Origin of the sequence: Cloacibacterium normanense (genome assembly GCF_003860565.1) — a bacterium.
GTDB classification, from domain to species: Bacteria; Bacteroidota; Bacteroidia; order Flavobacteriales; family Weeksellaceae; genus Cloacibacterium; species Cloacibacterium normanense.
Genome location: NZ_CP034157.1, coordinates 1,614,056 through 1,671,726 on the forward strand (window position 1 = coordinate 1,614,056; position 57,671 = coordinate 1,671,726).

54 protein-coding genes (1 of these 54 cut by a window edge) are annotated in these 57,671 nt (G+C 31.5%); 16 read left to right on the forward strand and 38 right to left on the reverse strand.

The features are described 5' to 3' along the window. Positions 1-439, reverse strand: partial view of a PLP-dependent cysteine synthase family protein gene (locus tag EB819_RS07445; RefSeq protein WP_069797040.1) — the 5' end (the start) only. 545 nt of this gene lie to the left of the window's left edge; 439 of the gene's 984 nt are visible here — the first part of the coding sequence; its start codon is at positions 437-439; its stop codon lies beyond the left edge, outside the window. A gap of 98 nt (positions 440-537) precedes the next feature. Beyond that, positions 538-1,767: an ABC transporter permease gene (locus tag EB819_RS07450; RefSeq protein ID WP_069797079.1), complete on the reverse strand. Its 1,230-nt coding sequence runs from the start codon at positions 1,765-1,767 to the stop codon at positions 538-540. A 6-nt stretch (positions 1,768-1,773) separates the two neighbouring features. Between EB819_RS07450 and EB819_RS07455 the strand changes: the two genes are divergently transcribed. Continuing rightward, complete coding sequence (locus EB819_RS07455; RefSeq protein ID WP_069797041.1) at positions 1,774-3,033, forward strand: exo-beta-N-acetylmuramidase NamZ family protein; 1,260 nt, start codon at positions 1,774-1,776, stop codon at positions 3,031-3,033. 10 nt (positions 3,034-3,043) lie between these two features. Continuing rightward, positions 3,044-3,829, forward strand: a complete 786-nt coding sequence (locus EB819_RS07460) for a sulfite exporter TauE/SafE family protein (RefSeq protein ID WP_069797042.1) — start codon at positions 3,044-3,046, stop codon at positions 3,827-3,829. A gap of 1 nt (position 3,830) precedes the next feature. Here EB819_RS07460 and EB819_RS07465 read toward each other — a convergent pair whose 3' ends face one another. From EB819_RS07465 to EB819_RS07475, 3 genes are read right to left on the reverse strand one after another with little or no spacing between them, the layout of a single operon-like run. Next, positions 3,831-4,037 (reverse strand): hypothetical protein, encoded by a 207-nt coding sequence (locus tag EB819_RS07465; protein WP_069797043.1) that lies wholly within the window; start codon positions 4,035-4,037, stop codon positions 3,831-3,833. 1 nt (position 4,038) lies between these two features. Continuing rightward, positions 4,039-4,605 carry a DUF3575 domain-containing protein gene (locus EB819_RS07470; RefSeq protein WP_069797044.1) on the reverse strand — a complete coding sequence of 189 codons (567 nt, stop codon included), beginning with the start codon at positions 4,603-4,605 and terminating at the stop codon, positions 4,039-4,041. A 6-nt stretch (positions 4,606-4,611) separates the two neighbouring features. Further along, positions 4,612-5,784, reverse strand: coding sequence for a thioredoxin family protein (locus EB819_RS07475; RefSeq protein WP_069797045.1), 1,173 nt, complete (start codon positions 5,782-5,784; stop codon positions 4,612-4,614). Positions 5,785-6,060: 276 nt separating this feature from the next. On the opposite strand from EB819_RS07475, the gene EB819_RS07480 reads away from it, so the two are divergent. The 4 genes from EB819_RS07480 (at position 6,061) to EB819_RS13030 (ending at position 10,848) form a co-directional block, all read left to right on the forward strand. After that, positions 6,061-8,535, forward strand: a complete 2,475-nt coding sequence (locus tag EB819_RS07480) for a cation-translocating P-type ATPase (RefSeq protein ID WP_069797046.1) — start codon at positions 6,061-6,063, stop codon at positions 8,533-8,535. A gap of 105 nt (positions 8,536-8,640) precedes the next feature. After that, entirely contained in the window at positions 8,641-9,543 is a 903-nt protein-coding gene (locus tag EB819_RS13025) for a DoxX-related protein (RefSeq protein WP_083250129.1), read from the forward strand. After that, a complete protein-coding gene (locus tag EB819_RS07495) occupies positions 9,540-10,007 on the forward strand; it encodes a MarR family winged helix-turn-helix transcriptional regulator (protein ID WP_069797047.1) in 468 nt (155 codons plus the stop codon). The genes EB819_RS13025 and EB819_RS07495 overlap by 4 nt, the downstream gene beginning before the upstream one ends. A gap of 700 nt (positions 10,008-10,707) precedes the next feature. Further along, the gene (locus tag EB819_RS13030) at positions 10,708-10,848 is read left to right on the forward strand and encodes a transposase (RefSeq protein ID WP_083250133.1); all 141 of its coding nucleotides are present in this window, start codon (positions 10,708-10,710) and stop codon (positions 10,846-10,848) included. A gap of 330 nt (positions 10,849-11,178) precedes the next feature. Here EB819_RS13030 and EB819_RS07505 read toward each other — a convergent pair whose 3' ends face one another. The 9 genes from EB819_RS07505 to EB819_RS07545 all read right to left on the reverse strand — a co-directional run bounded on the left by EB819_RS07505 (position 11,179) and on the right by EB819_RS07545 (position 18,593). Next, positions 11,179-12,066, reverse strand: coding sequence for a hypothetical protein (locus EB819_RS07505; RefSeq protein WP_069797048.1), 888 nt, complete (start codon positions 12,064-12,066; stop codon positions 11,179-11,181). Positions 12,067-12,151: 85 nt separating this feature from the next. Continuing rightward, a complete protein-coding gene (locus EB819_RS07510) occupies positions 12,152-12,856 on the reverse strand; it encodes a hypothetical protein (protein WP_069797049.1) in 705 nt (234 codons plus the stop codon). 194 nt (positions 12,857-13,050) lie between these two features. Continuing rightward, positions 13,051-13,329 carry a hypothetical protein gene (locus EB819_RS07515; RefSeq protein WP_069797050.1) on the reverse strand — a complete coding sequence of 93 codons (279 nt, stop codon included), beginning with the start codon at positions 13,327-13,329 and terminating at the stop codon, positions 13,051-13,053. Between the two features lie 4 nt (positions 13,330-13,333). Then, a complete protein-coding gene (locus tag EB819_RS07520; protein WP_069797051.1) occupies positions 13,334-13,795 on the reverse strand; it encodes a hypothetical protein in 462 nt (153 codons plus the stop codon). 229 nt (positions 13,796-14,024) lie between these two features. Beyond that, entirely contained in the window at positions 14,025-14,837 is an 813-nt protein-coding gene (locus EB819_RS07525; protein WP_069797052.1) for a GLPGLI family protein, read from the reverse strand. Positions 14,838-15,148: 311 nt separating this feature from the next. Next, complete coding sequence (locus tag EB819_RS07530) at positions 15,149-16,033, reverse strand: hypothetical protein (RefSeq protein WP_069797053.1); 885 nt, start codon at positions 16,031-16,033, stop codon at positions 15,149-15,151. After that, complete coding sequence (locus EB819_RS07535; RefSeq protein ID WP_124878708.1) at positions 16,030-16,416, reverse strand: hypothetical protein; 387 nt, start codon at positions 16,414-16,416, stop codon at positions 16,030-16,032. Before EB819_RS07535 ends, EB819_RS07530 begins: the two co-directional genes overlap by 4 nt. A 280-nt stretch (positions 16,417-16,696) precedes the next feature. Continuing rightward, positions 16,697-17,713, reverse strand: coding sequence for a hypothetical protein (locus EB819_RS07540; RefSeq protein ID WP_069797055.1), 1,017 nt, complete (start codon positions 17,711-17,713; stop codon positions 16,697-16,699). Positions 17,714-17,954: 241 nt separating this feature from the next. Continuing rightward, the gene (locus tag EB819_RS07545) at positions 17,955-18,593 is read right to left on the reverse strand and encodes a hypothetical protein (protein ID WP_124878710.1); all 639 of its coding nucleotides are present in this window, start codon (positions 18,591-18,593) and stop codon (positions 17,955-17,957) included. A 547-nt stretch (positions 18,594-19,140) separates the two neighbouring features. Between EB819_RS07545 and EB819_RS07550 the strand changes: the two genes are divergently transcribed. Beyond that, entirely contained in the window at positions 19,141-20,865 is a 1,725-nt protein-coding gene (locus EB819_RS07550) for a helix-turn-helix domain-containing protein (protein ID WP_069797057.1), read from the forward strand. A gap of 517 nt (positions 20,866-21,382) precedes the next feature. Here EB819_RS07550 and EB819_RS07555 read toward each other — a convergent pair. The 8 genes from EB819_RS07555 to EB819_RS07590 all read right to left on the reverse strand — a co-directional run bounded on the left by EB819_RS07555 (position 21,383) and on the right by EB819_RS07590 (position 27,972). After that, positions 21,383-21,721: a hypothetical protein gene (locus tag EB819_RS07555; protein WP_069797058.1), complete on the reverse strand. Its 339-nt coding sequence runs from the start codon at positions 21,719-21,721 to the stop codon at positions 21,383-21,385. A gap of 119 nt (positions 21,722-21,840) precedes the next feature. After that, positions 21,841-22,485, reverse strand: coding sequence for an SOS response-associated peptidase (locus tag EB819_RS07560; protein ID WP_069797059.1), 645 nt, complete (start codon positions 22,483-22,485; stop codon positions 21,841-21,843). Between the two features lie 212 nt (positions 22,486-22,697). Then, the gene (locus EB819_RS07565) at positions 22,698-23,342 is read right to left on the reverse strand and encodes a hypothetical protein (RefSeq protein ID WP_069797060.1); all 645 of its coding nucleotides are present in this window, start codon (positions 23,340-23,342) and stop codon (positions 22,698-22,700) included. 240 nt (positions 23,343-23,582) lie between these two features. After that, positions 23,583-24,785: a retropepsin-like aspartic protease gene (locus tag EB819_RS07570; protein WP_069797061.1), complete on the reverse strand. Its 1,203-nt coding sequence runs from the start codon at positions 24,783-24,785 to the stop codon at positions 23,583-23,585. A 352-nt stretch (positions 24,786-25,137) separates the two neighbouring features. Next, positions 25,138-26,403 (reverse strand): Y-family DNA polymerase, encoded by a 1,266-nt coding sequence (locus EB819_RS07575; protein WP_069797062.1) that lies wholly within the window; start codon positions 26,401-26,403, stop codon positions 25,138-25,140. Between the two features lie 12 nt (positions 26,404-26,415). Next, positions 26,416-26,904 (reverse strand): helix-turn-helix domain-containing protein, encoded by a 489-nt coding sequence (locus EB819_RS07580; RefSeq protein ID WP_069797063.1) that lies wholly within the window; start codon positions 26,902-26,904, stop codon positions 26,416-26,418. A gap of 2 nt (positions 26,905-26,906) precedes the next feature. Beyond that, a complete protein-coding gene (locus EB819_RS07585; protein ID WP_124878714.1) occupies positions 26,907-27,242 on the reverse strand; it encodes a LexA family protein in 336 nt (111 codons plus the stop codon). A gap of 526 nt (positions 27,243-27,768) precedes the next feature. Next, complete coding sequence (locus EB819_RS07590) at positions 27,769-27,972, reverse strand: hypothetical protein (protein WP_317126155.1); 204 nt, start codon at positions 27,970-27,972, stop codon at positions 27,769-27,771. A gap of 319 nt (positions 27,973-28,291) precedes the next feature. Between EB819_RS07590 and EB819_RS07595 the strand changes: the two genes are divergently transcribed. The 3 genes from EB819_RS07595 to EB819_RS07605 all read left to right on the forward strand — a co-directional run bounded on the left by EB819_RS07595 (position 28,292) and on the right by EB819_RS07605 (position 29,809). After that, on the forward strand, positions 28,292-29,050 hold the full coding sequence (locus tag EB819_RS07595; protein ID WP_069797065.1) for a hypothetical protein: 759 nt from the start codon (positions 28,292-28,294) through the stop codon (positions 29,048-29,050). A gap of 8 nt (positions 29,051-29,058) precedes the next feature. After that, positions 29,059-29,475 carry a DUF5675 family protein gene (locus EB819_RS07600; protein ID WP_069797066.1) on the forward strand — a complete coding sequence of 139 codons (417 nt, stop codon included), beginning with the start codon at positions 29,059-29,061 and terminating at the stop codon, positions 29,473-29,475. 121 nt (positions 29,476-29,596) lie between these two features. Beyond that, positions 29,597-29,809, forward strand: a complete 213-nt coding sequence (locus tag EB819_RS07605; protein WP_069797067.1) for a hypothetical protein — start codon at positions 29,597-29,599, stop codon at positions 29,807-29,809. Positions 29,810-30,095: 286 nt separating this feature from the next. Here EB819_RS07605 and EB819_RS07615 read toward each other — a convergent pair whose 3' ends face one another. The 3 genes from EB819_RS07615 to EB819_RS07625 are packed head-to-tail and all read right to left on the reverse strand — an operon-like array spanning position 30,096 to position 31,761. Further along, a complete protein-coding gene (locus tag EB819_RS07615) occupies positions 30,096-30,737 on the reverse strand; it encodes a P-loop NTPase family protein (protein WP_069797068.1) in 642 nt (213 codons plus the stop codon). After that, positions 30,700-31,479: a hypothetical protein gene (locus EB819_RS07620; RefSeq protein WP_069797069.1), complete on the reverse strand. Its 780-nt coding sequence runs from the start codon at positions 31,477-31,479 to the stop codon at positions 30,700-30,702. Before EB819_RS07620 ends, EB819_RS07615 begins: the two co-directional genes overlap by 38 nt. 3 nt (positions 31,480-31,482) lie before the next feature. Continuing rightward, positions 31,483-31,761: a helix-turn-helix domain-containing protein gene (locus tag EB819_RS07625; protein WP_069797070.1), complete on the reverse strand. Its 279-nt coding sequence runs from the start codon at positions 31,759-31,761 to the stop codon at positions 31,483-31,485. Between the two features lie 125 nt (positions 31,762-31,886). Between EB819_RS07625 and EB819_RS07630 the strand changes: the two genes are divergently transcribed. Beyond that, positions 31,887-32,765 carry an IS982 family transposase gene (locus tag EB819_RS07630; protein WP_069797575.1) on the forward strand — a complete coding sequence of 293 codons (879 nt, stop codon included), beginning with the start codon at positions 31,887-31,889 and terminating at the stop codon, positions 32,763-32,765. 126 nt (positions 32,766-32,891) lie between these two features. Here EB819_RS07630 and EB819_RS07635 read toward each other — a convergent pair whose 3' ends face one another. Next, positions 32,892-33,740 (reverse strand): RteC domain-containing protein, encoded by an 849-nt coding sequence (locus tag EB819_RS07635; protein ID WP_069798761.1) that lies wholly within the window; start codon positions 33,738-33,740, stop codon positions 32,892-32,894. A 66-nt stretch (positions 33,741-33,806) separates the two neighbouring features. Further along, positions 33,807-35,567 carry a helix-turn-helix domain-containing protein gene (locus EB819_RS07640; protein WP_069798764.1) on the reverse strand — a complete coding sequence of 587 codons (1,761 nt, stop codon included), beginning with the start codon at positions 35,565-35,567 and terminating at the stop codon, positions 33,807-33,809. Positions 35,568-35,824: 257 nt separating this feature from the next. Here EB819_RS07640 and EB819_RS07645 point away from each other — a divergent pair, with 257 nt between their 5' ends. The 3 genes from EB819_RS07645 (at position 35,825) to EB819_RS07655 (ending at position 38,105) form a co-directional block, all read left to right on the forward strand. Next, positions 35,825-36,061, forward strand: a complete 237-nt coding sequence (locus EB819_RS07645; RefSeq protein ID WP_069798765.1) for a hypothetical protein — start codon at positions 35,825-35,827, stop codon at positions 36,059-36,061. Between the two features lie 238 nt (positions 36,062-36,299). Continuing rightward, the gene (locus EB819_RS07650) at positions 36,300-37,814 is read left to right on the forward strand and encodes a DoxX family protein (RefSeq protein ID WP_069798767.1); all 1,515 of its coding nucleotides are present in this window, start codon (positions 36,300-36,302) and stop codon (positions 37,812-37,814) included. Between the two features lie 24 nt (positions 37,815-37,838). Then, the gene (locus EB819_RS07655) at positions 37,839-38,105 is read left to right on the forward strand and encodes a DUF6520 family protein (protein WP_069798769.1); all 267 of its coding nucleotides are present in this window, start codon (positions 37,839-37,841) and stop codon (positions 38,103-38,105) included. A 19-nt stretch (positions 38,106-38,124) separates the two neighbouring features. Here EB819_RS07655 and EB819_RS07660 read toward each other — a convergent pair whose 3' ends face one another. Genes EB819_RS07660 through EB819_RS07670 form a run of 3 tightly spaced genes read right to left on the reverse strand, consistent with a single transcriptional unit; the run spans position 38,125 to position 44,975 of the window. Next, positions 38,125-40,632, reverse strand: a complete 2,508-nt coding sequence (locus EB819_RS07660; protein WP_069798771.1) for an alpha/beta hydrolase family protein — start codon at positions 40,630-40,632, stop codon at positions 38,125-38,127. Further along, a complete protein-coding gene (locus tag EB819_RS07665) occupies positions 40,619-41,992 on the reverse strand; it encodes a RagB/SusD family nutrient uptake outer membrane protein (protein ID WP_069798773.1) in 1,374 nt (457 codons plus the stop codon). Before EB819_RS07665 ends, EB819_RS07660 begins: the two co-directional genes overlap by 14 nt. 10 nt (positions 41,993-42,002) lie before the next feature. Continuing rightward, positions 42,003-44,975: a SusC/RagA family TonB-linked outer membrane protein gene (locus EB819_RS07670; protein WP_069798775.1), complete on the reverse strand. Its 2,973-nt coding sequence runs from the start codon at positions 44,973-44,975 to the stop codon at positions 42,003-42,005. Positions 44,976-45,590: 615 nt separating this feature from the next. Between EB819_RS07670 and EB819_RS07675 the strand changes: the two genes are divergently transcribed. After that, positions 45,591-45,887, forward strand: coding sequence for a hypothetical protein (locus EB819_RS07675; RefSeq protein ID WP_069798777.1), 297 nt, complete (start codon positions 45,591-45,593; stop codon positions 45,885-45,887). Between the two features lie 755 nt (positions 45,888-46,642). Here the strand turns inward: EB819_RS07675 and EB819_RS07680 are convergent. The 8 genes from EB819_RS07680 to EB819_RS07715 all read right to left on the reverse strand — a co-directional run bounded on the left by EB819_RS07680 (position 46,643) and on the right by EB819_RS07715 (position 56,947). Next, complete coding sequence (locus EB819_RS07680) at positions 46,643-46,858, reverse strand: KTSC domain-containing protein (RefSeq protein WP_069798779.1); 216 nt, start codon at positions 46,856-46,858, stop codon at positions 46,643-46,645. 2 nt (positions 46,859-46,860) lie between these two features. Further along, on the reverse strand, positions 46,861-48,630 hold the full coding sequence (locus tag EB819_RS07685) for an ATP-binding protein (protein ID WP_069798781.1): 1,770 nt from the start codon (positions 48,628-48,630) through the stop codon (positions 46,861-46,863). Further along, the gene (locus EB819_RS07690) at positions 48,627-49,820 is read right to left on the reverse strand and encodes an SIR2 family protein (protein ID WP_069798783.1); all 1,194 of its coding nucleotides are present in this window, start codon (positions 49,818-49,820) and stop codon (positions 48,627-48,629) included. The genes EB819_RS07685 and EB819_RS07690 overlap by 4 nt, the downstream gene beginning before the upstream one ends. 246 nt (positions 49,821-50,066) lie before the next feature. Beyond that, positions 50,067-50,579 (reverse strand): hypothetical protein, encoded by a 513-nt coding sequence (locus tag EB819_RS07695; protein ID WP_069798785.1) that lies wholly within the window; start codon positions 50,577-50,579, stop codon positions 50,067-50,069. A 362-nt stretch (positions 50,580-50,941) separates the two neighbouring features. Continuing rightward, positions 50,942-52,756 (reverse strand): metallophosphoesterase, encoded by a 1,815-nt coding sequence (locus EB819_RS07700; protein ID WP_069798787.1) that lies wholly within the window; start codon positions 52,754-52,756, stop codon positions 50,942-50,944. Further along, entirely contained in the window at positions 52,749-53,846 is a 1,098-nt protein-coding gene (locus EB819_RS07705; protein ID WP_069798789.1) for a hypothetical protein, read from the reverse strand. The genes EB819_RS07700 and EB819_RS07705 overlap by 8 nt, the downstream gene beginning before the upstream one ends. Before the next feature lie 6 nt (positions 53,847-53,852). Further along, positions 53,853-55,046 (reverse strand): hypothetical protein, encoded by a 1,194-nt coding sequence (locus tag EB819_RS07710; protein ID WP_069798791.1) that lies wholly within the window; start codon positions 55,044-55,046, stop codon positions 53,853-53,855. Between the two features lie 260 nt (positions 55,047-55,306). Next, positions 55,307-56,947, reverse strand: a complete 1,641-nt coding sequence (locus tag EB819_RS07715; protein ID WP_069798793.1) for a phospholipase D-like domain-containing protein — start codon at positions 56,945-56,947, stop codon at positions 55,307-55,309. Between the two features lie 57 nt (positions 56,948-57,004). On the opposite strand from EB819_RS07715, the gene EB819_RS07720 reads away from it, so the two are divergent. Continuing rightward, positions 57,005-57,247, forward strand: coding sequence for a helix-turn-helix transcriptional regulator (locus EB819_RS07720; protein ID WP_069798795.1), 243 nt, complete (start codon positions 57,005-57,007; stop codon positions 57,245-57,247). The last annotated feature ends 424 nt before the right edge of the window (positions 57,248-57,671 follow it).

A 57,671-nucleotide genomic window follows, 5' to 3' on the forward strand; every position in this document is an offset into this window, starting at 1 on the left:
TTACATACCAAGCGTTTTCAGTTTCTTCCGTTAATCTTTTTGCAGTTTGGTAATAAGAACGTGGATCGGTAGGTTTTACATCAGTAGGACAAATCACCACTTCTGCACCTAAAGCACGTAAAATATCTGCTTTTTCTTTTGATTGTTTAGAATTAGTCACGAAAATACACTTGTAACCTTTGATAATGGCTGCTAAAGCCAATCCCATTCCTGTATTTCCAGAAGTTCCTTCAATGATGGTTCCTCCAGGTTTCAGACGACCGTCTTTTTCAGCATCTTCAATCATTTTCAGTGCCATTCTGTCTTTTACAGAATTCCCAGGATTGAAGGTTTCTACTTTTGCTAAAACCAATGCAGGGAAATCTTCTCCCAAAACTTTGTTTAGCTTTACCAGCGGTGTATTTCCTATCGTTTCTAAAATATTTTTTGCGTAGTTCATTGTAAAAATTTGAGCCGCAAAAATACGATTTTTATTTTTAGAAAATGACCAAAAATTAAAACCTGACCTTTAACTATTGATTAAATTTTAGCAAATAATTAATTATACTTAATCGCTTTTACAGGAGAAATTTTAGAAATCAGATAACTTGGCAAAATAAGAGCGAATGCAGAAATCGCCAAAATCCCAACAGAAATTCCCAAAATATAAACAGGGTTTAAATCTACAGGAACCGTGCTTACGTAGTAATTCTCTGGATTGAGTTTGATAAATCCGAAGATTTTTTGAAGCACCAAAAATCCTAAACCGATTACATTCCCCATAATTAATCCAGGAATCATAATCAACAAAGTATAGTTGATGAAAATCGCTCGAATTTGTCCGTTGGTTGCACCCAATGTTTTGAGCATTCCAATAGAATTGGTGCGCTCAATAATGAGAATAAGCAAAACCATTATGATATTAATGACTACAACAATCAGCATAATCGTGATAATCAGTCCGATGTTGGTATCAAAAATATTAATCCAATCTACGATTTGAGGATATTTATCCGTCGCTTTTTCTGCGTAATTTTTGTAACCTATTAGTTTTTCAATTTTTGGATAAATGGCATCCATATCATCACTGTCTTTCAAGAAAATATCTATTCCTCCCACATCAGTTTTTGCCATATCCTGAATTTTTCTCACGTGATTTATATCGCCGATGATAAACAAATCATCTATCATTTTGATGTCTGTCTTGTAAATTCCAGAAATTTCAAATTTTCTGTAAATGGGTTGTTGGTCTTCTTTAGAAAAAATCGCTACGATGCTGTCTTTAGGTTTCAGATGCAAATCATTGGCAATTTTATCAGAGAGAATGACTTGGTTGTTATAGCCTTCTTCGGTAAATTTTGGAACTTCTCCAGCTACCATAAAACTTTGAAAACGCTCTGCATCAAAATCTTTGGCTACACCTTTTAAAATAACCCCTGCAAAGTTTTCTTCGGTTCTCAGAATCCCAGAAACCGTAGCGTAAGATTGCGTGTTAGAAACATCTGATAGATTTTTAATACCCTTTACATTTAATCCCTCTTGGTGAAGCACCGAAGAATTATAGGAAGAATTGCTTTTGGTAGATTTCACAGAAATGTGTCCCACGAAATCTGCCATACGATTTTTAATGGCTTTTTTGGAGCCTAAACCAGTAGAAACTGTCACCAATGAAACAATAATTCCCAGCGCTACAGAAAGCCTTCCAATGAAGACAATCACGCGTGAAAGATTATTTTTGTTATCTTTGGAGAACGCTATTTTTTTAGAAAAATATATTGGAAATTTCAAAATCAAATGAATTTAAGTGTCAAAATTAAAGATTTAGTTCTTATTATGCTAATGATTTTTGGGTTACAAAGTTGTAGCACTCAAAAAAACAATGCAAATCCCAATCCAGAACCTGTAAAAACGGTAGAAATTGCTTTAGAAAAACCAAAAAATAAAGAAGAAAATTGTTTTAAAAACGCTGCAGACAGACCAGAACTCTATTTGCCTCTTCTGAAAAATAAAACTGTTGCAATAGTTGCCAATCAAACGAGTTTATTATCAGACAAAACCCATTTGGTAGATTTTTTGGTTCAAAATAATATCAAAATCAAGCATATTTTTGCTCCAGAACACGGTTTCCGTGGAACTGCTGATGCTGGTGAACATGTAAAAAACGGAATTGACACTAAAACAGGTTTGCCAATTATTTCGCTTTACGGCGACAATAAAAAACCAAAACCTGAACAATTACAAGGCGTAGATATTGTACTTTTTGACATTCAAGATGTGGGCGTAAGATTTTACACCTACATTTCTACACTCACTTATGTGATGGAAGCTGCCGCAGAAAATGGCAAAGAAATCATTGTTCTAGACCGTCCGAATCCTCATGATGGTTATACAGACGGACCAGTTTTAAAAGAAAAATGGACAAGTTTCGTAGGATTACACAAAGTTCCTGTAGTCTATGGATTAACCATTGGCGAATACGGAAAAATGGTGAATGGCGAAAAATGGATGAAAAATGCAGTGCAGGTAAAATATACACTCATCCCAATGCTAAATTATCATAAAAATAAAAGATATCCTATTTCTGAAAAACCTTCGCCTAATTTACCAAATGATCAATCCATCAACCTCTATCCTAGCCTTTGTTTCTTTGAAGGAACGCAGGTTTCTGTAGGAAGAGGTACAGATTTTCCTTTTCAAGTATATGGAAGTCCTTGGTTAAAAAATCAGGAATTTTCATTCACTCCGAAACCAACTTCAGGTGCAAAAGATCCATTCTTAAATGGTAAATTATGCTTTGGAAAAGATTTACGTCAATTCCCAGAAATTAAAGGAAAATTAGATTTAAGTTTTGTGATTGATGCATATCAAAATTTTGACAAAAAAGCTCAAGACTTCTTCTTAAAAAACCTTTGGTTTGATACTTTGGCAGGAACAGATGAATTTCGCAAACAAATTATTTCGGGAACTCCAGAAACAGAAATTAGAAAATCTTGGCAAAAAGATTTAGAAAATTTCGAGAAAATCCGTAGCAAATATGTTCTCTACGAAAACTAATCAATTGTAAATGGATTTTTTCTCTGATTACAGTTTTTATACGCTATTCTTTTTAGCTGCATTTGCCTTTATTGCAGGGTTTTTAGATGCAATAGTTGGCGGTGGTGGTTTGATACAATTGCCCGCTTTGTTGATTCAGTTCCCTCAATTGGCATTGCCAACACTTTTTGGAACCAATAAAATCGCAGCGCTTTCTGGAACAAGCATTGCAGCGGTACAATACGCCAAAAGAATTCGCTTCAACTGGAAAGTTTTGCTTTCTATCTCGCTTTTTTCTTTTATTTTTTCGTTTTTGGGAGCGAGAACAATGAGTTACTTGGATTCTGAAGCATTAAAACCTTTAATTTTAATTATTCTGATTGCGATTGCGATTTATACTTTCATCAAAAAAGATTTAGGAAATGTCGCGACCAAAGATTTAAGCACCACCAAAAAAATGATTTTCGGAGCAGTGATTGGAGCAGTCATTGGTTTCTACGATGGGTTTTTTGGACCGGGAACAGGAAGTTTCTTTGTTTTGGCTTTCGTGGTGATTTTAGGATTTGATTTTCTTTCGGCCTCTGCTTATGCTAAAGTCGTGAATTGCATCACCAATATTTCGGCGCTTTTGGTTTTCATCAGCCACGGAAATTATTTGTTAGAACTGGCAATTTTAATGGCCGTTTTCAATGTTTTAGGAAACTTTCTAGGAACAAAAATTGCCTTTAAAAAAGGCAATGGATTTATCAGAATTGTATTTTTAATTATCGTAATGCTGATGATTTTACGATACAGCAAAGAAGTTTTTTGGACTTAATTTAATCGAAATGTTGCGGGCCTGATTGGTCATTTTTACTTCTGTTGTAAATCATCATCCCGATGGTAAGTCCTACCATTCCGCCAAGTCCGTTTAGTAAAGCTCTTTGTAATTTGTCTGATTGTGTATTCCCAATGTAATTCATCAAAAACACGATGACGAACGTAATCACCAAAACCACTAAAAATTTCACACTTTTTAATTCCATATTATTTAATTTGATAAGAAATCATTACGCCACCTTTATAAGGAATCCATTCTCCGCTTCCGTTAATAGAAGCTCCTTCTTCTTTGTCTGCTCTTATGTCTGGGAAAGCATTATAATAAGATCTATATTTAGATTGTGCATTGCCACCACCTAAAAATATATCTAAGTTTATTTTATCATTCACTTTCACTACATAACCTACAGTTCCGCCTAAAAGTATAGAATATCCTTCTTGATGAATTCCCAAATTAAGATGGTTATACTTTTGCATTCTATAAATCGCTACTCCTGTATTAGCAGCCACATACCAATTTTTAAAACTTTCGATAAAATAATAACGATATTCTAAACTCCCAATAGCAAAAAGCATTCTATTTCCGAAAAGTGATTTCCAAGGGGAAACAAAAACATCTGCTTGAAAAGTCGTTTTGTCTGTAAGTTTCGTTTCTATTCCTGCGTTTAACATCAGTGCGGGAAGGGTAAAACCATTGACTTTAACATACGTTTGCGCACTAACATTTATTCCAATACTAAAGAGTATGAGAAAATAATAATTTTTTAAAAGCATTTGTGTTTAATTTATCTTTTTTAATAATTCTTCAGTTGATGCGTATTCATCTCCTTTCGCTTTAGCAATTTCGATAGATTTTTTCGCCCAAAGTTTAGCATTTTTATTATCACCCAATTTATAATAAATATTGGCTAAAGTATCTGTATTCTGACTATTTTCTTCTTTTTTAAAGCCCTCTAAACACAATTGTGTTACTTGAGTCAACAAAGTTTTATCTGTAACGTAGAGGTAAAAATTCCAAGCGACATTATTGAGTTCATCGGTGGCAAAATCTTTTGGATTTTGATAATAATTCAAAGCAGATTTTGCGTAATCATCATATTTTTTTTGAGTAAAAAATAAATCCATATTGATTTTATTCAAAAGTTGTTTTGCTTCTTTTTCGCCATAAATTTTTGTTCCTTCAGCTAAAAAAATGGGTTCGTTAATGCTTTGAGTATTGGCATCGAAAGATTTTTGTAAAACCGTGTTCAGTTTGAGTTGATTATCATATTCCGCCAAATAACTTTCTGGAATTTGCGTAGAAAGTTCTGCCTTTTTTGCCGTGAAGATTTTATACAAATCATCATCTATGGTTTTGGTGAAAAACAGTAACATTCCTGCTTCTTCTTTAGAATAAGTAGCGTCTGTTCTCGTCTGGAAATAACGGGTAGCCACTTTTTGTGCCAATGAAAAATCAGTTGCATACGTATTTTTAATCAATCCCATTAAAAATTCTGGGTCTTTTTCTCCCGCTTCAAACTTCGCAATTTTATTTTCTAAAGTATTTTCTGGATTCACGGCTTCTTTGGCAATACTGATGAGTTCTTGCGGACTCATATAACCTGCAGCTTTGTAAACTACTTTTCCATCTCCATTTATGAATAGCAATGTAGGATAAGAATAAATGCTGTATTTTTTTGCAATTTCTATTCCTTCTCCTTTTTCCATGTCAATATGAAGGTTCAGGAAATTGGCATTGAAATAATCGCCCACTTCTTTTTTAGGAAATACATTTTTGTCTAACAATTTACACGGACCACACCATGAAGCAAAAGCATCTAAAAAAATGAGTTTATTTTCTTTTTTGGCTTGTTCTAAGGTTTTAGCAAAAGACTGTTTTCCGAATTTTATTCCATCTTGAGAAAAAAGGGCTGTAGAAATCACCAAGAATAGGAACAATATAATTTTTTTCATTATCATTTAAAATTGAGCTACGAAGATAAAATTTTTTGAGGGAACAAAAAATTAATAACCAAAATAATACCAATTTAAAATCTCTATAATAAGGCATTTTTCCGAAATATAAATTCTGAAAGAATAGATAAAGCATCACCTCTTATATATCAGCTCTAAAACCTTTTTCTTATCCTAAAATTTTCTTAACTTTAACTGAATAAAAGACTGATTAAAAACCAATTAAAATCAGCCATTTTTTCCCGTGATTTATTCTCATCTTAAAAAAGAAATGCCATGACACAAGGAATTTCTCAAAAAAAAGCAGCAGAACTTTTGAAACAATACGGCTTCAATGAACTCCCTTCTGCAAAACCGAAAAACGTTTGGCAAATTGCCCTAGAAGTGATTCAAGAGCCCATGTTTATCTTACTTATGTTTTGTGGTCTCGTCTATGTTTTATTGGGAGATTATACCGAAGGAATGATTCTGTTGTGTTGGGTTTTTGTCATTATTTTCATCACCTTTTATCAACACAGAAAAACCGAAAAATCTTTAGAAGCATTGAGACAATTGTCTTCTCCACGAGCTTTGGTGATTCGTGATGGGCAAGAAATTAGAATTCCCGGAAGAGAAGTCGTTCCCGAAGATGTAGTCATTTTAAACGAAGGAGATAGAGTTCCTGCAGATGCTATTTTATTGGAAAGTCAACACCTTACTATAGACGAATCTTTACTAACTGGCGAATCTGTTCCCGTGATTAAAACCGAAGAAAAAGAAGCTCATGTTTTCAGCGGAACGCTCATCGTACAAGGAAAAGGCAAAGCAAAAGTGACGCATACTGGTTCCGAAACACAATTCGGAAAAATTGGCGTTTCGCTACAAAATATAGAACAAGAAAGCACCCGATTGCAAAAAGAGATGAAAAGACTCATCAGAAGTCTGTTTCTTATGGGAATCGCCATCAGTATTGGCGTGATTTTGGCTTTTTATTTGACCAGAGGAAATTTCCTTAATTCTTTATTGAACGGATTGGCTTCTGCCATGTCTATTCTACCCGAAGAATTCCCTGTAGTATTGACTATTTTCTTAGCATTGGGAGCTTGGAGATTATCCAAAAACAATGTATTAACACGCAAACCTTCTGCCATAGAAACACTTGGTTCTGCCACCGTATTATGCAGTGATAAAACAGGAACCATTACCCAAAACAAAATGGAAGTTGCAGCGCTTTACTCAGGTGAAAAACTCTATTACAAGAAAGATTTTAAACATTCTTTAGAAAATATTCAAGAGGTTTTAACGGTTTTGGTTCACGCTTCTCAGCGTCATTCGATTGACCCGATGGAAAAAGCGATTGGCAATGAAATCAGCAGGTTACATCTCGCAAAAGAGGATTTAGATTTGGTAAAAGAATATCCACTGAGCAAAGAATTATTTGCCATGACTCGCGTGATGAAATCTAAAAACCATCCACAAAGTCATGCGTATTGCAAAGGTGCTCCTGAAGCGATTTTCCAATTGTGCCATTTTTCTGAAGAAGAAAACGCTCGTTATACTCAATTGGTTCACCAATTGGCAGAAAATGGTTACAGAGTTCTCGCAGCTGCTCATTGCGAAATAACTTCTGCCGAACTTCCCGAGAAACAAGAAGAATTTCCTTTTGTTTTTTGCGGATTGGTCGCTTTTGAAGATCCGATTCGTGAAGAAGTTCCAGGAGCCATCAGCGAATGCAACAAAGCAGGAATTAAAGTCATTATGATTACGGGTGATTTTCCAGCCACTGCCAAAAGTATCGCCAATCAAATTGGTTTACAGCACAACGACCAAGTTTTAACGGGTGCAGAACTCCAAAATATGAGCGATGCAGAACTCAAAGAAAAAATAAAAAACACCCATCTTTTCGCAAGAATTGTTCCCGAACAAAAACTCCAAATCATCAAAGCCTTAAAAGCCAATGGAGAAGTAGTCGCCATGACAGGAGACGGTGTAAATGATGCTCCTGCACTGAAAGCTTCCGACATCGGAATTGCCATGGGAATGAAAGGAACAGATGTAGCCAGAGAAGCATCTTCCTTGGTTTTATTAGATGATAATTTTGCTTCAATTGTTTACGCCATTCGTTCTGGAAGAAGAATTTTTGACAATCTTCAAAAAGCCATGTCTTACATTCTTGCTATTCACGTTCCGATTATTGGTTTGGTTTTATTGCCTGCTTTTTATTCTTCTTTGCCTATTTTATTGATGCCGATGCATATTGTATTTATGGAACTGATTATCGACCCAGTTTGTTCTATCGCTTTTGAATCTGAACAAGAAGAAAGAGGCATTATGAACCGACCGCCCAGAAATCCTGACGAACTCTTTTTCGGTTGGCGAAAAATTGCTTTTAGCTTGGTGAAAGGATTTTTACTTCTCACAATGGTAGTGGTGGTTTATTTTCTTTCTCTAAAAGAAGGACATACTGATAACGCAGTGAGAGCCATCGCATTTTCTTCATTGATTGTAGGAAATGTATTTCTTATTCTCACTTCATTGTCTGACACCCGAAATTTTGTTTCTGTAATTTTAGAGAATAATAAAGCTTTGGTCATTATTTCTACCATTGCTTTCACTTTACTTTTTTTAACGATTGGAAACCCAATGCTGCAAAAGATTTTCAGTTTTGAATATCCTGGTCATCAACATTTTCTTACGTCTATTATAGGAGCCGTAAGTGTTTTGTTTATCTTAGAAATGATTAAGCTATTGAAATTAAAACTTAAATCTTAAATTAAAAATCATCCTTTATTACAATCAAATTTTTAAAAAATATTGATTTGTTTCAAAGTTTTTGTACATTTGCATCGTGAACGATTTAATTTTAAACGATACTTTATGAAGACTAACCTTATACAGAACATTTTCAGAGTAATTCTAGGTTCTTTTATGCTCTTAGCAGGAATAGGTCACCTCACTTTTCAGCGTACAGAATTTCTAGCACAAGTTCCTAGATGGTTGCCTAGTCATCCTCACTTTATGGATTTTATTGTTTTATTATCTGGTGTAGCAGAAATTTCACTAGGTTTAGCGATGATTTTTTGGACTCGCAAAAAGGCTAAAGTAGGAATAGCATTGGCTATTTTCTATGTGCTTATTTTCCCGGGAAATATTTCACAATATACCAATGGAATATCTGCTTTTGGCTTAGATACGGACGAAAAAAGATTTATTAGGCTATTCTTCCAACCTGTGCTTATTCTTTGGGCATTATGGTCAACTGGAGCGCTTCAACTGCTTTTGAAAAAGAAAAAATCTAAGACTTCTGTTTCATTTTTTGATTTAAAAGCACAATTATTGAATGGTGATACCATTTCTATGAATCAGTTCCGAAATATGACCATCATTGTGGTCAATACAGCAAGCAAATGCGGACTTACCCCACAATATGAAGGTTTAGAAAAACTTTATCAACGATACAAAAATGAGGGATTGGTGATTTTAGGATTTCCTTGCAATCAATTTGCAAAGCAAGAATCTGGAAGTGCCAATGAAATTCAAGAATTTTGTCAAATAAACTATGGTGTAAGTTTCCCAATGTTTGACAAAATAGAGGTTAATGGCAAAAACGCTCACCCAATTTTCAAATATTTAAAAGCTGAACTAGGAGGATTTCTAGTGGATGATGTTAAATGGAATTTCACCAAATTTGTCATCGACAAAAACGGAAAACCTGTTCGTAGATTTTCGCCAACTACTCCACCAGAGAAAATGGAAAACTACATTAAAAGTATCTTATGAAAACAGAAAAAGATTTCAGCACTCTCTATTTAGAAAGACAATTGTGCTTTCCATTATATGCAGCATCTCGATTAACCACCAAGATTTATGAGCCTTTTCTCAAAAATCTAGACCTCACCTATCCACAATATTTGGTGCTTATGGTACTTTGGCAAAATGACGCCATCACGGTGAATGAAATAGGGAGCCGACTTTTTTTAGAATCTAATACGCTCACTCCATTGCTCAAAAGATTAGAACAAAAGGGATTGCTTACCCGAAAACGCTCTGCCGAAGACGAAAGAAAGGTAGTGATTTCTCTTACCACCTCAGGAAAAGCACTCCGAGAACAAGCAGTAGAAATTCCCACAAAAATTATTAGTCATTTCTCAGACGAGAGCATTTCTGCGGAAGAAATCATACAATTCCAAAAAACCTTGCATAGTTTGATAGAAATTCTTCATCAAAAATCTGAAAAACAATAACGTATTTACAGATAATTACATACTTCAGCCTATTTTTAATAGGCTTTTTTTATGGAAAAAAGCTGTGAAAACTTATATTGCTACATGGACATACCTTGCTCTAATTTCCCTATGCAAAAGCTATTGCAAAAGTCATTTAAATGTTATAATGATTTTAAAAATAATTGAACGAAGAGAAAATACTTAGAACTTAAATAGTATTAAAAAAATATCTTTTTCATGCACTCCTCATGCACTATCTATGGAGTATCTATGCACCATCTATGCTATATCTAAATTTATTTATCGTCCTTGTGTCGTCCTAAAATAACTATACAGGTTACTTTATGAAAAATTTATTATCAAGTAAACCACACGAAAGGATTTGTGCGGTAACGGGGACAGTTCTCTGTAGCTAGGCAGTGCGTATAATGTTCATTATGTTACTTGCTGCGGACAGCGGTGGTTTTGGAACCTTGCGATGTTATTAAGAAGTGAACGTTTTAGTGTGTTTAAGGTCACGTATTAGAAAACTCGCCATCGGGGCAGCGATGGTTTTGGAACCTTGACGAGGTTATTAAGAACTGAACGTTTTAGTGTGTTTAAAGGTCATGGATTAGAAAACCGCGCCATCGGGTGATGTTACTGCTTTGTTTTTTTTATTAGCAACTAAAGGATTTAGTGTTTTAAAGATTGGAGAAAGTTTGCATGTTATTCTGGTATTGCTCCTTTTGAATATAGTTCTGGCTCAAGTGTAAGAGCAATAACTAAAGTAAATCATTTTGCTGATAAGAAAATAAAATCTCTTCTACATCTCGTAGCATTAAATGCTATAAAATACGATGCAGAACTAAAGGAATAGTACCAACGAAAAAGAGATGAAGGCAAACATACGCTCTTGGTATTAAATAATATAAAATGCAAAATTGTAAGCAGAGCTTTTGCTGTTATTAGCAGAGAATCTCCTTTTGTCAATACTTACAAATTTGCTTCTTAAAATTTTTATATTTTTATTTGGTTTTTGCCATAGAATGCGCCATCGGTGTTTTGGGAAGCGCACGGGTTTTTCGGTTTACGCATGTAGAAAATAATCTTTTCCATTATGAAGAGATTCTTCACTATGTTGCGCTTCGTTCAGAATGACACAGTTCTGTTCTGTACTCAAGGATAAGAAATCTGAGACATCGGGGTTTTAATTTTTATTTATTTTTTTTAAAAAGTCTTTTGTAATTATATTATTGTGTTTTAATGAAGGTAAACCTACACTTTTACGATTTTTATTCACTTGAATTGTATCAGAAATTCCATCTATTCCAATATAAGAACCATAGAGCATTTTGTCTTTTAAAACTTGTAAATGATAGCGGTCTACCATCGTTGAATATTCACGTGGTGTACAATCCCCCATTTTTAAATATCTTTTTAATTTTTTTTCAAAATAAGGATAATCTTGCGAAGCCGACATGTGACTAAAAAAGGTACTCATTGGTAAAAAGACATCATCATTCCCAAAAATACCCACTTTTTGTAAAGAAGGATATCCATAATTATCAAATATCCACTTCATAAGTTTCGCATTTTTTAAATCATTTCTAGCACTTATATTTACATCTAAACGTTTTCCTTCTTGATCACGTATAAAAAGAGTTGTAATAGAATCCATTAATACTTTTTCTCTTGACCTCACCCATAAATCTGTTTTATAAGCTGCTTCTAAACTGTCTATTCCATATTTTTTAAATAAGGGTAAATGCTCTTGATAAGCGTTTCTATAAGGTGCAATTAAAGTAATAAACTTGTACAGATTTTTTTTACCCCCGAAATTTTCTTGATACTTATCACTCAAATAAATATAATTTTCAAATTCTTCTATTCTCTCTTGATTTTTAGGTGGAAACTCCTTAAATAATTTTCTGAATTTTTTTATTGCTAATTTAGGTCTTTGAGCAATTCTGTAGATGCTATCAATCTCATTTACTTTATTATAATAAATAATGTAATTTTTCTCCCTTGTGTTACAAGAAATAATGATTAAAGAAAGAAGTATTAGAATTAGAAAATAATTGAAATATGATTTCATATTTAGAAGTGCTTGGGTTATTTAGTTTCTAACAAATTTAATTAAAATATAAAAAGTCACGGATTACAAATCCGCGCCGTTGGAATTATCTCATTTTTATTGTTTTCCATTTTGTTTGCCCCTTGTCAAAGCTACAAATTTGAAATTTGTACTTACTTATTTTCTTTACCAAGTCGCTAAACTTAACTTCTGTAGGGTCTTTCGTCATTATGTCAAAAGTAGTAATGGCAATTTCGTTCCAAGTGTTTTTCTTTAAACTGTAAATTCTTAAAGATTTATATCTGCTTACACAAGAAGAATAGAAAATTCCAACTTCGTTAATCCCGTCTTCATCAATGTCACTACAAACAAAAAAATTATCTGGATGGCAACAATAAGAATCTGTATAAAGTCTGGGTAATGTCTTGTCATAAAAACAATAGGATTCTCCATCGTCACAATAATTGAAGTTAGGCATTACAAAGACAGTATCATTTTTTTTGCTTGTTCTAATTCCTTTAATAATTCTTATCCCTTCAAACCCTTCTTTCAGTTCTGAATTTCTATGTGTTAAAACTCCACAATTATCTGGTTGATATAGTGAAAAATAGTGGTCAATAATTCCGGTTTTTTCTTTCAATAAACTGTCCTTGATAAATTTTTTGTTGGCATTTAGTATATAAGTTAAACTATCATTTTTGTAAATAGTGTCATTCTCTGTTGACTTAGTTTCATCAACTTTATTATCCTTGAATTTGTAAGAAAATGTCAAGGTTAGTAAAATAAAAATTATTAAAATGTTCTTGTTCATGTGACAGTCTCTCTATTATAACAGCTCACACACAAATAGACTGTAAAACACTTATTAACGTTTGTAAATGATTGTCAGTATTTAATGAGTTCAGTATTTGAATTTATGCTTATTAGTTTCAATCAAATTTAATTAAAATAAATGAAATGAGCTGTGGAAAGTTACGGATTAGAAATCTGCGCCACATGGAGTTTTTATTTATCTGTTGTCCATTTAGTTCCTTTTGCTGATATTGTCAATACGTCTTTTCGTTTTAACTCTTTCCAAGGTGTCTGTGTAGTGTCGTATTCTATTATTTGATAATTTCTCTCGCAGTTCTCCCAATTTGTGCAAGGACAACGATTGGGGATTTCATTCCAAGGAATATTAGCTCTTTGTTGAAGTTCACTGAATGCGTCTTTAAATGTTTTAAACTCCCCTTGTTGTTCAGCGTGAAATTCATCTTCTATTATAAAGGTTGTCTGATGTTGCATTTTATCATTTAAATTTTGGATTAGAATCCGCGCTAACGGGTGTCCAAAATGAATAAATCTCTTTTGTTGATTTTTTCCTAGCAATGTTAAACTGGTTATCTTTTACTATTTCAAAATCTTTCGCATTAAATTTGTCTGTATCTAAAAACCAACTTGGTTTTAGATTTTCAAATTGTCTTACCTTTTGCTGAAAAGCAAATGTTTCAACTTTTGGATAATTTAAAAATATTGAATCGTAATAGCTATTATTCGAATAATTAAATTTCCCGAAAGCACATTTATCAAGATAAGAAATGCTTTTTAATTCATATGCATCAGATTTAATGATACTAGGAAACCATCCCGATAATCTTGGATTTTGAATGCTCTTAAAATCTTCATAATTTTTATAATTCTGGTCATAAGAATTATTTTCACAAGAAATTATAAATAGAAACAAGCAGAAAATCTTGAATATTTTTTTCATATGTTCATTTTAACCACAATGTTTGTAGTAATTACTGCTAACATTCAAATAGTCGAAGTATAAATATAATACTCTTATAATCAATTAAATATTCGTTTGTAAGCGAATGTAAGTATTTGTTAGATTTCGGTATTTGAGTTTATGTTAATTAGTTTCTAACAAATTTAATTAAAATAAATGAAATGAGCTGTGGAAGGTCACGGATTAGAAATCTGCGCTATCGTTTTTCTTAGTGTAACAAATTTATTTCGATGATGTTATTATCTTTCTTAAAGTTTTCCAGCCATTTATCATTTAATTCTTTTATTACTTGAGCAGAAGTTTTGAAGTTTCCTTCTGCATCTCTTTGGTCAGGAATATGACCAATTAAATCAGCTGTTGGATTTTTACGATAGTCTTTAAATTTTTTCACGTATTGGTCAAAGTTCAATTTATATTCTTTATAGTTGTTCAAATTGGGATAATTAAAAATATGATCATTTTTTCTTATTCCCTTTAATTCAAAAATATGACTTTTAGTGGTGTCTTCAATTTTTAAAATTAAACCAGGAAGGTTTTTGAATTTATAAGGTCCGTCTGGAATTGGTAATTCTTTTGCAAACCAAGCAACCCACTTTCTTCCACCGAATTCAGTTGTTGCTTCTTGTACATCATAACCTAAAATTTTTGAAAATCTATTTTCCAATTTCCATTTTAGATCTATGTCTTGTTTTACAATATATTTATCCCAAGATATAAAAGTTATATAATCAATTTGATTTGAATTAGGATATTTAACAATTCTATCACTAATCATTACTTTATTTTTTGGCATTGCCATATTCCCTTTTTTGGCTTCGGATAACTGTATAGAATCAGAAGAATATCTTTCGTAACTATAGAATTCTGTTCTATCTTTTTGAATATTCAAAATCATTATTTCATTTTTTACATTCATTTTATTTGTAGAATCAGAAATGAATTTATAATCATATAAAAAAAGTTTATCTTGAGAATATGTGTAATTTATGATCAATAGGAAAAGTAAAAATTGAATTTTCATTATATAGTATTTTTTTAGAGATTACCGTTAACACACAAAATAGAAAAAGAATGATAGCACAATTCTTATCATCTAATAATTGTAATTAGTTCAGTATTTGAGTTCTTATTTATTCGTTTATAACACATTTAATTAAAGTAAATGATATGATTTGTGGAAAGTCACGGATTAAAAATCTGCGCCATCGTGAATTTGTAAAGTTGTGAAGTTGAAATATTTTGCCTTTTGAAGAGATTCTTCACTACGCTGTGCTTCGTTCAGAATGACACGGTTCTGTTTTGTAGTCACGGTTCGAAAGCTGAGGTATCGGGTTATTTTACATTCATTACTTTTTCTAATAATGGAGGTAATTTCGTGTCAGGATTAATTAGATCATTATTCCAAAAACTCATCACACAACTTATATTCTTGTTTCTCACATTTTCTGCAATGTAATAAACGGTCAATGATTTTCCTCCTGACATTCCCGCTAGAGCAGAATTAACTCCTGTAAACTCTACGATAACTTTTTTTGCTTTGGTTGGAACGCCTTCAAATTCAACATCAACAATATTTTCACTTGCAATTTTTGTGCTTTTTCTTGTTTTTGTCACATTAAATTGATTTTCAATAGATTGTTTTGCGTCTTCCAAAGTTTTATGGATAGACCAATTCATTTCTCCAAAGTATGGACATTGCACCGTATTTAAATATGACCAATAGCAACTATTCCCAAGTTCTATTTTTCTTCCTACAAAATCAATTGACTGGATTTGCAACTGAACAAAATTTTCTCTAGGAATTTGGTTATTAATTATTTTATTAACTAATTCTTCCTCGGTCTCTCTATCTGTGATTCCATTTTTTATAAACCAAACAACAGTAGTAGTATTGTTAGGATTCTCTACAAAATAGTAATTGTTAGTTTGAAAAATGTTTCCAGCGATATTTTGTTTTTTTGTGATGAAATAATTATTGAAATCAATTTTTTCATCTCTAATTTTTAAATCGGTTTCAGTAATATTATGCTTTTTAAAAATTTTCTTTAACCCTTTTTCGTCAAAAGAATTGTTAAAAACTTCACTTGTTATGCTGTAACCATCAATATTATACCAAGTTTTCCCATTGTTGTCTAATACAGAAAGTCTATCAAAAATATTGGATTGCGAAAATGCAAAAACCGAAGTAAAAATTAAGATTATTTTTAGAGATTTCATTTGTTTATGGTAAATGTATAGGTTGGAACATTGTCATTAGATTTTTTTTTCCAATTTTCAGCAAGGTTTGGATTATTCATTTCAATACCTTCTACTGGAAAGATATCAAATTTAGAAAACCATTTTTGTGGATTTTCACCATCTTTTTTGAAATAAGTTTGTCTTACAATAATGCTGTCTTTTGCTTTAACCGTAAATGAGTTTGTTACTTCTTGAGGTCCAAATGTTTGCGACATTTTTATTACGCTTGCAGAAAAACTTATAGGCTTTTCAGAAGTATTTTTTACAATAAATGCTGTCATTGGACTTCCTTGCATAGGAAAGCAAGAAATTAAAATTACCGAAATAAGTAAAATTAATGTTGATTTAAATAAATTTTTCATATTCTATGCGGTTTTTTTGCATTATTTCATATACCACTCAAATAGACGAATAATAATTGTAAAATTCTTATCATCTAATAATTGTAAGTGTTTAGTACAGTATTTGATTTCTTGTTTATTAATTTATATCGAATTTAATGAAAATAAATGAGTCACGGATTAGAAAACTGCGCAATCGGGGAAAATGGATTTTTTTTTGCGTGTATAGTCTCAAATCTCCCAAAGGATATCTTCAAACCCGCGCCTTGCAAAACCGCTGTTATCGGTAGTCTCTTTATTTTCATTTCAAAGTCCATTCAACAAAATTATTCATAACTTCTTTCCAATGTGGTTTATCGTGGTTTGCTCTTCCATCTTCACCGACTTCAAAAAAATTATGTTCAAGGTTTAGATATCTTTTATAAGTCAGATTAGTTTTATGATTTCTTATGAAGTATAAAGGAACCAAATCGCATAAATCACTTGCGATATCGTATGTACCGTACGCTAAATAAATTGGCTTATTAATTTCTAACCAATCGTCTATTAAAGGTTCGGAAAAAGATCTCCATGCAATTAAATTGACATTTGCTTTTACTTTTTGCGGATTATTCGCATTACGATAAATTTCATATTCTTCCTCAATTTCTTTATTTGCTTTTTCCCAAGTTATTTTTTTATTTTCTGCGTCTTTTCTTGATTCTCTTATGTTTTGATCAATTCTTCCGAATGGATTTGCTCCAAATAATCCAAGTTTTGTTACTGCCTTATAATTTTTCGCAATTTTTGTGGCAACTTTTGAACCTTGTGAATGACCTGCAATTATTAGTTTTGAGTTGTCAACCCATTTTTGCTTGTGCAAAAACTTTAAAACTTTTATTGCTCGGTTTGTATAGTTTTCTAAAAAATCTGCTTTTTGAAATTCTTCTGTTGGAATGTTTTTGTCCTTTGAGTGGCCAAAATACCAATAGGAATCATTTATTTGGCTTTCCTCTGCAACTAATGGCGTTTTAGGCATAGAGACGATTACTAGATAATAATTCTTTGTAATCTTCTCAATATCAAAATTTGTAATTCCACCGCCAATTAACCAGATTCCTTCCTTCGAATTTACATAAAGTGGATAAGGAAGTGAACCTTGACACCAAAGAAAAATAGGCTTTTTAGTTTCAAGTTTTGTATCAAAAACTATAAAATCTATATTTTCATCTCTACTTGTTAATTGGAAAGTCGTAGATTCATTATTAATTATTTTTTTCTGCTGACTAAAAGAAAGGTTAATAATTAGTAAAAAAAATATTATAATTTTAATTTTCATTCTCTGTTATGTTAATAGTTTTTTAGAGATTACCGATAACACTCAAATAGACGAAGTACAATTGTAAAATTCTTATAATCAAGGAAATATTCGTTTATAAATGATTGTAAGTATTTATTTTGTTCGTTATTTGAGTTTTTGTTTATTCGTTCTTAACAAATCTAATTAAAGTAAATGATATGATTTGTGGAAGGTCACAGAATAGAAATCTGAGCCATCGGGGGCAGCGGGATGTCTGTAGTTATTTTAATGCAATCTCTAAGTCTTCAATCATTTTTTCTTTGAAAATTGGTAAAAAATGTTCAATTATTTTATTTTCTTCCCTTAAATTTTTATTGCTATCGTATACCTCAAAATCAAATTTTTTATTCATATTTTCAGGTATAAAAATATTCGTAAAATCCTTATTATTTTTACTGTACGGTAATACTAAAAAGTTAGAAAAAAATAAAGCTCTTTTTTTTGTATGTGAGAGTGTTGCAATACCAAAATTATAATTTAAATCATTAATTCCCAAAATATCACTTCTTCCATATGCTGTATTTTTTCTTAAAATAAGAATTTTATCTATTCCTTTTTCATTACAAAACTGGTTAATGTATTCAATTGCTTTTACATTTGAATACTTTAAATCAATATTTTCAAGTTTTGAAAAATCAAAATCTTCATATTTTTGAAACGAATATTTATTTTTATTCAAATAATCTTCTAAGAAAACTAAATAATTATAATTTAATTCTTTTTCGATTTCTGCTTTTGCTTTAAATGAACCTTTTAAAAAAACATAACCCATTTTTGGATTTATATTTGAAACAATTCCAATTTTTTGACTATTAAATAGTAAGGGGAATAAGGCGATAAATAAAAACTTCAATTTCATATTGTTTTTTTTAATAATTACAGATAACGGTTCGGCGGATTTGCGAAGTCCCGAGAAGGAAGTTTGCTTCCGTTCTTGGGATTTAGCAAATTCACAGATGTGCGAAGTTCGCGTAGCGACGAGCAACATCTGCGGATGTAATCCGCCGAACCGATGTGGCAAAAGGAGCGGAGCGGATTTTGCCACATCACTCAAATAGACGAAGAATAATTGTAAAATTCTTATCATCTAATAATTGGTAAGTGTTTAGTTCTGAATTTGAGTTCTTGTTTTTTAGTTTCTAACAAATTTAATTTAAATAAATAATATGATTTGTGGGAAGTCACGGATTAAAAATCTGAGGTACTGGTATTTTTATTTAAAATCATTTTTTAATATTAGTAAGACAAAAGTCAACTGATTTAAGCAAAATAAAAAATTGTATCTACCGAAATTTATCAATTTCTATATTTTTACCCTATTACTTCAAAGTATTTATCTCTTCAAATCACTGAATAGGAATTTGTAATACTGATAAAATATCTATTTTTGTAGGATATAACCATGTATGAAAAGAATTCATTTCATTTTAATTTTTCTCTGTCCTTTTTTATTATTCTCTCAAAGTAAAAAAGGATTTAAAATACCCGATTCATTAAAGAATAAAAGTACTCAGTATATATACAATGCTTATCAAGATGCATATCAAATAGATAATGAACAAGCTGAATTCTATGCGAATGTAATTCTCTCCAAAGGAAAAAAAGACAACAATAAAGATTTGCTCTATGATGGGTATTATAAAATTGCCAGAATAAAAAATCTAAAGGGAGAAAACGGACATCCCTATGCAGACTCACTCATTGCCCTGGTAAAAAATAAAACTTATAAAAATTATCCTTCTAATGCATACATTATTAAAGGGATATTATACAACAATGAGGGGAAGTATAAGGACGCTTTAGATCAATATTCAATAGCTTTAAAATACAGTCCAAAAGACGATCAAGAATTTTTCTACCGTATAAAATTACTAATAGGCATACTGAAAACTGCAACTGAAGAATATAAAGAAGCTTTACCCCTTTTCAAAGAATACCATGAGTATCAGATAGCTAAAATAGGCACTCGCCATGAAGATAAAGGAGCATACATCGGTTCTATTTTTTCACTCGCCAATATTTATGCTAAATGTGAGCAATATGGAAAAAGCAATGAACTTATAGCATTAGGAATAAAGGAATGTAAAAAGTACAAAATCTACTCCCAATACAATTACCTCATCATGCTGAAAGGCATCAATAATTACTATTTAAAAAACTTGCCTTTGTCATTACGCTACTTACAATCTGCTGAAAGATTATTAAGAAAAAATAAAGATTACTCTAATCTCTCCATTTTATACTATTTTATTGGCAAAGTGAAACATGAATCTCATCAGGAAGATGAGGCTATCCGTTATCTTATTCAATCTGATTCCATCTCTTATGCCATACAAGATTACAATCCTGTAAGCAGAGATGGATATGAAATTATTATCGATTATTATAAGAAAAAAGGAGATATCAAAAATCAATTAAAATATATTAATCAACTTATCTATGCCGACAGCGCTATTGCAAAGACACAAAAAAATCTTTCCAAAGAAATTTTCAAAAAGTATGATACTGCTTTGCTGATAAAGGAAAAAGAAGGACTCATAAAAACTCTGAATAACCGAAATTCAATTTATATATGGTTCATTTTATTTTTAATTATTTGTTCAGGTCTTTTTATCTATATCATCATTGAAAATAGAAAAAAAATCAAAAAATATGAGAAGCATGCAAAGGAGTTGCTTGAAAAAATTGACCACAGAAAAATAATCATTACAGAAAATGAACCCTTCAATGCGCCTAAACAAGATGAAGAGGAGAACAAAAACCATATATCCTCTCACCCTAAATTCCAAAATATCATCCAAAAAATAGAAATTTTCGAAAAAAATCATTCTTTTTTAAGAAAAAACATCACGTTAGATTCACTATCTAAAGAGTTTGATACGAACAGAGATTATCTGTCTAAGTTAATCAATGAATTAAAAGGGAAAAATTTCACTCAATACTTAAATGAACTCAGAATAAACTACATTGTTTCAGAGCTTAAAACGAACGAAAAAATGAGAAAGTATACCATAGCTGCTATCTCTGAGGAAATTGGGTTCAATAATTCTGAAACTTTCACCAATGCTTTTAAAAAGATTACAGGAACATTGCCTTCTTATTACATAAAACTTTTAAATGAGGAACGCTAGAATTTCTGAAATGGTTCTGGATGTGGTGAGTAGTGATGAAGTGATGAAGTGATGTGGTGATGTGGTGATGAAAAATAATTCATTGCGCTAGAGACAAAAAACACCATCAGTTATTTACTTCATTTCCAGAATTTTAATTTTCAAAACACACCCAATACCTCCTCTATTTTATCTCGTTTTTTATCAATTTCGGCAGGCTTTTCTTGAAAAACTTAGATTATGACTTCATATTTGTAAAACCGAAACAGATGAGGTAAAAACTAATAACAAGAAAAGCAAGCTAAAAGAACAAAAAATCTAATCTATGTAATTCTATGAAAGTTCCTGAGAAGCAACTTTATCAGATACTTAAAATCACTCAATTAAAGCTCTCAGAATAGAATTAATTAGAATGAAGAATTGACTTTTGGCCTCCCCCAGCCCCTCCTAAAGGAGGGTGAAAGATTTGGAATAAAAAACTCCAAAGCGGATGGGCTTTAGAAATGAAATTATAAATATTAAAGAAATATATTAAATTTTAGGGTTCAAAAAAATTAAAGAACATTTTTTCTAAATCTGGAAAATCTTTAAAACTTCCTTTTTCGTTTTGATTTGTTATGGATATAGTTGTTTTACTAAATACTATTTCTGGAGTATAAATATTTTTTAAAAAAATTTCATTTTCATCTTTTTCATCAATTATGGAAAATTTATTCACAGAATACTTTTTATAATAAACTAATTTAAATTTCTTATCTATCCCTCTTGGAATATAAATATGAGAGGATCCCTTATTTGAGTAGTCAAATAAATAAGAATAATCTTGAATAAATTCGAAAAGTTTCATAAATCTATGTTCATCAATTTTATTAATCATAATTTATTTTTTTTGTTTTCAAATGTATTAATGAATTATTATCAATGAAAGAAAATAGGTTTACAAATTTTTATCTTCATGTAAAAAGTTATTCACAATTCTGTAAAATTGAATTGTCCTTAAAATAAGGAATTGACTTCAAGATTAGTGAGGTTTTGAGCGGAAAGTTCTGGATTGTAGTTTGGGTAGAGAAAGTCTTCTACTGGGATATCATCTAGCCAACGGTATTCGATTTGGTTGTTTAATAGAATTGGCATTCTGTGTTTGGTGTTGTGGATTTCTGCCATGAGTGGATTGGCTTCCGTGGTTCCTATGGTGCAGGTAAGGATTTCTTCATCTGTAGCTGGGTTTACCCAGATGTTGTACAGTCCACCAATAGCAAAGATTTCCTGGTCTTTAATTTTGATGAGGTAGTTGTCTTTTCTTTTTCCTTTGTCGTCCAACCATTTCCATTCGTGGAAAGCATTGACTAAAATTAGGCAACGGTTATTGGTGTAGTTTTTATAGGTTGGCTTCTGGTGCACTTCTTCCATTCTTGCATTGAGGGTTTTCTTAGCGAATTCGCTATCCTTAGCCCAAGTTGGGAGGAAACCCCACTGCGCTGCAACGATATGGTCTGTATCGTGGTCTAAAATCACTGGTAATTTTGGATTGGCAAAACCGTTGATTTTGTCGTCTCTGGTGTAATCGTCTCCAATGTATTCCGCTTGATAGGCTTGTTCAAGTTCTCTAGGGGTGGATTTTATTCTAACGTAGTTGCACATGGTGATTTTGGTTTAATCAAAAGTAGTGAATTTTTGCACACTATGTATATTTGGGTTTGGGAGTTTGAAATGGTGAGAAAAACTATGAAGTTGCAAAGTTTTGAGAGCCAGGGTGTTTTGTTTATAAAAAACGCTAACATTTTTACAGTTAGCGTTTTGCTTTTATTTATCTGCTACGAAGTCGGGAGACTTCGTAGCGCGGGGAGTTTTTTTTATTTTAGACTTTCTTTTATTAATTTATCCATATATTCTATCAGTTTATTTCTATTTGGCATTAAATCTCGAAGTTTTTTCACGACTTCTTCTTGATAATTTTTACGTTCAATAAGCAATTTTTCATATCTAGGCGTTAAATCCAATTCTGTTTTTATGATTGTAGAAATGTTTAAACAATGTTTTTCAAAATCGTGCTGAAGCATTAGAATTTTAACGGACAAATCTTTTCTTAAATGGTAAAATTCTGAATCTGAAATGAAAATTTCTATTTCTCCCTCCTTAAAATTGTAATTAGTTTTAGCTTCTTTAATATTGTTAATTGTTAGTTCATTTTTCACTTCATAATTATCACTAAAATCTGATGAAGAATCAGTTATAAGTCTTTGCCAATTGTTTATTGCTGAGAAATATTCTAAAATTTTTGATCGTTTTAAAGAATTGTAATCAATTTCACCACTTTCCCGAACTTTAAATTTGGTTTCAACCTCCTTGATTTCTTTTGTAATCTGTGCAATATCTTCTTTTGTTGCCAAATTTTCACCTTTTTTCTTCAAGTATGATGGAACATAAAATTGAAAGTAAAGCATAAGTATAATGCCTACCAAAATTAATATGTTAAAAATCAAGTTTGTCAATTCCATATCTGTAATTAAGTAATTTTTTCACAAAATTTCTGCTAACGGAAAGGGGCTTTGCGAGGTGCGGGCTACTGCAACCGAAAGTGGAGAAGAGGACGAAACTCTAGCAAAAACTTTTTCCATTTTTTAAAACTACGAAAAAAATAAAAAATGGGAAAGCTTTTTGTGGGTACTGCCTGCAAATTTTCTAAGATTTCCTTCAACCTCGCATCTTGCAAAACCCAGGTTAGCCGCAGTATTTTTTTACAGTCTCTTTACTTCAACAATTTTTATTTGATTAGTGTGAATATCTTTCAATTTCACTACGGACTTTTGGGTCTCGATTTTATCATTACTTTTAAACAAATCACACAAATTTAAATTTTCATAATTTATCTCATCTACTTTTAAGATTTCGTCGCCAAGATTAATTTTTTCTTCGAGCGATTTGTCCCATATAATTCCAACTACTAATTTGTTGTCAGAAATAATAGGGGAAATACCCCAAGGTTTTTTAGATATCTCATTGAAATTTTCGATTTTTGAAGTAGGTTCGAAATAAAACTTTTTAGTTGCATAATCTATCGTTGCTTTACCAAATTTTAATAATTGCGAGCCTATTCTTGATTCATTACCGCTAGTTGTAAGGACTTTAACATTCTCAAATTTGTAATTATTCACTAAAATGGAAGGAATATTTACAATTGCTTGCGGTTTAATATCGTCAAAACCGTGAATTCCCCAAACATAAGTTCCTTTGCTTTCATTTATCACTTCAATAACAGTCTTTTTCGAGTTAAAAAATTTATATGCTTCATAAGACATATCGTAAAATTTATCTGCTCCACTGTCAAATAATACATTATCGGCAAGTTTCTCATTTCCTTTTTGCAAAACTAGGGTTATCCTTGGATTACTTTGCGACTGTGTAAGTTTGATTTCCTGAAAAGGAACTTTTTTTAAATTTAGATTTTTGGAATTATCAGTTATAGTGATTAGTTTTTGCGCATCATCAAACTGAACAACAGAATTTCGAAGCATATTGCTTCCAATAATTCCGTCAATTTGAAAACAGTCAAACATTTGTGAAGCAGTTTCGGGTAAAACAAATCCTTCCGTATTAAGAAATGTGATTTCTCCCAATTGTAATTTGGGTAAAGAAGTAACTATTAATTCTTCTTTTCTACCTGACGCATCAAGAACTGATACGCTTCCTTTTTTAGTTAATTTAATTTCTTCAAATAATTTTTTTGATACTGAAAAAGCGGCTCCTGTATCAAACAAAAATCTATAATATTTTCCATTAATAGACGTGTTGACAATTAGTTTATCGTTGTATTTCTCATATTTTAACGTCTGAAAATATTTTTTTTGTTCAATAGTTCCTTGATTAAGGTTAATTGAATTCTGACCAAAATAAAAGGATAAATTGATAAAAAATACTAGTAGTAAAATTGTTCTTTTCATTTGATACACGGTATTTGACAATATTGCGGCTAACTCATAAATATACGCAATTAGACACTAATTTATTGATATAGACCAAAATATTCGTTTGTAAACAATTGTAAGTATTTGATTGGGTGTAATATTGAGTTATGCTTATTTGTTTTTATCAAAAATAAACAAATTTTATGAATAAAAAATACGGGAAGTCAGAATTTTGATGGAAATTGATGAAAATCATTGAGTTTTGGAAGAAGACACCCCGTCATTCCGATTCTCGGAATGCCACCCCTCTAAAAGAGGGGAACTTTAAGTATTGCGTTTTTGGAACAGTTGGAGGCCAGTTCTCTAAGAGTGGGGAACTGATAGTGTGTTATTTTGCTTTGACTTTGATGATTTGGTGGAGGTCTGTGGTGTAGCGTGGCGATAGGTTCTTTTGGTTCATTTTCCAAGTTCTTTGTACGTCCATGGAGCCGAGTTTGATTTTGTCGTCTCCCAGTCTTTTGTTCATCACGTCAATTATCTGCATGATTGGGCGGTGTTTTGCGTGGAGGTCTTCATCAAATAATGAGGTCATTCTCTCGGTTTCAGGAACGAATTCTGTGACCATTACTCCCGCTTTTTTGTATTGGAAATAAGGCAGGTAAATTCTCTCCAGTCCTTGAAGTGCTGCCTTTGAAATTTCAATGGCTGAATTAGAAGGATTGGTTAAGGTGATGGTGATGGAATTGCTGTATTGTTTCAAGTCCTGTTTGAAACGGTCTGTCATGATGAAAACCGTAACATATCTGCAACATGATTTTTGAGCTCTCAGCTTCTCGGAGCATTTATAGGCGAAGGTAGAAACTCTTTCTTTCAAGGTTTCTAAATCGTCTGTTCTTTTATCAAATGTTCTGGTGGTAGCAATTCCTTTTTTGGGTTTTGGAACGGAAAGGTCGTATTGTGGAATTCCAAGTAATTCTCTATGCATTCTTAAACCAAGGATTCCCATTTCTTTTTGGACGAAAGCTTCGGGAAGTTGGGTAAAATCCCAAGCGGTCTTTATCCCTCTTTTAGAAAATCTTTCGAAATATCTTCTGCCAATGCCCCAAACGTCTTCCAAAGGAAACCATTTGAGTGCTTTTTCAATCTTTTCTGGTGTGTCTATCATGTAGACTCCCTTTGTTCTTTCTGGGAACTTTTTTGCAATTTTATTGGCCACCTTTGCCAAGGTTTTGGAAGGTGCCAATCCGATACTCGTGGGAATATCTAAACCTCTGAATACTTTTTCTCTAAGTTCGAGACAATGCTGCTGCAAGTCTATATGTTCGTAGCCGTGAAAATCTAAAAAGGATTCATCAATACTGTAGACTTCAATGTCTTTGCAATATCTTCTGCAGATATTTACTATCCGGTTTGAAATATCGCCATATAAGACAAAATTGGCTGAGAAAACTGTTAATCCTGCTTCTTTTTCAAGATGCTGAATCTGGAAGTATGGTTGTCCCATTTTAATGCCCAAGGCTTTGGCTTCGTTGGAACGTGCAATGGCGCACCCATCGTTGTTGGATAATACCACAACGGGCTTGTTTCGCAAGTCTGGACGGAAAACCCTTTCACAACTTGCATAGAAATTATTGCCATCGATTAAGCCAAACATTATTTTTTTATTTTAAATAAAATCGATTTTTACTTTCCTTCCTAAGCCTAAATTAACATACTTCTGCATAGTTTTTAAGCCTAGTAATCTTCCGTCGTTTTCAATCTTTTTTATTGTAGAAATTGGTATTTCAGATTTTTTGGAAAACTCTTCCAAAGAATAATTTAAAGTCAGTCTGTAACTTTTAAGTTTTGGGCCAAGTTTATATATGTCTTTTTCTAAAACATATTTATTTTCTAAAGCATTATACTTTTTAAAAATTTCATTTTTGAAGGCCTTCCATTCATTAGATGTGTCTTTTTTACCGACACTATTTAATACTTGCAATGTATACGCATTGACTTCTGAAAACTTTTTTTGTAATTCTACAATGTGTTCTTCAGTTTCTGTTTTATGTTCGTATTTAAAATCTATTTTTAGTATAAATAATAATTTATTATTATCATTTAGTTTTTCAAAAGCAGAAAAGAAATACAAAAGATTGTCTTTTTTGATGTTCATGATTATTTTCTTAGTTTATGTAGGTTCCAAGTGGAAACGCCCCAAAGCTCGAAGTCTGTATCTTCGCTGATGTCCATATCAGAATAGTTGGGGTTTTCTGATTTGAGTTTTATTTTTTCTAATCTTAGAGAGTTTTCCTTGTATTTTGGCTTGTACCTCTTTACATAAAATTCTCCCTGATAAAAGACTACTACAATATCATTTTCTCTAGGAAAAAGACCTTTCTGAACAATGAGAATATCTTCATTGTATACCCCAATCCCAATAAGGGAATCTCCTGTTACCTTTGCAAAGAAAGTGGTTTCTTTGTCTTTGATTAAGAGCTTTAACAAGTCTATGGTGTCTTCGGGAAGTCTAAAGCAGGACTTTCAAAACTGCCGTAACCACCCGCTTTTACCTTAGCTGGAAGGACTGAGATAGCAATGTTTTCATCGCTTTCAAGTTTGAAAAGTTTTATCTTGGATTTCATTTTTCAAAGGTATAAAATAAAGCAAAATGAATTGGGGAGTGTGGAAAAGTTTTGGTTTGACTTCGACAAGCTCAGTCACCGGGCTTCGTGAACTGCGTTCGCAGACCTACAGTCTGTGCTCAGCCAGCGAGGAAGGAAAACAATTTTCTTTTCCCAGCCCTGACTTCGACGACGCTCAGTCACCTGGGTGGAAAATTGTTAATTGTTAATTATGAAAAGTGTTGTACTTAAAGTCATGGATTAGAAATAAGCGCCATCAGGACCCCTGTTCTTTTTTATGAAATAACAGTTTAAGCACATTTAAAAAAATATGTTTTCTTTTTTTTCTACGTAACCAAGGGTTAATTTTCATTAAGATTAAACGTTTTTTTACAAAAAAACTTATTAATTTATCGTTAATCAATCATAACTTCTTTTACTTTTTCGGGCTCAAAGCCTGCATAAGCGCAAAATTCTTCCACGGTGATAAATTGATGTTCTTCTTTGTTTAATTTTTCTTTGATTTTTTGGATCAAGTTACGGGCATATCTCTCACTTTTCCCTGTAATTTTGACGATGTCCTTAGGATAGATGCACAGTCTTTTTTGTTTCATTTTCATACTTTAAATCAATTATTTATTGTACAAGAATAAGTTGTGGCATCTTACTCATTTGTCTTAGAATGACAAAAAAAGAAAACAATATATTGCTATTGTTCTTTACAAATATAATCAATTCGGTCACATTTTTACCTATATAATGTTGAAAAAAATAGCATTTGAGGTAAAAAAATGTAAAAACGGCAAAAAACGTCTGTCTCGGCAGGGTTTCTTGTTCAGCATATTTTTAATCTCAATCTTTGCCTTGTGAATTCACCAGCGGTTTGAACAGATGTACCTCAAACATCTGAATTATCAATCTTTTAAAAAGTAAAAAAAAATGGCAAGACAAGGAAGTATTATTAAAATTAACGGAACCATTGCAGGGATTAATTTCTACAAATCCAAAGATGGTTATCTTGTAAGAGAGAAAGGAGGTGTATCCGCAGAGAGAATCAAAAAAGACCCCGCATTTCAAAGAACTCGCGAAAACGGTTCTGAATTTGGAAGAGCAGGCACCTCTGGGAAAATTTTGAGAAACGCTATTCGTCCTTTACTACAAAAGGCTTCAGACTCTAGAATGGTTAGCCGACTTACTAGAGAAATGATTAAAGTTATCCAAATGGATCAAACTAGTCCTAGAGGTCAAAGAAATGTTATAGACGGAGAAGCTGTTCTCTTGAAAGGATTTGATTTCAACATCAATGGTAAGCTTGGGAATACCCTCTATGCGCCGCAAACAGTAGAAATTACCAGAACTAGTGGTTTATGTGAAGTGAATATTCCTCCATTTGTACCAACGGTTATGATTGCAGCTCCAAGTGGCACCACCCATTTCAAGCTTCTCTCTGCTGCGGTTGCGGTAGATTTCGAAAATGGCACCTTTGAAACTCAAACCAACGAATCAGGAATTATTGCATGGAATGATACTGAAACACAAGAATTTATTTTGGATAATGAGTTAACCCCTAATTCACCTCATCCTATCTTCTTAATGTGTGGAGTAGAATTCTATCAAGACGTTAATGGTGAGAAGTATCCATTAAAAAACGGTGCTTATAATGCTTTATCTATTGTAAAAGTTGACACTCCTGTTTAAAACTTTACATGGAAATTGTATTAAAAAGGATGTATTTTCCCGAAGGAACGAACGGCGCATTGAGCTTTGAAGGCAAAGAAATTTGTAAAACAATAGAATTGCCTTGGAGAAATAATCAGGCTCGAATTTCGTGTGTTCCAGAGGGAAAATACAAAATCCGAAAGCGTTTCAGTGCAAAATTTAAATGGCATATAGAGATTATGAATGTAAAAAACAGGAAGTTCATTCTCTTTCACCCAGCTAATCACGCACAAAAGGAACTGAATGGATGTATTGCTCCCGTAACACAAATTACAGGAGAAGGTAGAGGAAATGAATCGAGAAAGGCTTTTGAGGAGCTTAAAAAATTAGTTTTCCCCTATCTAGAAAGTGGTTTTAAAATAGAACTTATCATTAAAAGTGAAAATTCTGTTCCAAACTTATAAAGGATGGGATTTAGTATCAGAAATTTTTTACCCCAACTCTGACTTCGACTTCGCTCAGTCACCAAGGGTAAAATTTTCTGAATCTAGAAAGTAGAATTTTCATTCAAAATTTTGAATCATTATGAAAAAAATAGTTCAAAGACTACAAGAGCCCACGCCTAAGTTTTTTAGAAAGTTAAGAAATATAGGTTTAGCATTAACCGCGGTGGGTGGAGTTATTGCCACAGCTCCCATTTCATTACCTAGTCTTCTGGTAAGTATTGGAGGATATCTGGCTGTAGCAGGAGGAATTGCTTCCGCAGTAAGCCAATCTGCCATTCACCGAGACGACTAAGTTATCTATTTCATCAAACTCATCATTAATTTTATGCTGATTTGCAATGAATTACGTGGATAACTCTACAAAACTTAGTACAGCATGTGGAACTTTATTGACTATCTTTGTTTATATCCAAAAGGATGAGATTATCAAGACCATTATTTTGGCAGGGGTTGGAGCAATAACAAGTTTTGCTATCAGTTTATTGTTAAAATATTGTATTAAGAGAATAAACCGAAAAAAATAAGTTGTGGCAAACTTAGAAACGGTATAGAGGCTCCCTGAGATTAAGGAGCCTCTTTTATTTTCTTTTGTCTTCAGAAGATTCTTCGTATCCGAAGAGATTAAACATTTCTCTCATTCTTGATCTAATACGTTTACCATATAAAGTTTCAATTTCTTTAGCAGACAGATTCGTGGTAATATGTGTTATTGTATTTTTCTGTTTAAACAATTCGTATCTAGACAATAAAATTTCGCCCATTACATTACAATCATTTCCGAAATACTTTGTGATTTTTTCTGTACCTAGGTCGTCAAAGCAAAAGCTTTTTATATTCCTTAGATTATTCCCATTAGTTGTAAAAGAGTACTTGTCTATAATATCAAACCCATCTTTCAAAAATTCAGAAACCACTTGACGAGAAGATATAACCTCAAAATCTGATTTATTCAATTTACATTCTTTGAGAATTTTAAATAAAGTAGTTTTTCCACATCCAATAGGTCCGGTAAGGAGTATGCCTTTATTCAAATCAAAGCCCATTTCATCAGCAACCAAATCATCTCTTAACATCCAAGCCAACATTGCAAATACAATGGCTCTTTCAGATGAAGGAATTACGTATTCTCTACCTATTATTTTTGAAGCATTTTTTATAAACCAAGGGATTACTTTATAATAATCATAGCGGGTCTCTATAGTTTTTGTTGGCAGGTTCATAATTTTCTTTATTATTAAAAGGTGATTTATTTTTCTGAAAATTCTCCTTAAAAATATTTTCATTCAATTTAGATATCCAGTTTTCGGCTAATGGTTGCCAGTTGATTATTCTAGTTCTCCCTCCCATTAACCAGCCTAATGATTGATAATGATTAAAAAACCTCTTTGCATGTTGTTCGGTACAATTGTTAGAAATAAAAAATTGTTTTACCATTAAATAATTAGGTGGAATTGTGGAATCCTCATTTATGACTAATTGCCGTTCTTCATATTTATTTTCACTTTTGTTTGATTGTAAAATATGATTATTGATTTTATTCTTTTCAATATTTGAATTGTTTGAATTGTTTATATAAGGTACTATTGCTTGTTCAGCACCTGACTGATTAATAGTCTGGTCAAACGAATTTAGCTGTTCACCTGCTGACTGTTTATTGAACCTCTCATTGTTAGAATCAAAACTAAACAGATGAACTAAACTCCCTTTAAGTGGATTAAAAGAAGGAAAATACTGAATGTAACCCCAGTCATGCAATTCTTTGATGCATTTATGGTAAGTCGCTTTAGCCGATATTTTACTTAAAGTCATCATCTCATTCCTAGAAATACTTATTGGATTGCGAAAACGGTTTGCATTCCAGAACTGAAACAAGGCATGATAAAGACTTATATGAGATGGATTGAGGCGGTTTTCATGACCTATTTTTTCATAAAACCCAGTTAAATGACGTATGTAGTTCATCTTTTAAGATTTTATTTGATTGACATTTCTGCTTTCCAAAAGTTTTTCTATGTCTTCATAATTGTAATAAAGGGTACCTCCAACTTTAGAAAAACGTAAAGTCTGATTCATTCTCAAATTTTGTAATGTACCTGTTGAAATTTTAAGAATAGATTTCACTTCAGAAGACTTTAACCATAGCTTCTGTTCTGATGTTTTGACATTGAAAATGCCTTTAATTTCTTCAATTAATTCTAGTTTGAATTGTTCTAAATCTTCTTTTGTAATTAAGGATACTGTCATGATTTGATTTGTTTTTGACAAATTTTAATCATTTACCTGTTGTGCATTTAGGAATTAAGAAAGAAAAAGATTGTCCATTTGATTAAAAAATCGTATATTTAGTTGATTACCAAGTCATTAAATATATGAACAATCTCATTCAAAATTACAATATTATTTTAAAAGAATTGACAAATACTTGTAAACATATAACTACAACCAAGCAAATTAGGCTTCCAAAAATGTCTGATTTGGAACTTGTGGCACTTAATGTTACTGCGGAATACATGTCAATTAACTCTGAATTACAGCTGTTTAGATGTATTTCAGGAACCGATTTGGACGGAAAAATTGAAAGAAGTGTCTATAATAAAAGAAAGAGAAAACTTTTACCTTACATTGAAAAGATCAGAGAAACTTTAAGCAACAATTTTTCGGATTTTACCGATGTATTTATTGTAGATTCAACGCCAATTGAAATATGCAAAATTAGTAGAGCAAATCGCTCGGCAATCTGCGCAACAGATGAAATTAAACCTTCTTTTGGATATTGTGCTGCACAGAAGTCAAGATATTTTGGTTATAAACTTCATGCAGTTTGCGACAAGAATGGAATCTTTCATTCTTTCGATTTTTCACCTGCAAACGTTCATGATGTTAATTACCTTAATGACATTAAAGAAAATTTTCAGAATTGCCTGTTAATAGGAGATAGAGGATATATCAGCAAAGAAATTCAAATGGATTTATTCAACTATTCTAGGATAAATCTTTCAGTCCCAATGCGCAAGAACCAGCATAATTTTGTGGAGTTTTCAAGAACAAAATCTAAAATCAGAAAACGTATTGAGACCAATATCTCGCAATTGTGCGGACAGTTCACAATCAACACCAACTTTGCAAAAACATTTCAAGGTTTAGCAACAAGAATAGTATCGAAAATAACTTCTTTTACGATGATTCAATACCTAAATTTCTTCGTATTTAAGAGAAGTTTGAACAAATTAAAAATTAATTTGTGCTAAATGCACAATAGGTTCATTTTAGTTTATTGTATTCATTACCTTTTCGGTAGTACCGAAAGATTATTTTTAGCATCACTCAAACTGTAAACATTGAAGATTCAAAAAACATAAGGTTTTCCGTCTCTATCAAGCATCTTTTTCGATAAAATAAGCATCTAAAGAATTATTTAGAAAGTGCAAAAATTTAGTTCTGTTTATTTTTCTTCCTTTTATTTCTCCTAACGTTTTATAAAAACTAGACAAATCGATATTTAGAAATTTTTCTGAATGTCTAATGATTTCGTTCAGTTCAATATTGCCATTATTAAAATACTTTGCCTGATGTAGCGCATAAATTAATTCAATTAGATTAACTTTTGGCGATGACCACTCTAGTTTACTTGTACAGTCACAATTTTTTTCTTTGTTGGTTCCAATATTTTCGATTTCAAATAAAATATACTTTTCTAATAAGTCATTAGCGATAATCCTTGCTACCAAATCATCATTCGCTGTGGTAAAGTTTTCATCAAAATTATGAAGATTGGTTTGGAACTTAGCTTTTAAGTCATACTGATGTCTAACAAAATATTTATGGTCAAGATATGTCGCTTTTCTTCTATAGTAATTATAAAATTCAAGATTCTGACCATAAAAATATTTCATATCCATTAAAGCGGTTTCGTAATGTTTTTTTATCGTTTTTTGATTTGCTGTTGGTTTGGTAGATTCTAAGTCTAATATTTTAGAGTAATATATGAATTTGGCAATGAGTTTTGGTTTCATTTCTTTGAAAAAGTAAATTTCCTGCGCCATATCTTCAAATAGGTGTTCAGTAATCATTGCTTTTACTTGCCTAATTATTTCATCAATTTCCATTAATGCATGTTCACATCGTAGTATGGCATCAGGCACTTGCATTTCAATTTTAGAGAGAACTGAATCCAATTCATTAGATAATTTTTCGATTTTTTTTAGTAGTAATTTTGTCTCCATGATTTTTTTGAGCAAAATACGAAGTAAAATTAAAATGAATTAAAAACCATATGAAGCGTTTTATCGCTAAGAATTTTCTAATTCTTGTTTCCTTTGATTTATAAAGTCTTTAGGACGTATCCCGTTCATTTCATAGAATAAAGCAGAAAAGTTTTGACGAGATGCAATGCCACATTCTTCAGCTAGAGCATCCACCGTATAATTAAGGTATTTTTTATCTGAAAAAAGTAAATTGGTTATATAGTTAATCCTTAGTTCAATCAAATATCTATTAAAATTCATTTTCTTGTTTTCATTGATCACCCAAGAGAGATAGTATGCATTTGTTTCAAACTTTGAAGCTAATAAATTGAGATTAATCCCTTTTTTAGTAAATCCTTTACTATTTTCAAATGCTTCCAATTTTTTTAAAATCTCTAATTCAATTTCTTTACTTAACCCTAGTTTTCTTTGATTTTCTAATTCACTAGTCTTTGGTAATATTGTTTCTTTCTCGGATGTAGAAGATGTTTCTAGATTATTTAAAGCTTCAAGATATTTCTTTTCTAATGATTTATATTGAGTTTGTATGTGAATTTCTCTTCTGTATCTAATGACATATAATGCTAAGAAAGCTAAAGAAATAACAATAAAAATCATTACTAATAGATTACGGATATGTATTCTTTCTTCTAATTCTGTTTTACTTTCATAAAGGCTTTTTGCATCATATTCTTTATGAATTTTAGGAGCCAGATAAACAAAATCTTTACTTATAACACTATCTGCTTTTAACAGTTGTTTCATGTAATACACCTGTTTATCCACATTATTTTCCTTCTTATAAATATTGATTAAAATTTCATAATTATTTCTAAGTTCTGGTAAAATAAACTGGTGTTTATTAAAAATAGAATCAATTTTTTCAAACTTTTTAATTGCCAACTCCTTTTTATTAAGATAAAGCAAAGACTTTCCTTGAAAGAAATAATTTACCGATACCCAAACAAAGTCATCTGCTTTTTTTAGACCATTCAGAGATTCACTGAAGTAAGGTAATGCTTCTTTATATTGATGATTATAAAAAAGTGATACTCCCTTTGATTTGAGAAAGTAATTGTACTCTAAAATAAAATCTTTTTGATTTATCGATTGTTTTAAACCTAATGCAATCAAACTATCTGATTTTTTATGAAGTTTCAAACTTCTATAGATTACATTGGCTTGGTGAATACTATTTAAATATCCTTTCTTATAATTGAATACTTCATTTGGGTGCAAATCAGACTTCAATTGAGCTTCAAAGAAATGAATACAATCCTTAAAGTGAATCAGTGCTTCATCATAATAGCCTAAGTAGCTTTTTACCACGCCCAAATGATAAATCACTTTATAATGAAGATATTTATTCTCCGAATTTTTCACATAGGTAAAAGCTTTTAGGTACTCATTAAGAGCAGGTGTATATTTTCTAAAGTTAGAATAATAGATGATCCCTTTCCCTAAATAAGCAGAAGTAATGAGATTATTGTCTTTGGATTTAATCGCTGCCACAATAGTACTATCGGCATATTTCAATTTTAAAAATTTATTCTTTTCAAAGTACACTGCATCTTGATAGCCATGTACTAATTCTGATAAATTATTTTCTTTTTTGGCTTTGCTTATTAGTTTTTGGACAAAAGGAAGTGCTTTATTATCATTTTTCTCATACTTATCATAGACTAATCTTAGCGATTCAAAAGAAGAATTCTCAGAGTTTTGTCCATAAAAAGAAAGGTTACTTATCCAAATAAGTAAAAATAGAAATATCACATTTGGTTTATTAATCGACTTAACGCTCTTCATTCGACTAAAATTACACAAAAAGTCTCAAAATTCATCAAATTAACACGTTGTCCATAAAATTTCTTCTAAAACAATGCTAAAACTGCATTAATAAAGCCATTTTAATCAACATTAACATGTCCTAATTCATGAATTAGGACGTCTCAATTCATGAATTGAGACGTAGATGACTTTTTTGAAGGCTCAAACTTCTTCTATTTTTGGAGTGAATTCATCAAGAAAAACCTGGCCGGGATAACCTTAAAATTAAAAAAATCATGAAAAAGCATTTTAACCTTATCCCCACATTTCTGTTAAGTATTGTCTTAATAGGTTGTAGAAATACCGAAGAAACAGAAAAAGAGAATTACAAACCCACTATGAAGTCTAATAATAGGAATGAGATATCAAATACTATCGAAAATGACAGTATCAATACCCAGTCTTTAGAACCTTCGGAAGAAAAGAAAGATCCTCCAGTAAAAGACCGTCAAGACTGGAGAAAAAGTAATTAGGAGAAAAACAAATAAGAAAAAAACAAAATGAAGATTAGCCCAGCTCCACCCTTGTTCATTTGCAAAACAGGCTCTCCATGTCCTGAGAGTGGACTTTGGGAGAGCATGGGCTTTTTCAAAACAACCATTGTCATTTCTAAGAAGAGTAAAATGCCAGACTATTGCGGTAAAAAAGTTGTTTGGAAACTTATTGAGAAAGTCTAAAAATCAAATTACAGTAACCCTAATTAAATGACCCATGAAAAAAGAATATCAATATTTTGTACTCTTTAGCATCTACTTCCATGTGTTGCTTTTTACTTATGCAGCTGTAAGTAAGTTATTAGATTTTGAAAACTTTCAGATTCAATTGGCTCAATCCCCGTTATTAAGTGCTTTTGCTGGTTTTATTTCTTATTCCGTTATTTTCATTGAATTCATAATAGCAATGTTATTATGTATTCCTAGAATTAGGTTACTGGGATTATACAGCTCATTATTCTTAATGATGGGATTTTCTATTTACATTTATCTCATTCTTAATTTTAGTGATTTCGTGCCTTGTTCATGTGGTGGAATTTTAGAAAAATTAGGATGGCATGAACATCTTATTTTTAACCTTATCTGTGTTCTTATCTTACTGTTATCCATTTTTATCATTGAAAAATCTAAAGAGATCAGACTGAAACGAACTCTATTATTTACATTGCTCACCATAGTTTTATCAAGTATAACTATTTATTCTTTATTCTTACAATCAGAGTTTATCATTAAAAAGGAGAATAATTTCACCAGAAGAATGATTATAAACCCAATTGATGAAAAACAATCAATAACACTGAAAAATAACAGTTATTATTTTGCTGGACATCATCAATCTGAGATATATCTTGGAAATCGAGAATATCCCTTACAATTATTAAAAATTACGCCTGATTTTTTAGCTTCAGAAAACTTAATTATACGATTGGACGATTATAAAACCCAATATAAAAGCTTAAGATTACAGATAAAATATCCAAATTTTTATGTCTATGATGGTAGAGTTCCGATTATATTAAGAGGAGATCTTAAAAAATTATTTGCGAAAACTATTAGTTTAGACAAAGCATACTTTTCACAAATAACTATTGTAGAATATCCAAACTTTGCCATAAGAACGTTGAATTCTAAAAATAAAGAATTGGTATTGGGTAATCTCAATATCAATGATTCAAAAGAACCTCATTTATATCCACATATTTTACAAAAACAAGTTGATGGATTCTTTGACTGTGATGGAATTTTACTTTTTGACGAAAGTACAAAAAGGCTCATTTATCTCTATTATTACAGAAATCAATTTATTGTCATGGATAAATCCATGGATGTTTTACATCAATTTAATACGATTGATACCTATAGAACAGCACAAATTAAAACTCAAAAACTATCTACAGGATTTCATAAAATGAGTGCTCCTCCCACAAAAGTAAACCGAAATGCTTTTGCTTTTAAAAATCTATTATTTGTTCATTCTAACCTCATTGGAAAACACGAATCAAGACAAGAATGGAAAAATTCATCTGTAATTGACGTCTATAAAACTAATGAAAAGAGATATATAGGAAGTTTTTATATCCCAAAGAAAGAAAATTTTTCAGTATCAGATTTTATGGTTACTGAGCACTATTTGTATGTTATTATGAATCATCAACTTATAAAATATCAACTTACAAGATCAATAACAAAGTACTTTGTATCAGGGGAAGCCGAAAACCTGTCTTTAGAGTAGGTATAAATTTAAATTTTTTTAGCCATGAAAAGATTTATCATTCCCGCTGCTGTAATCCTATTAGGAACAGGAGCTGCTTTTGCTACTAAAGTAAGCAATAATAACGCAAAAGCTATTTTTGACGGTTATCTTCGTATAGACGAAGGAAATGGACAATTCAGATGTGAAAACACAGGCAAACAATGTACTGATGAAGATGGGCCAACTTGTGTATGGGCAGTAGATGGAGTTACTCCATTGCGTAAAGTGGGTGGTACCATGTGTGGTGCTACTTTAAATGAAATTCAATAAATCAACAAAAGTAAGGACGCTAAAAAGCGTCCTTATTCATTTCTTGGTTTATCCAATCTATATCTTTTTTATCTTTTAGAAAATAATCCCACCATTCCATTGATCTTTTATTTAAGTCAAAACTTTCTACTGTTCCTATGCCTACATCATGCTCTTTTTCTTTGTATAGTAATGCAATTACCTTTTTCTTGTTTCTTTTTAAACCGATGTAAAACTCTATGGTATGTCCCCAATGTACCGTTTCATCTTTCTGACCCGTCCAAAGTAAAATAGGTGCGTTTACTTTTTCTACATGCATGATTGGATTATTATTAAGATATAACATTTTATCCTCCGCAAACGGTTTAAACATTTCGTATTGTTGGTTTTCAAACTGCCAATAAAAAGGTATGTTAAATTTATAGGAATACGAAAAGTAAGCTCTAACAATATCACTATGTCCTGCTCCACTTATATACGCTGCAAAACGATTAGAATGAGTTGCTATGAAGTTGGTTTCATATCCTCCATGCGAATGCCCCGTCAACCCTATTCTTTTCTTATCAATTCCTTTAAATTTTTCTAAAAAGTCTAGCGCACTATGCACGCCATCTAATGCTGACCAACCCGTTCCTCTGTTATCATGTATAATGTCTGGAAGTAATACAAAATATCCCTTTTGTTGCAGCAAACGAATATTAAAACCTAATGGGTCATCTATTTTTGGCATTTGGTAACGGTTTGAAGTGTGGCTCTGTATTTGATAAATATGAACAATCATAGGATATTTTTTTGTTGAGTCATAATTAATAGGGTAATACAAAACCGCTTTAAGTTCTTTACCTAAAGTATTTTTATACGTTAAGACTTCTTGTTTCAATAGCGATGTTGATTTGTCATTCAATTTCACCTTATACCCTATTTTATTCTTTTTCGTGATGGTATTATACGTTTCAACTTGAGGTGGAATGTTATAATTTTCTTTAATGAACAAAAAATTTTCTAACTTTTTATCGAACTTCAATTCTTTTATTCTTTCTTTGGTAAAAGGGATAACATTAATGTCTTCATCCTTATCCTTATAAAGTCTATATGAAGTTGTATTATTTTTTTCATCCCATAGTTTTAGTAAGAGAGGTGTTTTAAGATTAATTTTTCTGATTTTAATATCAAAATGATTATTTAAATCTACCACTTCAGGGTTTACAACCGTAGTCTTGTATTCTTTCTCCTTCATTACATTTCTTAAATTTTCATTTTTTATTTCATAGTTCATAAGCCCTAATGAACTCTCCAATAATATAGAAGTACCATCTGCACTAAATACTGGATTTTGTAAATCTTGTTTTTTTATTTCTTTAAGAATATTATTTTGGCAGTCATATAATAACCAATTTCTTTTGTCAAAATCAAACGCAATGATATATTTGCCTAAGCCATCTGTGACGATTTTCGAGACTCTTCGAAATATCAATTTATATGACCTATCTGAAACATTGTACAAATATATATTCAGTAAAGGTCTGTGTAATATATAGTCATTTTCTTCCAATGCATTAAAAACCATCACCTCATTTGAATTATTAAAGGGTATTACCTCAGAAAACTTCTGATTGTCTATTTGAACTTCTGCACCCGTATTTGCATTCCAGACTGAGTAATCATGAATCTGCTTGCCATATTGTCTGGATTCCATGTCTCTATCGTTTCCGTACCAAATATCTAACCATGGACTATTCTCTAGAGGTATTGTTCCTTGAAAATCAATTACGACGGTTGACAGATTATCTAAAGCCTTTACTTTCACAGAAGAGAATTTCTTAAAATCGTTTTCTTTGGAATAGACTATTTTACCTGATGGAATATTGAGTATCTGCAAAATGATTTTGTTAGCCATTTTATCCAAAATGGTGATTGCCAGAAATTTATTTGTCTTCACTAAAACTTCAATATTTTTAATTTCATATTTTGAAGAAAAAACCGTTTTCGATTGGGTTGATGTTAACTGTTCTATATTCCATGTTTCCTCTACTTTGTGGATTATATACCCTATCCCATCTTTTTGTTTAACCCATCCTTTTACCCCATCAAAAGACTTTACCACACTTCCCTTTTTATCATAAATTACTGCCTTTTCTTCTCTGCTTATTGTGCAAAATCTATCTCCGGAACCTAGCGTAAAAGCCTTAGAAACCTTTTCAATTTCCCATTTATGGTTATTGATTAAATCCCACCAAACTGCTTTATTATTGCCCGTGGACAGTAAATGGTTGTTTGGTGTAAATTCTATAAATGGTTGCTTGATTAGAAAACCTAAAGTTGAATTTTTGGCCTGCACGTCTACCACCATAATGGTATCATTATTTTGAGCATGCCATTTTTTAAAGGTTGCCCATTTTCCATTTTCTGAAAGCTCTATATTCCCTACTGTATAGAATTTCTGTAACCATTTTGACAATGAGTCCGAGGGTTTAGGAGTAGCAGACCATAACGAGGTAATGAATAGAGCAAAAATGATGGATAAAGCCTTTCTATTAATAGCCCTCATTTTGTGGATTTAAATTCGGGTTTAACAAAAGTTCTTTTTGAGGGATTGGCCATAACGCATGATAGGTTTTCCAATTAGGCTTCACCGTTTGAAGAGTATTCAATATACCATAGCGTTTCATATCCAGGAAACGATGCCCCATTTCTGTAAAAAACTCTTTTCGCGATTCCAATAAAATCTCATTCAGTACATCATTTTTTGAAATGGGTAATTGAATCGCTGATAAACCTGCTCTAAGTCTTGAGGCATTAAGATAAGGCAACGCCAATGCTGTTTTGTCTTGTTGAGCATAGGTTTCAGCTAAAAGCAAATACGCTTCTTCTATCCTAAAGACAATGGAATATTCTGTGGTATTAGATGTTCTATTTTTATACTTGTCTGCTCTATACCACACATTCTGTCCTACCTGTACTTTTGCCATCCAGTTTTGTTTGCGCAAATCTGAAGTGATAAAGACATTGATTAAACTAGTAGACAATGCGTATGATGTGGGAGCAGTATTATTGAAATAATAGGCAGAAGCTTCTTTCGTTGCATTCCCGCTATTCTTAGGTTTAAGTTGCCAAATGATGTGTTTGCCATTCTTATTAAATACTTTGGAAAGGTCATTTTCATAAATGTACAATGGACTTGTAACAATGTCTTTCAAAACAGGTTCTGCTTTTATCCACTGATGCTGGGTCATGTAAATTTTAGCCAACAGCAATTGACCTGCTTTTCGGTTTAAGAAAATTCTTTCTGTGTTTCTGTAATCATCTGACAACAAACTTATGGCTTCTATGACATCGTTTTCTAAGAGTGTAAGCACTTGATTGCCTGAAGTCTTTCCTATTGACTGATTTATTTTATAATCTGTACTGCTTGGGAATGGGATGTCTCCAAATATTTGCTGCAAATAGAAACATACCAATGACCTTACTAAAAGCGCTTCACCTTTAATTCTATTTTTATCTTTCTGTGGCAATGTTTGAGTATCTCTAATGCCTTCCAGAATTGTATTGGCAGTTAATATACACTGATACGATTTAGCCCAATAAGTGTTTATCTGAGGGTTGGTTTCTTCCTGTGTATTTTGGTATATGTCTGGAAGCCCTGTAGAAGAGGATGCAACAAAATAATCTAAATCATCAGTATATGCTCCCATTAACTTCCCTGTTTGGTCTCCAGCAACAGGTGAATTGTCCCATAACATTCCGTAGAGGGCTGCCAGCGCTGCATCAGCAGTTTGTACATCCTCGAACACTTTTTGTGAAGAAATCTGATTAGAAGGTTCTTCTACTTCTATCATTTTTTCACAATTCTGAATCATGCTGAATCCTATGAAACACAGGAATAATTTATAAAATGGACTTGTTTTCATTGTTAAGGTTTTAAAATTTTATTGATAAGCCTAAAGAATACGTTCTTAAAGGAGGCAGAAATCCAGCAATATTAAATTCAGGATCTATACCAAAATATTTGGTATACGTCAGTAGATTCTGTCCTTGAAAATAGATTTGTATCGTTTTAAATACCTCTGAACGTATCGGTATTTTATAGGAAAACTGAAGGTTTTTCAGTCTCACATAGGAAGCATCGCTTACTGCTGCATCACTATTCTGAAACAATACCTGTGCTGCATTATTTGTTGCCAGATAAGGCATATACATTCCTGCAGGATTATCAGCAGACCATACATTCAGCACTTCTACGGGTTGATTATTCATTCCTCCTGGAATGGGCATTAAATAATTATAATTCCTATTTTTCTGTTTTACAAATTGTAAAAGGAAAGCTAATTCCCAATTATTATATTGAAATTTATTATGCCAACCCCCAAAATACTTTACTCCTATATCTTCTATAATTTTATTATCATTAGGCGCGTTTATTTTCCCATCATTGTTATAATCTGTGAACTGATAGAGCCCAGTCTGCGGATTGATTCCTTCTAAATGATATAGCTTTATCGCGTATATTGAATGACCTATGTTATATGTATTGGCATAGGAAGAGCCTTCGATTCCCTCAAAGGACAATAATTTATTGGTGGGAAAACTTATATTAAAATCTGAATTCCATTTTAATGTCCCTGAAAGTGGTCTTGTTGCTAATTGAAACTCCCATCCTTTATTTTCTACCGTTGCGGGGAGATTAGCTGTTACGGATGAAAATCCTGTGACGGTGGATAATTGGTAGCCTACTAACTGGTCTGATGATGTATTGCGGTAAAAGGCTCCTGTAAAATTGATTTTGTCTTGCAAAAATCCTAATTCTATTGCTGCTTCCAGTTTTACTGTTTTTTCCCAACTAAAATTAGGATTGAACAGTCGGCTTGAGGTTAATCCTACAGTACCATTATAGAAATAAAGTGAAGTAGAAAAATTATTTAAGTATTGATAATCTCCAATATTATCACTTCCTGAACTTCCATAGCTGGCTCTGAGTTTACCAAAACTTAGCCATGAGCTATCTTGCAAGAAATTTTCTTTTGAAAAAATCCAAGCCATACCGACTGCACCAAAGTTGGCAAATTTATTTTTTGGTCCAAATCTACTACTGCCATCTCTACGCCCCGTAAGGTTAAAGATATATTTGTTTTGATAATTGTAATTGAACCTTCCATAGACCGCAGCATATTTGTATTCGGTTTTTAAATTATCTCCGATGACTTTGGTCTGTGCTACTGCAATGTTCTGTATAAATGCATTGTTATCAAATCCGTATCCTTCTAAATAACCAGACTTGGTTTCATTTGATTGATACGAAGCTCCTACTATCATTTCTAATTTATGGCTTCCGAAAGTTCTCTCATATTCCACTTGTGGTTCCAGAATAAAAGAAAATCTTCTCTGCATGTTTTGGTAGGACTGAGAACTGGATGCATTAAGACCATAGGATGGATTATAGATGGTGTGTGGAATTAATGACCATTCTTCAAACTGCTGATGATTTAAACCTGCATTGAGTTGTATATCAAGCCCTGATAAAACGGTGTATCTTCCTTTGACATTATTTATAAACTGAAGATTTTCATTGATATAGGTTGCGTTATAATCTGCTAATGGATTGGTAAACGTATTATTTTCCCAGTTTAAGACTCCCTCTGAAGTATATAGGGCTGGAGCATTAGGAGCTAACCAATGTGCAGAACGAGCGATATCACTATTCATCTGCTTATTCTTTTGTTTGGCAAATAAATTATACATGCTCATTTCAAAACGTTTATCACTCGATTGATGGGACACCGTATTTGATAAATTGAAATTCCTGTATTTAAAATCATTTCCATAAACGGTTGATTCCTCACTATTCCCTATGTTCACCATAAATTTGGTTCTCTCCGTCCCTCCCCCTACAGTGAATTGGGTATTTGACCGTTCTGCTTTGTGACCCAAAATTTCTTTTTGCCAATCTGTATATCTTGATTGATTCCAAGTTCCATTGATGTCATAAGCATTTGCGGGATAGGCAGTGATTCCACTATTGATAAACGCCTGTTTTCTCATGGACAAATACTGTTCAGTATTCATCATTTTCATTTCAGAAGCAAGTTCGCTTATATCATAAGACTGATTGAGCTGTACACTCAGTTTTCCTGCAAGAGCTTTCTTCGTTGTAATCAGCACCACACCATTGGAGCCTCTTGAACCATATATAGCAGTGGCATCTGCATCTTTCAAGACTTCTATGCTTTCAATCTCATTGGGATTAATGGTATTAAGCGGGTTAATTGAGGAACTGGGTAGTATGGTACCTGACAAATTAGAAGGGCTTTCTGAAATCATGGGCACACCATCTACTATGTATAGTGGATTATTGCCTGCACGTCTTAAACTATTTCTTCCTCTTATCTGAATCTCAAAACCACCACCTGGGGCACCGCTGTTTTGAACAATGTTGACTCCTGGCATTCTTCCCTGAACTGCTGAAAGCACATTGTTTATAGGTTGGTTTTCGATTTCTTTGGCAGTTACTTTTGCTATGCTCCCTGTACTTTCGCGTTCTTTTACTTTGTAATAACCTGCATTTAAAACGACTTCATCTATTTGCTTTTCTTTTTCTAAACTTGCATTTATTGCATTTTGGTTGCCCACATTTACCCGAGTTTCGGCATAAAGTGGGTGTCTAAAAATGAGGATTGCATTTTCACCGAAAATGGTGAGTTGGTAGTTGCCAGAAGCATTGGTCTGGGTAACAATGTCTCTTCCTTCTTGGGAAACCCATACTCCCGCAATGGGCTTTTGATTGCTTGTCACGGTACCCGTGACGGTTCTTTGTTGTCCGTAGGCATAGCTAGAAACAAGCATGGTTAGCCCTAAGCTTATCGGAAGATAGCCTAGAAACATTAGATTATTTTTCATAATTTTGTTAAGGTTTAAACATTAAACTTATCTGCTCTTCCTAACGCTAGTCGCCAAACTTTGCAGGAAGGGCTTTTTATTTGAGTTTTTGAGTTTTTTGGATTGTCTGTTTCTTGGTTTTTAGGTTTTAGTTGACCTCTATGAGAGGAAGAATACCAAAGGATAACCTCCCTCTGCAAAGTGGTCTGGATTTAATATGAATGATGAAATGTCCCGTGAAAGCTAAAAAGCCGCAATGGATGCGCTGCCATTGTATCCGTCTCTCTGATACTGTATTTTGAAAAGCAGCTTAGAAAAATGTAGATGATGCGGACGGCATAAAAAGAAAACGGCATGAGACTCTACATTATCCGATTCGGGGCCCTGGTAAGCCTGTACACAGATAAGAGAGCCCACGCCTAGGTCGTGAGCTTTTTACTTATCCTCTCGTGTACTAAAAATTACCAGTTTTCGAATCGAGATTCTAAGCAATAGCTTCTAATATTTTGTTGAAGTATCGCAAAATTACACATACAATGTAATTTTTACAAATATAATTATTTTTTTTAAATCATTCGCTTTAGCGAACAGTATTTTTTATTTAAATCTTTTCATTTGATAAAGATTTGTTTAAAAATGGAAGGCAAGGAAATTTTAAATAAAAAAAATTCACTCGTTAATAAACACTTGTGTAACTTTATTGAAAGTAAATTTCTAAGAGAATATCATGATCAAAATGGAAAAATCATTTCACAAAATGAATATGCCAAACTTTGTGGAATAACATCATCAACTATTTCAAAAATAAAACTTCCTGAGGGTTATAATATTCCTTTGTCAACAATCTATAACATATTAAGACATGAAAGATATTCTTTAGAAAAATTCTTCAAAGAATTTGAAGATGAAAAAGGTATAAATATTCCAGATTAATTTGATCAGAATTTAATCTCTATCAATTAATAATTCTATATTTTATAACAAATCTAATCTATTTATTAATTTCCATATAATATCGTTCAGAACATTGTTCTAATACTTCATTTGTTTCTTTTAAATCTTTTAAAAGAAAATAAATCCATATCGAAAGGCCAATTACAATAACTGAAGAGACAAAGCTGTAAATTTTTAATGTATTCATGATTTAGTTTTTTGTAAAAATAAGGAAAATTATCTAAGTTTAAGAAAACTGAGATGTGAGCAATAGCAATAAAAGAACAATTGACAAAGGTAACATTTCTGAAATAATAAAATTACTAACACAAATAAATTAAATAATTTAAGTTATTATTAAACAAACCATGAACGAGGCTAGTACAAAAGTTATAAGTAGTGAAGTTTTAAAAATTGATGTTATTTGAAAGTGAAAAAATAATTAATTGCTTAACGTACATCTTAAAAAAACTATCGTAATCTTTGTGATATACCATCAAAAAGCCATTAATTTTAGTCCAAACTCTATGTCAAGAACAGGTGAGAAACTTTACTATTATAACAACCATAATTTACAAGCAAAAGAACTCAATTTTAAGGACTCTGAATTTCACAATTATAGACCTTAACAAAACAGCAACCTCCTTTAAATTGTTATAAAAGAGGTTCGATTTTTAAGATTTTTGAATATTATTTTGAAAATTGGGAGTGGGGCAACAGATAGACCTTTTCGGCACTGGCCTTCTGTTTTTTCGTCATCCAACTTGGTTTTCTGAGTATTGTCCTTTAATGTGAGCCAAGAAGAATTTTCCTACTGAAACACTTCCAATAAACTCATAATAGGTGCTTTCAGGAAAGTCATAATACTGCCATACTGCACCATTTTTTTTGAATTCTATTTCAAGTGTCGAAGTATTAGGGTCAAACCCAATACTCGCTATCATTGATGATTCTATATATTGTCTGTCCATATTTAAAATTTTTGTTGTCTTATTCTCGTAACTACGGTTTTATAATTTTCTTCATTAGTCGGGTGTTCTTGTTGCCATTTTTCAACAAGTTTTGGATCATCACTTGTTGGTCTCGGGACATTTAGTTTAAGTCTTACTCTTGAGGGAATTTTTAATGCTTCTCCAACTATTATTGCTTCTCCTGTCCTTAATGAAGGAAGTAAATCAATTAAACTATTTAAGTTATCGGGTGCTGAAGATTTAACTATTGATTGGTCACCTGAATTAGTTAATCTTAATGCAATGAAAGTTCCTACTTGGGCAAGTATTGTCTCTGAAATTTCTGAAGGTCTTTGTGAAATCACTAACGCCCCTAAACCAAACTTTCTTCCTTCTTTGAATACTCTTTCAACTGCAGTTTTTGAATAACTGTTATTTTCATTTTTGTTCAGATAGTTGTGAGCTTCTTCATATGCTAAAAGTAGTGGTCTGTTTTTCCCTGTATATGGTTCATTCCGACCCCAAAACATACTATCATAAACAAATCTTGTTATTAGTCCAACTGTAATATCAAGAACTTCAAAAGGAACTCCACTTAAATCTAAAATTGAGAGTTTATTGTCGCTTCCAATCCATTCATTCAATAGATGATGTAAATCTTTATTAGAATCGGCATCTTTAAATTCTCCTGGATTAAAAAGGAAATCAAATCTTGAATCTTTAAGCCTTGATAAAATTTTCTTCTCGTAAGAGTAAAATTCTTGGTGCTGAGATTTATAAGGCGGTGTGTTGTTGTTAGTTGAAAGATGCGAAGTAAATTTTGCACCAATTAGATTTTCAGCATCACCGTCATCTTCCTTGATTGTTGTGTCTAAAATTTGTTCATCTTTTTTTGTTGTATTAAAACTTGCATTTAACCACCAATTCATTTCATACCATAGTTTTCTCGCACTGAAGGGAATTGGTGAATCGCTTGTAACAAAGTCAGGATTAACTGTACCCGATTTTAGATTGCAATTTTCCTTTTTGAGATTTGTGACTAATTCTCTAAATAAACGATAATCTGGTTTTTGGTCATCTGTCGGTTTTGCACCTACCAAAAAGTATGCAAGTTCGTCAAAGGACATTAACCAAAAAGGAATGAATAATGGATTGACTGGATCATTAATTTTTAGAACTTTGGCTTCAGGAAAAGCCGAAGAATATTCTCCGTGAGGGTCAACAAGAATAATTCTTGAACCTTTATAGCCATTCAAAATTGATTTGAGAATACTAACTGTTGTATTAGACTTACCACTACCTGTTGAACCCAAAATTGCACAGTGTCTCAAAATTAATCTGTGTAAATCAGCATAAACGCTTAAGTTTTCAGAAGATGAGTGTTTGCCGATTTCAATAGAGCCAGCATCTTTTTTACCATAAATATCAAACAGGTCTTTTTCAATAACTATGTGAACCTCATCATTGATTGTTGGATATGTCCCAATACCTTTTTCAAAATCATCTTCTCCAACTTTTTCACCAACAAGTTGAACGGTTAAGAACCTTGAGCCAAAACTATATTTTAGAAGTGTTTCATCTGTTTTGCTTGGTGTATTACTTACTGATGAAACAATACCATAAATAGTAATATTGCCTATCGGAATTTTTACAAATGTTCCGATTTGTCCAATTTTATAAAGGCGACCATTTATTATTGGTGCTGCTGAAGGTATTTCGTTTGAAACTTCAACTTCAATTGTTCCTGAGTCAACCCTTATAATGTGGCCTAAATATGTTATCTCGGTTTTCATTTCGTAATGTTTTCTATTGCTTCTCTTTTTCCTGAATTGGAAACAAGAAAGTTTACAAGTTCATTGAAGTCACTAAGTTTGAATTTATTGGTTTCAGAATTCCAATACGTTTCTGATTTTTCATTTGGCTTTAAATCGTCCGCTGAATATTGCCATTCTCCCAAATTGCCGTTTACAATAGCCTTTGTTGGTCCAAAGACTATGAGATTCATATATGAAGATGTTAGTTTGTGTAAATTCTCTACTTCAGCATCTTGGAAAAAGAAAACCAATGCAGTTAGTCTATTATTTTGTCGTAAACAATTGAAAATTATTTCGTTGATATGTTGGTCGGAGAATGAATATCCTGAAAAAATGAAAAGAAGTTCTCCACTAAGCAAATAGTTTTTCAGTCTGTCGAAATATGCTATGAAGGGTTGTTTCTTTGATGAATCGTATTTTTCTTTTGAAGGATAAATTACTAATTCATTCTTTTCATCTTCTATTTTTTCAATTTTTCCTTGTCGTATGATTTTTTGTGCTTTTGTTGCTGGGTCAATTTTCCAAAACCAACTCAATGAGCCGTGAATTTTCCAAAGTCTAATCCAATTTTGAGTCAGGTCATTTCTGGAGACAAATTGGTCAATACTTTCTTGCCAAAAGAATGGTTCATATGAGCCAACAAACCCGTCAAAGTATGGTATTTGGCTTGCTTCCAAAGATTTCTCAATTATTAGGTCATAATTTGTTGTGAATATTTCTTTTGAAAAATCTCTATTAAGCATACTTAGCCAAGCAAAGAACTTTTTTGTTTGACTTATATCTGCAACCGATTCTTTTGCGGCAATGATTTGATAAATTATCTTACAAATTTCAACATCTAAGGTTTTTGCAGAATCTCCTGTGACACCTTGATAACTTTTAGTCTTGACTTCTCCCGTAATTTCTCTAATTCTTCTAATATGATTAAGGATATCTTCAATATTGACATTGCGGTCTGTTATGATTGTTTTTAAGTCTTCCTTAATTGCAATAAAGTTGGCTTTATTCTCGTCTTTTAGTTCCGCTTCAATCCCTTTTGTCAATTGTTCAACGTTTGGAATTTTTAATGCACAAGAAGTCCCTGCACCAAAAAAGAATCCTATGTTTTTGGAATAGGATAAATGTGTTTTCAGTTCTCTTACTTCTCTTATTAAGTTTATTTTTTCCATTTCATTCGAATTGTTAATTTGGTTTAGGGTAGTTCTTTAGGCTTGCGTTCAACTTTTAAATATACAAAATGGAAATATAAAATACTAATCACTAATAAATTATTCATTTATTAATAATTATAAGTATTTAATTGTATATAATTTTGAGTATATGTTAATTAGTTTCTAACAAATTTAATGAAAATAAATGATATGATTGGAAAGTCACGGATTAGAAAACCCGCCATCGGGACTTATTTATGATTTTCAATCACAATTCCAATATGCTGTCTCTGCTTCATCACCAGGACCAAAAACACCCAACCATGGATTATCATCTGTATAGTTATCCCATTCTCTAGAGCTATAATTTAGTTTATGCTCATGATTTTCATCTGTAAAATCATATTCTTCGTCATTTGATTCAAATAAATATTCATTAGAAAAATCATCAGAAAACACTTCATCATTCATTAATTCATTTTCTGATCCATATTTGTATTTTAAATATTTATTCTGATTCTCTAGTTCATATAGTTTGTATTTCCTTTCATTAATTAAATTCTGTATTTCAATGTCATCTGATAGTAAATTTTGTAATCTGTTAATTTCATTATTTAAAAATACTTTCTTTTCTTTAAATAATTCAAATTTTTCTCGCTCTATTTTTATTTTAATATCATAATATTCATTAAGAGTTAGAGCTATATTATGATTTGAAATAAAATCAGATTTTTCTGTAATTATATATTTTTCAAATTCCCTCACAATAGAATTCATTTGGTCTTAATTGATACTAGAATATAATGTTAAGCCTGTATAATTTTCTTTTATTAAAAAATCTAAAATTGATTCAGGAGAGATTTTTAAATCTTTTGCAATTTGAATAATTCTTTTTGCACTCATATTTTTAATATTACAGATAAAACAAAATTATACCTGGACATAATATAGAAACATTAAACCATTATTTATTATGATTTATTAGTTTATAGTACTATTTAGAGTTTCTAATTATTATTATCTAACAAATTTAATCAAAATAAATGATAAGAGTTACGGAAAGGTATGGATTAGAAAACCACTACCACGGGGGTTTTTATACATAACCCACCATTTTATAAAACCCTAATTAGGTGTATTTATAATTTTTCAGAATAAAATTTATGTACACAATGTAAATTATCGTACATTATAAAGCACTTTTCTTTATAATCATCTCCATAAGGGCATTTCTCAATTCTAAGCTGTTTTATAGTATAAAATTCAATATTATTAACTATTTCATCACCGATTTTGTCTTTTTCTTCTAAGTTGTCAAAATTTAGTATGTTAATATTTACATCTTTATGACCAGTGTAAAATAATGATACAACAATTATTTTTTCAACCCTCTCGAAAAACTTTTTTTCTCTAGTTTCTTTACCCACTAATTTTCTAATAGTTCTACCATCGTTTACAACGTCTGTAATTAATAAAACTTGTCTATATTTACCTTTGGAATTATCAAAATTTAGTTTGTTTTCAAAATCATTATGGTCTTCCCACCTATATGAATATGGAAGGTAGGTATAGGGAATAGAATATTTTATTGATGTTTTACTAGATATAATATTACCTTCGTATCCTAAACCGATTATTAAATCTGTATTTTTAACTAAATTCATTTTCTCTAAGACATCAATTATCGAATTTTTGATGAAATACAAATCTTCCTTATTCTCTAAAAGCTTTGCTGTATCAATCCAATTATGAGCACGCGAAGTTTCACTCCAATGAAAATGACCTTGATGGAATAATTTTTTTTCCTTGATAATATTGTATAGTTTATTTTGAATATCCTTGTTTTCATATTTTACAAGAGCTGTACTTTTCTGATAAACTAAGTTAGAAACAGTAGTTTCAATTTCATCATTTTCAGGAAGCTGGTCAATGGGGTTTACAGAAATAAGATTTTCCAATTTTCGAAATTCAAATGAATTTTTTTCTAAGCCTTTTATTTCTTCAGAATTAATTTTAATCCAATTTCCGAAATTTGATTCAGTATTACCATTTACTTTATGCAATACATAAATATTATTTAATAATGATAAACAATTATTAGAATCAATAATTTCATAAATTTTGAAAGAAGCATCAATAGAGTTTTTACTACTAAATACACCACTATCACTTATTATAATACCTTCTCTATTTGCAAGATTTTTAGAATTATGTGTATGCTCATTACCATTTAAGATACATTTAATATTGAATCTTTCAAAAAGAGCAATTAGATCCTTTTTATTTTCTTTTTCCCACTGTCCAAAATGGGAATCTTCATGCTCTCCTTCAAGATTGTGATGAAAACATAATATTAATTCTTCGTAAGGAAAAGTTTTTTTGATTTCTTTTAATTCTTCCTCTAAAATATCTATTGGTATATAACCATGGCCACCATTTTGATTAACTTTATAATTTGAATTGAGAGCTAACAAAACGATATTCCCAATAGTAATAGTGTCAAAAATTATTTTGTCAAATTCAAAATCTATTTTTTTAAATTTTTTGTAAAAATTATTAAAATTTTTAAATTTTATTTTATTTAAAAATTCAAGTGAATCTGTAGCATTATCTTTTCTAAGTTCTTCTTTTATAGAATCTCTATGAGCATCATGATCACCAGGAATTAATAATAATCTATCAGAATCAATTTCTAACTCTGTTAATATATGAGAGATAATTCTTTCTCCTTCTTCAAATTCAATTTGTTCAGCAATATTGGTAATGTCTCCTGTAATGACTAAATATTTATTTCTACATGTATAAGCTTTTATTTTATCGAGAAATTGATTAATAAAACTTAAATTTTGAGTGCTAGGATTACAAGTCAAATATGTATCTGAATTTGCATATCCAAATGTCCTACTTTGATCAGAAATATGTAAATCAGAAATATGTATAATTATATCATTCATTATCTTCTTTTTTAGACTTTAAATTAGTAGATATATAATATCCTAATTCTTCATTATTGTCTCTATCAATAGAAAAAATGGCAATTGTCGCATCTCTTCTATTAATGTCTTTCTTTTTTAAAGTTTCTGTTTTAATAAGTGAAACGTTTCCTAAATATTTTCCTCCTAAGAATTCGATTATATTCTTTACAATTTTAACTTCTGTACCTAAACAAACTAAATCGGAAACGACAATATAATTTCTATTTTCTATAATATTCTTATTTAATGAATTATAAATACGATTTATCGGGCCAATTTTATCAAGAATTAAAATGTCCAGTTTCAAAAGATTCGACAATATTGAAGTGATATATGAACTATTTAAGCTCTGACAAACCAAAATTGGAGGATTATATTCTTGCAAATTACCTTCACCATAAAAAGGAATAGGCCCATTTTCTCTCCATTCTTTAAGTATTTTTAGAGACAATTTATAAATTGAGTAGATACAAAGAGCTTTCTGTTCAGAGATAAATTTCTTAATATTAATATATGAATCTAAATAAACATAAGACGATGTATGAGGTTCACCATGTTTTTCTATATAAGGTTTTAATTCTTTAATAAACTCTTTTTCAAACAATCCATCTATTTTAAAACCATCCTCAAAAAAATTAATTGACGAATCCTCAAAAAGATAAAATTTTTTGAAACCAGTCTTTTTTCGAGGTTTTAAAGTTCCCTTATCAAAGAACAAAATATCTGTTCTAACATTATTTGAATTATTCATTGAATCAAATCCAAATTTCACAATCAATTCTTCTGTGATGTTTAATAACGCAATTTTAAACCCTTCCTTTTTAAGTTGAGTAAAGTATCTGTTTATGTTAGGTTGTTCTCCTTCAATGTGCTTTAAGTCAAATGCTATATTCAACTGAACCTTACCACTCTTTTCAATATCATCAATGACTCTCTCAATTGTTATGGATTGTAATCTATCACAAAATATACCATTATTATTCTCTTCAATGAAATTTGATGTAATAACTTCTTCACTATGTAAATTATAATAAATGAAGTTTTCTGCATTTAATTTTGAAATTATCATAGTTTACTAGTTTGGAATTTCAACTTCAATGTGAACTCCTTTAAATTTTACGTTGTAAAATCTAATAGATGAGAATTTAGTTTCTTCGGAGTAATACTTAACTATTGCTTTAATTACCTTTACAAAATGCTCTGTTAATATACTTTTAGAATTCAATATTGTTTTTTCATATTCACTTTTTGTGAGTTTACCTAATTCATATAAATTGTGTATTTCCAATATTTTATCACGTAGTTCATTTAGAGAAGTTATGTATTTGAAAATTCTATTAGATATAATTATTTGACAATTATTTGTGTGTAACCTAAAGTATCCATTACTCTTAAGTACCACATTTAACATCAAATCAAATAGTCCTTTTCTTTCCTTTAATGAAGAAAAATATAGAATTTCAAAAATTTCTATTAAATTTTCAACAAAATACTTATTTAAGGTACTATTTAATTCTAACTTAATAGAATTTTCAAGCTCATTTTTTTCATAATAAAAAGGGAAATTTTGTTTTTTCGATAAAGAATTTTTAAATCCAATACCATTATCAGAAATTGAGAATTTCGTCTGATATTTATCTACAAACATCATGGCATATGTTGTAGATTGAGAATGTATTACACCATTAGTAATTAATTCTGAAAGTATATTAATATATTCATTGTGATTTTTGACTGTATTTTCATTATCGTATAATAGGTCATGAAAATGAGTTTGTACATTGTAAGATACAATTGAATTTACTTTATCTCTTAGTAAAATTTCATTTGATTGTTTAAAATCTATATTAGGAAAATCCTTTTTCCTATAAGCTCTAATTATATGTTCTTTACGTATTTCGTTTCCTAGAAATGCACCAAGATAATTTGAATTATAAATAAGAATATCATTTTCTTTTGCTATTCTAAAAAATCCCTCTAGATATAAAAATTCTAAAACTTTAATTGTAGCATGATTATTATTCAAATAAAGCTCTAAAGGTTTCTTATGGAATTTACTTAATTGCTCTATTATACTTAGTAATAAAGGGGTTGATATTGGATCAATTCTGTAAGTTGAATTAAAAATATCAGTATCTCCTTTCTGAAAAAGTAGAAACTTAATCTCATCGGTCTTATTACCCCTATAGAATTCAGCTAATTTTGGTAAAAATTCAGTATAAAAAACTAAAGGTGTGAAATTAACTCCATCGTCTAAAATTGGTATCATTGATTCTATATAACTGATTTTTAATAATCGAACATAACACTCAAATTAACAAATTACATTTATAATACTGTATAATCAATTAAATATTTGCTTGTCAGTGATTGTGAGCATTTGTTTGAGTTCGGTATTTGAGTTTATGTTTATTAGTTTAAAACAAATTTAATTAAAAAAAATTAAACTCTAAAGGCTAATGTTTTAATTCTGAATTAAATCGAATTAAATTCAAAAAAAATCTATCTCTGTAGAGATAGATTTGAATGTTATTTTTTGAGGAGTTTTGTCTGGTAGGTTTTGTCTCCGATTTTTAGGTTGATGAAGTATAATCCTTTTGGATATGCTGTAAGGTCTATAGGAGCATCTTTCAGTTGGGTAAAATGTTTCTCTACGACTTTGTTTCCTGCTACGTTGAAAACGGTATATGAGCCACTTTGGTTGGCAGTACGACTGTCTGATTTGATGTAAGCGATATCGGCTGTTGGGTTTGGATATGCAATGAGTTGATGATTCTGCTGTGCAAATTCTGTGGCATTGAGAACACCCCCTGCGAAATTGTAGAGGTAAGCGAATGCTTGGAAATATTGGTCGGTTACAATTTTATCGTGAATGATAAGGGTATTTTCATCATTTCTGGTTTCTGCAGAAGTGGACCAGTTGTGAGAACCTGTCAAGACTTGAGGGTCTGAACCGGCATTGTAATTGTCTACCAACATAAATTTATGGTGGAGAATTCCAGCTCCTGAATATTTTACCACTTTTGTTGTTCCGATAGCAGTCTGTAAAGCTGCAAAATCATTTCCTGTTGGGTTTTGACTATCGAAAACTGCATTGATGGTTGATAAACCTGAATTGTATTTATTGATTAAAGCATCGCGGATGTCGTCTCTAGTGATGAGCATATCTGCAATTTCTATATCTGTATTGGCTGAGTTGATGACATTCACAATTTTGGCTGTCACCCCATCAGAAGGGCTGAAATAGGCATTGACTACTTTGCCCCCAATCACAAAATTGTGAGGGGTATTGTCTGTTTTATATGGTCCGAATTTAGAAAGGGTGGTATTTGGTGTGAGGGAATTTGAGCCCCACATTTCTTCGAACTCGATTTTATAAGCTTGTGCTAAGGCTTGGTCTTGAATAGCAATGGCATTGTTTTTATCGGGACCATCAATTTGAACGGCAGTCCAGTTGGTAGAACCCGTCCACACCCAAGGGGTATTCGGGTCTGAGCTGTCGGCATCGAAAATGACAAATTTATTGTGCATAATACCATAGTCAGACGTTGTAGGACTAGGTAATTTTGGAATGGCAGGATTGAGCAAAGGAATCATCACACTAGAAGTGCTGCCGTCATAGATTACTCTTACTTTTACCCCACGAGCATACGCACTGTTGATTGCCCCTGCAATTCCAGTAGAACTATCTGGAGAGTAACTGTTGTAAATGGCAATATCTAGGGTGCTTTGACAAGCGTTGATGTAATCAATCAGTTTGTTATCCAGTTGGTCTGCCAAGTTTACAGCATTTTGATATTGTGCCAAGGTATTGTTTACGGTATGATTGAAATAGACATTCATCACTCCACTAGATGCTGATTTGGCTACAATGTAATTGGCTTTTGCAGTTCTGGAAGTATCGTCATTAAAGGTATATTCCAGTTTGATAACCTGTGCAGGATTGAGGCTGTCTAACACAAATGTGTTTTGGTTCGTTGCCTGTGCAATTCTCTTTTGGGTTTGAGTTTTGCCATCAAAAGCTTTGAGAGAAACGTCTTTATTGAAGGTTACTTCTATTTTATTGTCCTTGTAATGTAAGGTGTAATCTGATTCTTGAATCGTCTGAGCGTAAGTGCTCACACTGAATAATGCGGTTGCAAAAAATAAGTTGGTAAATGTTTTGTTCATATACTGCTATTTCTACAAATTTAAACAATATTTCCTTTGGCCATGATATGAAATAAAATGGTTATTTTTACTTTGAAAAATGAAAATATGGTGGAACTTACCTCAACGGAAAAGAAAATAATCGCCTTGTTGAAAAAGGGTCAACAACAGGCTGAAATAGCTGAATATTTTAGAAATAATGAAAGGTTTAATATTAATTCACAATCTGCGGTAGAGAAAGTCATTATGGGACTTAAAAAGAAGTTTGGTGTGAAAACGATATTTCAATTGGGTGTGGCAATTTGTAAGGTTGAAAATTGAGTTTTAAAGAAATAATTTATAACTTTGAAGTTCTTCGACAAATAGGGAAAAAATTGTGAGCTTTTGCTCATGGTTACCACTCATTTTTTGAGTGGTTTTTTTGTGGGTTTAAATGACTTCAACAACTGAAAATATCATTGACAAAGTAAATGATGGGTATTGTAATTTTTCTATTGTAATTTTTAGATAATTTCTGATATATACATATATATTTGTGCCATACGATAACTGTTTCTTTAGGTTATCATGGTTATTAGTTTTTGCCACCCGGTCATGGGTGGTTTTTTTATGCCTCCACCAGCCCCTCCTAAAGGAGGGGAGAAAATTGAAAAAAAAAGTTTGAATTCAATAGAAAATATTTTTGCAGTTGTTCTAGGCGATAGAAAACTAACTAAATCCGCTTTTTTTCTTGTTAAGGAGAAGC

Bases quoted from the DNA above. Each gene is read 5' to 3' on its own strand.
- EB819_RS07455 (WP_069797041.1), top strand. From the start codon at position 1,774: ATGAATTTAAGTGTCAAAATTAAAGATTTAGTTCTTATTATGCTAATG.
- EB819_RS07460 (WP_069797042.1), top strand. From the start codon at position 3,044: ATGGATTTTTTCTCTGATTACAGTTTTTATACGCTATTCTTTTTAGCT.
- EB819_RS07465 (WP_069797043.1), bottom strand. From the start codon at position 4,037: ATGGAATTAAAAAGTGTGAAATTTTTAGTGGTTTTGGTGATTACGTTC.
- EB819_RS07470 (WP_069797044.1), bottom strand. From the start codon at position 4,605: ATGCTTTTAAAAAATTATTATTTTCTCATACTCTTTAGTATTGGAATA.
- EB819_RS07475 (WP_069797045.1), bottom strand. From the start codon at position 5,784: ATGAAAAAAATTATATTGTTCCTATTCTTGGTGATTTCTACAGCCCTT.
- EB819_RS07480 (WP_069797046.1), top strand. From the start codon at position 6,061: ATGACACAAGGAATTTCTCAAAAAAAAGCAGCAGAACTTTTGAAACAA.
- EB819_RS13025 (WP_083250129.1), top strand. From the start codon at position 8,641: ATGAAGACTAACCTTATACAGAACATTTTCAGAGTAATTCTAGGTTCT.
- EB819_RS07495 (WP_069797047.1), top strand. From the start codon at position 9,540: ATGAAAACAGAAAAAGATTTCAGCACTCTCTATTTAGAAAGACAATTG.
- EB819_RS07505 (WP_069797048.1), bottom strand. From the start codon at position 12,066: ATGAAATCATATTTCAATTATTTTCTAATTCTAATACTTCTTTCTTTA.
- EB819_RS07510 (WP_069797049.1), bottom strand. From the start codon at position 12,856: ATGAACAAGAACATTTTAATAATTTTTATTTTACTAACCTTGACATTT.
- EB819_RS07515 (WP_069797050.1), bottom strand. From the start codon at position 13,329: ATGCAACATCAGACAACCTTTATAATAGAAGATGAATTTCACGCTGAA.
- EB819_RS07520 (WP_069797051.1), bottom strand. From the start codon at position 13,795: ATGAAAAAAATATTCAAGATTTTCTGCTTGTTTCTATTTATAATTTCT.
- EB819_RS07525 (WP_069797052.1), bottom strand. From the start codon at position 14,837: ATGAAAATTCAATTTTTACTTTTCCTATTGATCATAAATTACACATAT.
- EB819_RS07530 (WP_069797053.1), bottom strand. From the start codon at position 16,033: ATGAAATCTCTAAAAATAATCTTAATTTTTACTTCGGTTTTTGCATTT.
- EB819_RS07535 (WP_124878708.1), bottom strand. From the start codon at position 16,416: ATGAAAAATTTATTTAAATCAACATTAATTTTACTTATTTCGGTAATT.
- EB819_RS07540 (WP_069797055.1), bottom strand. From the start codon at position 17,713: ATGAAAATTAAAATTATAATATTTTTTTTACTAATTATTAACCTTTCT.
- EB819_RS07545 (WP_124878710.1), bottom strand. From the start codon at position 18,593: ATGAAATTGAAGTTTTTATTTATCGCCTTATTCCCCTTACTATTTAAT.
- EB819_RS07550 (WP_069797057.1), top strand. From the start codon at position 19,141: ATGAAAAGAATTCATTTCATTTTAATTTTTCTCTGTCCTTTTTTATTA.
- EB819_RS07555 (WP_069797058.1), bottom strand. From the start codon at position 21,721: ATGATTAATAAAATTGATGAACATAGATTTATGAAACTTTTCGAATTT.
- EB819_RS07560 (WP_069797059.1), bottom strand. From the start codon at position 22,485: ATGTGCAACTACGTTAGAATAAAATCCACCCCTAGAGAACTTGAACAA.
- EB819_RS07565 (WP_069797060.1), bottom strand. From the start codon at position 23,342: ATGGAATTGACAAACTTGATTTTTAACATATTAATTTTGGTAGGCATT.
- EB819_RS07570 (WP_069797061.1), bottom strand. From the start codon at position 24,785: ATGAAAAGAACAATTTTACTACTAGTATTTTTTATCAATTTATCCTTT.
- EB819_RS07575 (WP_069797062.1), bottom strand. From the start codon at position 26,403: ATGTTTGGCTTAATCGATGGCAATAATTTCTATGCAAGTTGTGAAAGG.
- EB819_RS07580 (WP_069797063.1), bottom strand. From the start codon at position 26,904: ATGAACATCAAAAAAGACAATCTTTTGTATTTCTTTTCTGCTTTTGAA.
- EB819_RS07590 (WP_317126155.1), bottom strand. From the start codon at position 27,972: ATGAAAATGAAACAAAAAAGACTGTGCATCTATCCTAAGGACATCGTC.
- EB819_RS07595 (WP_069797065.1), top strand. From the start codon at position 28,292: ATGGCAAGACAAGGAAGTATTATTAAAATTAACGGAACCATTGCAGGG.
- EB819_RS07600 (WP_069797066.1), top strand. From the start codon at position 29,059: ATGGAAATTGTATTAAAAAGGATGTATTTTCCCGAAGGAACGAACGGC.
- EB819_RS07605 (WP_069797067.1), top strand. From the start codon at position 29,597: ATGAAAAAAATAGTTCAAAGACTACAAGAGCCCACGCCTAAGTTTTTT.
- EB819_RS07615 (WP_069797068.1), bottom strand. From the start codon at position 30,737: ATGAACCTGCCAACAAAAACTATAGAGACCCGCTATGATTATTATAAA.
- EB819_RS07620 (WP_069797069.1), bottom strand. From the start codon at position 31,479: ATGAACTACATACGTCATTTAACTGGGTTTTATGAAAAAATAGGTCAT.
- EB819_RS07625 (WP_069797070.1), bottom strand. From the start codon at position 31,761: ATGACAGTATCCTTAATTACAAAAGAAGATTTAGAACAATTCAAACTA.
- EB819_RS07630 (WP_069797575.1), top strand. From the start codon at position 31,887: ATGAACAATCTCATTCAAAATTACAATATTATTTTAAAAGAATTGACA.
- EB819_RS07635 (WP_069798761.1), bottom strand. From the start codon at position 33,740: ATGGAGACAAAATTACTACTAAAAAAAATCGAAAAATTATCTAATGAA.
- EB819_RS07640 (WP_069798764.1), bottom strand. From the start codon at position 35,567: ATGAAGAGCGTTAAGTCGATTAATAAACCAAATGTGATATTTCTATTT.
- EB819_RS07645 (WP_069798765.1), top strand. From the start codon at position 35,825: ATGAAAAAGCATTTTAACCTTATCCCCACATTTCTGTTAAGTATTGTC.
- EB819_RS07650 (WP_069798767.1), top strand. From the start codon at position 36,300: ATGAAAAAAGAATATCAATATTTTGTACTCTTTAGCATCTACTTCCAT.
- EB819_RS07655 (WP_069798769.1), top strand. From the start codon at position 37,839: ATGAAAAGATTTATCATTCCCGCTGCTGTAATCCTATTAGGAACAGGA.
- EB819_RS07660 (WP_069798771.1), bottom strand. From the start codon at position 40,632: ATGAGGGCTATTAATAGAAAGGCTTTATCCATCATTTTTGCTCTATTC.
- EB819_RS07665 (WP_069798773.1), bottom strand. From the start codon at position 41,992: ATGAAAACAAGTCCATTTTATAAATTATTCCTGTGTTTCATAGGATTC.
- EB819_RS07670 (WP_069798775.1), bottom strand. From the start codon at position 44,975: ATGAAAAATAATCTAATGTTTCTAGGCTATCTTCCGATAAGCTTAGGG.
- EB819_RS07675 (WP_069798777.1), top strand. From the start codon at position 45,591: ATGGAAGGCAAGGAAATTTTAAATAAAAAAAATTCACTCGTTAATAAA.
- EB819_RS07680 (WP_069798779.1), bottom strand. From the start codon at position 46,858: ATGGACAGACAATATATAGAATCATCAATGATAGCGAGTATTGGGTTT.
- EB819_RS07685 (WP_069798781.1), bottom strand. From the start codon at position 48,630: ATGAAAACCGAGATAACATATTTAGGCCACATTATAAGGGTTGACTCA.
- EB819_RS07690 (WP_069798783.1), bottom strand. From the start codon at position 49,820: ATGGAAAAAATAAACTTAATAAGAGAAGTAAGAGAACTGAAAACACAT.
- EB819_RS07695 (WP_069798785.1), bottom strand. From the start codon at position 50,579: ATGAATTCTATTGTGAGGGAATTTGAAAAATATATAATTACAGAAAAA.
- EB819_RS07700 (WP_069798787.1), bottom strand. From the start codon at position 52,756: ATGAATGATATAATTATACATATTTCTGATTTACATATTTCTGATCAA.
- EB819_RS07705 (WP_069798789.1), bottom strand. From the start codon at position 53,846: ATGATAATTTCAAAATTAAATGCAGAAAACTTCATTTATTATAATTTA.
- EB819_RS07710 (WP_069798791.1), bottom strand. From the start codon at position 55,046: ATGATACCAATTTTAGACGATGGAGTTAATTTCACACCTTTAGTTTTT.
- EB819_RS07715 (WP_069798793.1), bottom strand. From the start codon at position 56,947: ATGAACAAAACATTTACCAACTTATTTTTTGCAACCGCATTATTCAGT.
- EB819_RS07720 (WP_069798795.1), top strand. From the start codon at position 57,005: ATGGTTATTTTTACTTTGAAAAATGAAAATATGGTGGAACTTACCTCA.